52 protein-coding genes (2 of these 52 only partly in view) are annotated in these 56,132 nt (G+C 73.0%); 15 read left to right on the forward strand and 37 right to left on the reverse strand.

All coding sequences use genetic code 11. From position 1 onward, the window contains the following. From ACIQMJ_RS18905 to ACIQMJ_RS18950, 10 genes are all read right to left on the reverse strand, one after another. Window positions 1-506: the beginning of a class I tRNA ligase family protein gene (locus ACIQMJ_RS18905; protein WP_499762262.1), read on the reverse strand. 1,036 nt of this gene lie to the left of the window's left edge; 506 of the gene's 1,542 nt are visible here — the first part of the coding sequence; it begins with the start codon at window positions 504-506; the stop codon falls past the left edge of the window. After that, a complete protein-coding gene (locus tag ACIQMJ_RS18910) occupies window positions 503-889 on the reverse strand; it encodes a cupin domain-containing protein (protein WP_499762263.1) in 387 nt (128 codons plus the stop codon). The genes ACIQMJ_RS18905 and ACIQMJ_RS18910 overlap by 4 nt, the downstream gene beginning before the upstream one ends. Then, window positions 886-2,163 carry a lysine N(6)-hydroxylase/L-ornithine N(5)-oxygenase family protein gene (locus tag ACIQMJ_RS18915; protein WP_499762264.1) on the reverse strand — a complete coding sequence of 426 codons (1,278 nt, stop codon included), beginning with the start codon at window positions 2,161-2,163 and terminating at the stop codon, window positions 886-888. Before ACIQMJ_RS18915 ends, ACIQMJ_RS18910 begins: the two co-directional genes overlap by 4 nt. Before the next feature lie 185 nt (window positions 2,164-2,348). After that, window positions 2,349-3,632, reverse strand: coding sequence for an NB-ARC domain-containing protein (locus ACIQMJ_RS18920; protein ID WP_499762265.1), 1,284 nt, complete (start codon window positions 3,630-3,632; stop codon window positions 2,349-2,351). A gap of 349 nt (window positions 3,633-3,981) precedes the next feature. Then, complete coding sequence (locus ACIQMJ_RS18925) at window positions 3,982-5,205, reverse strand: MFS transporter (protein WP_499762266.1); 1,224 nt, start codon at window positions 5,203-5,205, stop codon at window positions 3,982-3,984. A 137-nt stretch (window positions 5,206-5,342) separates the two neighbouring features. Beyond that, window positions 5,343-6,170 (reverse strand): isocitrate lyase/PEP mutase family protein, encoded by an 828-nt coding sequence (locus ACIQMJ_RS18930; RefSeq protein WP_499762267.1) that lies wholly within the window; start codon window positions 6,168-6,170, stop codon window positions 5,343-5,345. Window positions 6,171-6,582: 412 nt separating this feature from the next. After that, window positions 6,583-7,353 carry a hypothetical protein gene (locus ACIQMJ_RS18935; RefSeq protein ID WP_499762268.1) on the reverse strand — a complete coding sequence of 257 codons (771 nt, stop codon included), beginning with the start codon at window positions 7,351-7,353 and terminating at the stop codon, window positions 6,583-6,585. Next, window positions 7,350-8,276 carry an ABC transporter ATP-binding protein gene (locus ACIQMJ_RS18940; protein WP_499762269.1) on the reverse strand — a complete coding sequence of 309 codons (927 nt, stop codon included), beginning with the start codon at window positions 8,274-8,276 and terminating at the stop codon, window positions 7,350-7,352. Before ACIQMJ_RS18940 ends, ACIQMJ_RS18935 begins: the two co-directional genes overlap by 4 nt. After that, complete coding sequence (locus tag ACIQMJ_RS18945) at window positions 8,273-8,521, reverse strand: helix-turn-helix domain-containing protein (protein ID WP_499762270.1); 249 nt, start codon at window positions 8,519-8,521, stop codon at window positions 8,273-8,275. The genes ACIQMJ_RS18940 and ACIQMJ_RS18945 overlap by 4 nt, the downstream gene beginning before the upstream one ends. Continuing rightward, the gene (locus ACIQMJ_RS18950; RefSeq protein WP_499762271.1) at window positions 8,521-9,000 is read right to left on the reverse strand and encodes a DUF2975 domain-containing protein; all 480 of its coding nucleotides are present in this window, start codon (window positions 8,998-9,000) and stop codon (window positions 8,521-8,523) included. Before ACIQMJ_RS18950 ends, ACIQMJ_RS18945 begins: the two co-directional genes overlap by 1 nt. A gap of 396 nt (window positions 9,001-9,396) precedes the next feature. On the opposite strand from ACIQMJ_RS18950, the gene ACIQMJ_RS18955 reads away from it, so the two are divergent. Together ACIQMJ_RS18955 and ACIQMJ_RS18960 are read left to right on the forward strand one after the other, a co-directional pair. After that, window positions 9,397-10,836, forward strand: a complete 1,440-nt coding sequence (locus tag ACIQMJ_RS18955) for a phosphatase PAP2 family protein (RefSeq protein ID WP_499762272.1) — start codon at window positions 9,397-9,399, stop codon at window positions 10,834-10,836. Between the two features lie 337 nt (window positions 10,837-11,173). Beyond that, the gene (locus tag ACIQMJ_RS18960) at window positions 11,174-12,493 is read left to right on the forward strand and encodes a glycoside hydrolase family 6 protein (protein WP_499762273.1); all 1,320 of its coding nucleotides are present in this window, start codon (window positions 11,174-11,176) and stop codon (window positions 12,491-12,493) included. Window positions 12,494-12,569: 76 nt separating this feature from the next. Here ACIQMJ_RS18960 and ACIQMJ_RS18965 read toward each other — a convergent pair whose 3' ends face one another. The 11 genes from ACIQMJ_RS18965 to ACIQMJ_RS19015 form a co-directional block, all read right to left on the reverse strand. Beyond that, window positions 12,570-13,223 (reverse strand): hypothetical protein, encoded by a 654-nt coding sequence (locus ACIQMJ_RS18965; RefSeq protein WP_499762274.1) that lies wholly within the window; start codon window positions 13,221-13,223, stop codon window positions 12,570-12,572. 6 nt (window positions 13,224-13,229) lie between these two features. Further along, a complete protein-coding gene (locus tag ACIQMJ_RS18970; protein ID WP_499762275.1) occupies window positions 13,230-13,550 on the reverse strand; it encodes a hypothetical protein in 321 nt (106 codons plus the stop codon). A gap of 35 nt (window positions 13,551-13,585) precedes the next feature. Then, window positions 13,586-15,883: a glycoside hydrolase domain-containing protein gene (locus tag ACIQMJ_RS18975; protein WP_499762276.1), complete on the reverse strand. Its 2,298-nt coding sequence runs from the start codon at window positions 15,881-15,883 to the stop codon at window positions 13,586-13,588. A 270-nt stretch (window positions 15,884-16,153) separates the two neighbouring features. Beyond that, window positions 16,154-16,762: an SGNH/GDSL hydrolase family protein gene (locus ACIQMJ_RS18980; RefSeq protein WP_499762277.1), complete on the reverse strand. Its 609-nt coding sequence runs from the start codon at window positions 16,760-16,762 to the stop codon at window positions 16,154-16,156. Window positions 16,763-16,805: 43 nt separating this feature from the next. After that, window positions 16,806-17,201: a bacteriophage spanin2 family protein gene (locus ACIQMJ_RS18985; RefSeq protein WP_499762278.1), complete on the reverse strand. Its 396-nt coding sequence runs from the start codon at window positions 17,199-17,201 to the stop codon at window positions 16,806-16,808. 225 nt (window positions 17,202-17,426) lie between these two features. Further along, window positions 17,427-17,990: a flavin reductase family protein gene (locus ACIQMJ_RS18990; protein WP_499762279.1), complete on the reverse strand. Its 564-nt coding sequence runs from the start codon at window positions 17,988-17,990 to the stop codon at window positions 17,427-17,429. Between the two features lie 88 nt (window positions 17,991-18,078). Then, on the reverse strand, window positions 18,079-19,056 hold the full coding sequence (locus tag ACIQMJ_RS18995; protein ID WP_499762280.1) for a carbohydrate kinase family protein: 978 nt from the start codon (window positions 19,054-19,056) through the stop codon (window positions 18,079-18,081). A gap of 35 nt (window positions 19,057-19,091) precedes the next feature. Further along, window positions 19,092-20,288: a methionine adenosyltransferase gene (gene metK / locus ACIQMJ_RS19000; protein WP_499762467.1), complete on the reverse strand. Its 1,197-nt coding sequence runs from the start codon at window positions 20,286-20,288 to the stop codon at window positions 19,092-19,094. Window positions 20,289-20,310: 22 nt separating this feature from the next. Then, a complete protein-coding gene (locus tag ACIQMJ_RS19005; protein ID WP_499762281.1) occupies window positions 20,311-21,012 on the reverse strand; it encodes a methyltransferase in 702 nt (233 codons plus the stop codon). 52 nt (window positions 21,013-21,064) lie between these two features. Continuing rightward, the gene (gene car / locus ACIQMJ_RS19010) at window positions 21,065-24,445 is read right to left on the reverse strand and encodes a carboxylic acid reductase (protein ID WP_499762282.1); all 3,381 of its coding nucleotides are present in this window, start codon (window positions 24,443-24,445) and stop codon (window positions 21,065-21,067) included. Between the two features lie 289 nt (window positions 24,446-24,734). Continuing rightward, window positions 24,735-25,193 (reverse strand): MarR family winged helix-turn-helix transcriptional regulator, encoded by a 459-nt coding sequence (locus tag ACIQMJ_RS19015; RefSeq protein WP_499762283.1) that lies wholly within the window; start codon window positions 25,191-25,193, stop codon window positions 24,735-24,737. Window positions 25,194-26,276: 1,083 nt separating this feature from the next. Here ACIQMJ_RS19015 and ACIQMJ_RS19020 point away from each other — a divergent pair. After that, entirely contained in the window at window positions 26,277-28,181 is a 1,905-nt protein-coding gene (locus ACIQMJ_RS19020; protein WP_499762284.1) for a helix-turn-helix domain-containing protein, read from the forward strand. A 149-nt stretch (window positions 28,182-28,330) separates the two neighbouring features. On the opposite strand, the gene ACIQMJ_RS19025 is transcribed toward ACIQMJ_RS19020, so the two are convergent. The 3 genes from ACIQMJ_RS19025 to ACIQMJ_RS19035 all read right to left on the reverse strand — a co-directional run bounded on the left by ACIQMJ_RS19025 (window position 28,331) and on the right by ACIQMJ_RS19035 (window position 32,228). Further along, window positions 28,331-30,325 (reverse strand): anthranilate synthase family protein, encoded by a 1,995-nt coding sequence (locus ACIQMJ_RS19025; RefSeq protein WP_499762285.1) that lies wholly within the window; start codon window positions 30,323-30,325, stop codon window positions 28,331-28,333. Next, on the reverse strand, window positions 30,322-30,981 hold the full coding sequence (locus ACIQMJ_RS19030) for an isochorismatase family protein (RefSeq protein WP_499762286.1): 660 nt from the start codon (window positions 30,979-30,981) through the stop codon (window positions 30,322-30,324). The genes ACIQMJ_RS19025 and ACIQMJ_RS19030 overlap by 4 nt, the downstream gene beginning before the upstream one ends. 77 nt (window positions 30,982-31,058) lie before the next feature. Then, window positions 31,059-32,228: a 3-deoxy-7-phosphoheptulonate synthase gene (locus tag ACIQMJ_RS19035; RefSeq protein ID WP_499762287.1), complete on the reverse strand. Its 1,170-nt coding sequence runs from the start codon at window positions 32,226-32,228 to the stop codon at window positions 31,059-31,061. A 512-nt stretch (window positions 32,229-32,740) separates the two neighbouring features. Between ACIQMJ_RS19035 and ACIQMJ_RS19040 the strand changes: the two genes are divergently transcribed. After that, on the forward strand, window positions 32,741-34,198 hold the full coding sequence (locus ACIQMJ_RS19040) for an IS701 family transposase (protein WP_499762288.1): 1,458 nt from the start codon (window positions 32,741-32,743) through the stop codon (window positions 34,196-34,198). 142 nt (window positions 34,199-34,340) lie between these two features. On the opposite strand, the gene ACIQMJ_RS19045 is transcribed toward ACIQMJ_RS19040, so the two are convergent. Further along, entirely contained in the window at window positions 34,341-35,516 is a 1,176-nt protein-coding gene (locus ACIQMJ_RS19045; RefSeq protein ID WP_499762289.1) for an acyl-CoA dehydrogenase family protein, read from the reverse strand. A gap of 195 nt (window positions 35,517-35,711) precedes the next feature. Continuing rightward, the gene (locus ACIQMJ_RS19050; protein WP_499762290.1) at window positions 35,712-36,185 is read right to left on the reverse strand and encodes a MarR family winged helix-turn-helix transcriptional regulator; all 474 of its coding nucleotides are present in this window, start codon (window positions 36,183-36,185) and stop codon (window positions 35,712-35,714) included. Window positions 36,186-36,444: 259 nt separating this feature from the next. Here ACIQMJ_RS19050 and ACIQMJ_RS19055 point away from each other — a divergent pair, with 259 nt between their 5' ends. The 4 genes from ACIQMJ_RS19055 to ACIQMJ_RS19070 all read left to right on the forward strand — a co-directional run bounded on the left by ACIQMJ_RS19055 (window position 36,445) and on the right by ACIQMJ_RS19070 (window position 41,843). Beyond that, on the forward strand, window positions 36,445-37,875 hold the full coding sequence (locus tag ACIQMJ_RS19055) for an MFS transporter (RefSeq protein WP_499762291.1): 1,431 nt from the start codon (window positions 36,445-36,447) through the stop codon (window positions 37,873-37,875). Window positions 37,876-37,993: 118 nt separating this feature from the next. Beyond that, window positions 37,994-39,955 carry a helix-turn-helix domain-containing protein gene (locus tag ACIQMJ_RS19060; RefSeq protein ID WP_499762292.1) on the forward strand — a complete coding sequence of 654 codons (1,962 nt, stop codon included), beginning with the start codon at window positions 37,994-37,996 and terminating at the stop codon, window positions 39,953-39,955. 46 nt (window positions 39,956-40,001) lie between these two features. Continuing rightward, window positions 40,002-40,391, forward strand: coding sequence for a PPOX class F420-dependent oxidoreductase (locus ACIQMJ_RS19065; protein ID WP_141977492.1), 390 nt, complete (start codon window positions 40,002-40,004; stop codon window positions 40,389-40,391). A gap of 108 nt (window positions 40,392-40,499) precedes the next feature. Further along, on the forward strand, window positions 40,500-41,843 hold the full coding sequence (locus ACIQMJ_RS19070) for a TolB family protein (RefSeq protein ID WP_499762293.1): 1,344 nt from the start codon (window positions 40,500-40,502) through the stop codon (window positions 41,841-41,843). A gap of 38 nt (window positions 41,844-41,881) precedes the next feature. Here the strand turns inward: ACIQMJ_RS19070 and ACIQMJ_RS19075 are convergent, their stop codons facing one another. Continuing rightward, window positions 41,882-42,763 (reverse strand): alpha/beta fold hydrolase, encoded by an 882-nt coding sequence (locus ACIQMJ_RS19075; protein ID WP_499762294.1) that lies wholly within the window; start codon window positions 42,761-42,763, stop codon window positions 41,882-41,884. Between the two features lie 85 nt (window positions 42,764-42,848). On the opposite strand from ACIQMJ_RS19075, the gene ACIQMJ_RS19080 reads away from it, so the two are divergent. The 3 genes from ACIQMJ_RS19080 to ACIQMJ_RS19090 all read left to right on the forward strand — a co-directional run bounded on the left by ACIQMJ_RS19080 (window position 42,849) and on the right by ACIQMJ_RS19090 (window position 44,639). Continuing rightward, window positions 42,849-43,412 carry a CGNR zinc finger domain-containing protein gene (locus ACIQMJ_RS19080; RefSeq protein ID WP_499762295.1) on the forward strand — a complete coding sequence of 188 codons (564 nt, stop codon included), beginning with the start codon at window positions 42,849-42,851 and terminating at the stop codon, window positions 43,410-43,412. Between the two features lie 68 nt (window positions 43,413-43,480). Then, window positions 43,481-44,086 carry a TetR/AcrR family transcriptional regulator gene (locus ACIQMJ_RS19085; protein WP_499762296.1) on the forward strand — a complete coding sequence of 202 codons (606 nt, stop codon included), beginning with the start codon at window positions 43,481-43,483 and terminating at the stop codon, window positions 44,084-44,086. A gap of 1 nt (window position 44,087) precedes the next feature. Continuing rightward, window positions 44,088-44,639 carry a carboxymuconolactone decarboxylase family protein gene (locus tag ACIQMJ_RS19090; RefSeq protein WP_499762297.1) on the forward strand — a complete coding sequence of 184 codons (552 nt, stop codon included), beginning with the start codon at window positions 44,088-44,090 and terminating at the stop codon, window positions 44,637-44,639. A gap of 213 nt (window positions 44,640-44,852) precedes the next feature. Here ACIQMJ_RS19090 and ACIQMJ_RS19095 read toward each other — a convergent pair whose 3' ends face one another. The 4 genes from ACIQMJ_RS19095 to ACIQMJ_RS19110 all read right to left on the reverse strand — a co-directional run bounded on the left by ACIQMJ_RS19095 (window position 44,853) and on the right by ACIQMJ_RS19110 (window position 47,498). Continuing rightward, window positions 44,853-45,749 carry an RNA polymerase sigma-70 factor gene (locus tag ACIQMJ_RS19095; RefSeq protein ID WP_499762298.1) on the reverse strand — a complete coding sequence of 299 codons (897 nt, stop codon included), beginning with the start codon at window positions 45,747-45,749 and terminating at the stop codon, window positions 44,853-44,855. A gap of 92 nt (window positions 45,750-45,841) precedes the next feature. Beyond that, the gene (locus tag ACIQMJ_RS19100) at window positions 45,842-45,991 is read right to left on the reverse strand and encodes a hypothetical protein (protein ID WP_499762299.1); all 150 of its coding nucleotides are present in this window, start codon (window positions 45,989-45,991) and stop codon (window positions 45,842-45,844) included. 75 nt (window positions 45,992-46,066) lie between these two features. After that, the gene (locus ACIQMJ_RS19105) at window positions 46,067-46,963 is read right to left on the reverse strand and encodes a glycosyltransferase (RefSeq protein WP_499762300.1); all 897 of its coding nucleotides are present in this window, start codon (window positions 46,961-46,963) and stop codon (window positions 46,067-46,069) included. 1 nt (window position 46,964) lies between these two features. Beyond that, window positions 46,965-47,498, reverse strand: coding sequence for a hypothetical protein (locus ACIQMJ_RS19110; protein WP_499762301.1), 534 nt, complete (start codon window positions 47,496-47,498; stop codon window positions 46,965-46,967). Between the two features lie 143 nt (window positions 47,499-47,641). On the opposite strand from ACIQMJ_RS19110, the gene ACIQMJ_RS19115 reads away from it, so the two are divergent. Both ACIQMJ_RS19115 and ACIQMJ_RS19120 read left to right on the forward strand, forming a co-directional pair. Continuing rightward, window positions 47,642-48,418 (forward strand): hypothetical protein, encoded by a 777-nt coding sequence (locus ACIQMJ_RS19115; RefSeq protein ID WP_499762302.1) that lies wholly within the window; start codon window positions 47,642-47,644, stop codon window positions 48,416-48,418. Then, complete coding sequence (locus ACIQMJ_RS19120) at window positions 48,415-48,780, forward strand: GntR family transcriptional regulator (RefSeq protein WP_499762303.1); 366 nt, start codon at window positions 48,415-48,417, stop codon at window positions 48,778-48,780. The genes ACIQMJ_RS19115 and ACIQMJ_RS19120 overlap by 4 nt, the downstream gene beginning before the upstream one ends. Here ACIQMJ_RS19120 and ACIQMJ_RS19125 read toward each other — a convergent pair. The 3 genes from ACIQMJ_RS19125 to ACIQMJ_RS19135 all read right to left on the reverse strand — a co-directional run bounded on the left by ACIQMJ_RS19125 (window position 48,690) and on the right by ACIQMJ_RS19135 (window position 49,758). Then, entirely contained in the window at window positions 48,690-49,040 is a 351-nt protein-coding gene (locus tag ACIQMJ_RS19125; RefSeq protein ID WP_499762304.1) for a hypothetical protein, read from the reverse strand. The genes ACIQMJ_RS19120 and ACIQMJ_RS19125 overlap by 91 nt on opposite strands. A gap of 65 nt (window positions 49,041-49,105) precedes the next feature. Next, window positions 49,106-49,504: an SsgA family sporulation/cell division regulator gene (locus tag ACIQMJ_RS19130; protein WP_499762305.1), complete on the reverse strand. Its 399-nt coding sequence runs from the start codon at window positions 49,502-49,504 to the stop codon at window positions 49,106-49,108. A gap of 8 nt (window positions 49,505-49,512) precedes the next feature. Further along, entirely contained in the window at window positions 49,513-49,758 is a 246-nt protein-coding gene (locus tag ACIQMJ_RS19135; protein ID WP_499762306.1) for a hypothetical protein, read from the reverse strand. Window positions 49,759-50,264: 506 nt separating this feature from the next. Here ACIQMJ_RS19135 and ACIQMJ_RS19140 point away from each other — a divergent pair. Next, window positions 50,265-51,506: a cytochrome P450 gene (locus ACIQMJ_RS19140; RefSeq protein ID WP_499762307.1), complete on the forward strand. Its 1,242-nt coding sequence runs from the start codon at window positions 50,265-50,267 to the stop codon at window positions 51,504-51,506. A 10-nt stretch (window positions 51,507-51,516) separates the two neighbouring features. On the opposite strand, the gene ACIQMJ_RS19145 is transcribed toward ACIQMJ_RS19140, so the two are convergent. Further along, on the reverse strand, window positions 51,517-53,883 hold the full coding sequence (locus tag ACIQMJ_RS19145; RefSeq protein WP_499762308.1) for a helix-turn-helix transcriptional regulator: 2,367 nt from the start codon (window positions 53,881-53,883) through the stop codon (window positions 51,517-51,519). A gap of 110 nt (window positions 53,884-53,993) precedes the next feature. On the opposite strand from ACIQMJ_RS19145, the gene ACIQMJ_RS19150 reads away from it, so the two are divergent. Beyond that, entirely contained in the window at window positions 53,994-54,587 is a 594-nt protein-coding gene (locus tag ACIQMJ_RS19150) for a class I SAM-dependent methyltransferase (RefSeq protein ID WP_499762309.1), read from the forward strand. A gap of 74 nt (window positions 54,588-54,661) precedes the next feature. Here ACIQMJ_RS19150 and ACIQMJ_RS19155 read toward each other — a convergent pair whose 3' ends face one another. Both ACIQMJ_RS19155 and ACIQMJ_RS19160 read right to left on the reverse strand, forming a co-directional pair. Further along, the gene (locus ACIQMJ_RS19155; protein WP_499762310.1) at window positions 54,662-55,651 is read right to left on the reverse strand and encodes a sporulation protein; all 990 of its coding nucleotides are present in this window, start codon (window positions 55,649-55,651) and stop codon (window positions 54,662-54,664) included. A 29-nt stretch (window positions 55,652-55,680) separates the two neighbouring features. Beyond that, a protein-coding gene (locus tag ACIQMJ_RS19160) for a hemolysin family protein (RefSeq protein WP_499762311.1) crosses the window boundary here: on the reverse strand, window positions 55,681-56,132 show its 3' portion. 595 nt of this gene lie beyond the right edge of the window; the window shows 452 of its 1,047 coding nt (coding positions 596-1,047); its start codon lies off the right edge, out of view; it ends in the stop codon at window positions 55,681-55,683.

The following is a 56,132-nucleotide window of genomic DNA, read 5'->3' on the forward strand; positions in this document are numbered from 1 at the left end:
TTGACCAGGTCGCCCGGCGCCACCGGGTGGCCGCAGCTCTCGCACAGCCCGGCGCACCCGTCGGCCAGGCACAGCGGGCACCCGCCGCGCACGTACCCGTCCACCAGGAAGTCGCCCGTGCGGGACAGGTACGGCAGCTTCACCGTCCGCAGTCGCAGGCGCCCGGTGGCGTGCAGCTGCTCCATGAAGCCCTCGACCCACTTGGTGAACCGGCTGTCGAACCCGGTGAACCCGTCGACGTCGACGCCCACCGCCGCCAGGGTCGCCTCGATGTCGGCGGCCGAGCGCTCGGCCAGCTCGCGCGGGCCGAGGCCGAGCCGGTGCGCCGTGGTCACGACGTAGGTGGGCGTGTCCTGCGCGCCCGTGCCGAACACCGCGTCGCGGCCCACCGCGCGGGCGTAGCGGGTGTGCACGTCGGCGGCGAGGAACGGGCCGGCCAGGTGGCCGAGGTGGAGGTCGCCGTTGGCCGTGGGCGCGGGCGACACCACCACCACGCGGCCGGTCACCGCTGTTCCTGCTTCTCGTGGGCCCCCTCGTGGCGGGCCACGAAGGCCGCGGACATGTCGGTGTCCCACCAGATCGCGTAGTACTCGAAGTCCGCGTCGTGCTCGTTGAGCACCTGGTGGGTCGAGCCCGGGATCAGGTGCGCGATGTCGCCCTCGACCAGCTCCTGCCGCTGGTCCTCGACGACGAGCGTGGCGCGGCCCTTCATCGCGATGAAGATCTCGTACTCGTGGTGCGAGTGCGCGGTGGACACGTCACCCGGCCGCACCACGCACCACGCGCCCTCGAACGGCGCGTTGAGCACGTCCCACGGCAGCAGCCGCTCGGAGTCCAGGCCGTAGGCGCGGGTCAGGTTCTCCCGGTCCAGCCTGCGGATCTCGATCATGCGCCCGCCACCTCCACCGCGCGCCGGTCGAGCAGGTCGCCGACGATGTCGCCGGACCGGTGCGCGAGCACGCTGATCAGCGAGTCGGCGATGCCGTGCGTCTCCTCGTTGACGCCCTGGAGGTACAGCGCGCCCCAGGCGGACTCGCCCAGGTCGACCCGGTAGCGGCGGCTGACCGCGACGTCCTCGACGCCCGTGCGGGCGACCAGGTCGCGCACCAGCTTCGGCATCCGCGGCTCGTAGCCGGTGCCGAGCAGCACGACGTCGCAGTGCAGCGGCTCGACCTTGCCGCTCTTGCGGTCGCGCACGTCCAGGACCACCTCGTCGTGCTCGACCCTCGCCCGCACGACCTCCGTCATCGAGCGGACGGTCGAGCGCGGCTTGCCCAGCATCTTCTGCTGGTAGAGCATCGAGTACGTCTCGTCCAGGAACGGCGGCGCGAGACCCGCGTAGTTGGTCAGGTGCACCTCGTCGAGGATCTGGGCGCGCACTTCCGGCGTGCAGTCGTAGAACTCGTCCACGAACGACGGGAAGAACAGCTCGTTGACGAACTTGCTGGTCTGGTAGTTCTGGAAGCCGATCGAGCGCAGCACGATCGTCGGCTCGCACCGGGGCAGGTCGTGGTGCAGCGCCATGAACATCTCGGCCGCGCTCTGCGCCCCGCCGATCACCACGGCCCGCAGCGGCTTGTCGGCGTCGAGCTGGGCGACCCGCGTGCAGTACTGGGTGCTGTGGATGACCCGGTCCGCGGGCAGCTCGCCGAACACCTCCGGCACGCGCGGGTCGCGGCCGATGCCGACGACGAGGTCCCGCGAACGCACGGTGTCGCCGTTCGCCAGCGTCACGACCCAGCCGCGGATCGACCCGTCGTCGCCGCGCCACGGGTCGATGCGCTCGCCGCGCGCGCCGTAGCGGACTCCCACCTGCTCAAGGGAGTTCGCGACCCACTGCATGTACTCCGACAGCTCCCACCGGTACGGGTTGAACGTGCTCAGGTTGACGAACTCGTCCAACCGGCCGGTGGTGTGCAGGAAGTTCAGGAAGGAGAACCGGCTGCGTGGGTTGCGCAGGGTCACCAGGTCCTTGAGGAACGACACCTGGCTGCGCGCCCACGGCAGCAGCAGGTTGCGCTGCCACTTGATGTCCGGGTGCTGCTCGAGCAGCAGCGTGTTCTCGGCGAGGCCGGGCACCCCCGACTCCTCGATGGCCGCCGCGAGGGCAAGGTTCGCCGGGCCGGCGCCGATCGCCAGCACGTCCACCTCTTGGTCTGTCACATCCCACCCCGATCTTCGTGTTCGGCCGAAACTGTGCGCGTGGCAGTGCCGGCTGCGCACCGGTGCGCGGCCTGATTTGGTGGTTCGTCGGTTCCCAGTGGGGAAGAATTAATGTCCCGGTTCGCGGGAAGACCATTCCCGCGAACTCCCGGATGAATTCCGTCAAGCGTCCGGCACGACTACAGTCAAGCCGACGGGACGGTTGATCGGTAGTGCCGGCCGGCCGTGACAATCAATTCCTGGCGGGCCGGGCGGCGCACCGCGTGACCGGTGCCGCGCAGGTCGAGCGCGAAGGCGCGGGCCAGCGGGTCGAGCCGGTACGCGCCCGGCCGGCCCGCACCGCGCAGCAAGCCCGCGTCGGCCAGCTCGTACACCGGCTCGTCGTCGGTGAACGCGCCGAGCACCACGGGTTCGTCCACGGGCTGGTGCGCGACCTGGTGCAGCACCGCCTTGGCCGCTTCGCCGAGGCCGAGGTAGGTGGACTGGTAGGAGTCCCGCACCGACAGGTCGCCGACGCGCAGCCAGTCCAGCAGCGCGCCCGGCTCGGCCAGCCGCGCGAGCACCCGGCTCACCGGGACGTCCGGCCTGGCCGCGAGCCTGCGCGCGGCGATGTCCAGCGCCAGCGGCAGGTCACCGCACAGCCGGGCCAGCCGGTCGCAGTCCTGCGGCTCGGCCGCGACCGGGTCCGGCACGGCGCCCGACAGCATGGCGATGGCTTCCACCCGCGGCGGCACGGCCAGCCGCAGCCTGCGCACGTCGCGCAGGCCGAGCAGCGGCGTCCGGCCGACGATGATCGTGCGGCTGTGCGGGCTCTCCACCAGCAGCGGGCGGACCTGCCGCTCGTCGCGGACGTTGTCCAGCAGCACGACGAGCCTGCGCTCGGCGATCAGCGACCGGTACAGGCCCGCCTGCTGGTCGACGGTGTCGGGCAGGTGCTCGACGGGCACGCCGAGCGCGCGCAGGAACCCGTCCAGCACGGTCCGCGCGCCGCGCTCGCCCGGCTCCAGCGGACCGAGGTCGACGTAGAGCTGGCCGTCCACCGCGGCGGCGGCCAGGTGGTGGGCGTGGTGCAGCGCCAGCTCGGTCTTGCCGACGCCCGCCGGCCCGCTGACCACGACCGGGGTGGCCGGGTCGGCGGTGAGCAGGCGCAGCTCCCCGGCCCGTCCGACGAAGCCGCGCGGCCTCATCGGCAGCTGCGCCGGGCGCGGGAAGCACGAGCGCGCGACCACCGGTTCCGACCGGCCCGCCGGGCCGCCCGCCTCCGGGTCGAGCCCGCTGGACACCTCCAGCCACCGCCGCCGCCACTGCTCCCGGTCGCCGCCGCAGGCCGCCACGAACGCCAGCGTCACCTGCAACGTCGGCATCCGGTGGCCGCTGGCCGCGCTGGACAGCACCGACGAGGAGTACAGGGCCGCCCGGCCCATGTCCCGGTACGTGGGGTTGCCCGCCCGAGCGCGCAGTCGTCTCAATTCGCTCGCGAAAGTCGCGACCGCGCCGGACGAGCCGTCGACAGGTTTTTCCGGTCTACCCATCCCCAGCGGATCCCTTTCTCTCCATGTGCGCGCCCAGCATGAATAAGGGGCCGTCTTCCCGCTACCGCCGATCGGAGGACCATAGGATTTGAATATGACGACAACCCGAGGGTCCGTAACGTTTGCCGCGGCAGGTATTTGTGACCCAACGTCGCGACACGTGCGCGGCGCGTTGCGCCCGCATTATCGGCGGCTGGAAAAATGCCCGGAAAAGAGTCTTGCGCCGAACGCCGACCGGCCCGGCAGGTCGTCGCCTGCCGGGCCGGTCGTCCGTGCGAGGGGGTGGTCACACGGTGGTCTTGCCCTCCCTCATGCCCACCATGGCGAACCAGCCGCCGACGAGCCCGAGCACGCCGCACAGCAGCCACACGCCGTTGCCGAACGCGCCCCAGGCCAGCACGCCGAGCGTGGGCCCGAGCGCCGAGCCGAGGCCGAAGGTGGCCTGGTGGGTGCCGACGTACCGGCCGCGCACCGCGGCGGGGAACTTCGCCGGGTGGGCGAACATCGTCGGCCCGCTGATCATCACGCCGAGCACGAACACCGCCGTGCTGAGCACGATCACGACCGCGTGCGAGCCGAGCCCGTACCCGGCCGCGCCCAGGCCCATCACCGCCGTGCCGACGGCTCCCGCCGCCCACGGCACCCAGTTCTTCACGTACGAGGTGATCTTCAGCTCGGACACGACCAGGATGATCGACGCCGTGGTCAGCACGATGCTGTAGAGCGCCGCCGGGTGACCCTCGCTGGTGATCTTCAACGGCAGCGCGACCACGTACTGCACGTAGATGAGCGTGCCGAGAAGCACCGAGGCGAGGAACGCCAGGTACCGGCCGTCACGCAGCATCACCGCGTACGCCGAGCGCTTCTGCTCGCCCGACTCGGTCTCGTCCTCGTCGTCGCGCGGCGCCTCGGTGGCGGGCAGCGTCAGCCGCGCCACGACCGCGTAGGCCAGCGCCGACACCGCGTCGAAGTAGAACAGCAGGTCCCAGTCGAGCAGGATCAGGCCGGCCGCGATGAGCGGCGCCAGGGCCGCGCCGCCGTTGAGCGCGATGCGCATCATGGAGAACGCCATGACCCGGTGCTCGGCCGGCATCAGCTCGCTGAGCAGCACGGCCGCCGCGGGCCGGTAGCACTGGGTGGCCAGGCCCGCCGCGCCGATGGCGACCAGCAGCCCGCCGAACAGGCCCGGCGTGCTCAGCGTCGGCATGACCGCCAGCACCGCCGCCGACGCCGTCATGGCGCCGACGATCGTGGCGCGCGGCCCGAGCCGGTGCACCAGCTCCCCGCCGAGCAGCGTGCCGAGCACCGCGCCCGCGCTGTAGCACGTGAGCGCGACACCGGCCTGGCCGATGGAGAACTGGCGCACCGTCAGGTACAGCACCAGGAACGTCTGCGCGAACGCGCCCAACTGGTTGATCAGCACGCCACCGAGCAGGTAGCGGACCGGCTTGGGCGTGGCGCGGACGCTCGCGAAGACGCCGCCCGGTGCACCCGCTTCCTTCGTGGTCACTGCGATTCCCCGTCCGTCGCCGTTCGAATTGACGCCTCGTCATCCGCCGGGACGCCAAGGCGGCGTCCCGACGGGCCCAGTCCACCCGAGTCGGCCGTTGTCCGACAGGGTTGATCTGAGCTGGCGATCAATCGCGGTCAGCGCGCGAACACACCGTTGACGGCGCCGAAGTCCAGCGCGCCGTCGAGCTCGGTGTAGGTGCCCTTGGTCAGGGCCTCCTCGGTGGCGCGGTGCGCGACGGAGTACGCGGCCTGGGTGACCGCGGTGCCGAGGCTGACCCGCCGGACGCCGACGGCCTCGAACTCGGCGACGGTGGGCGCGCCGGGGCCCGCCATCACGTTGACCGGCAGCGGCGAGGTCTCGACCAGCGCCTTCAGCACGTCCAGGTCGACCAGGCCGGGCACGAACAGCACGTCGGCGCCCGCCTCGGCGTAGACCGCGGCCCGCGCCAGCACGTCGTCCAGCCGGCCCTCGGGCTCGCCGACCTGGAAGAGGAACACGTCGGTGCGGATGTTGACCACCAGCTCGGGCAGCCCGGCCCGCTGCGCCGCCTCCCGGGCCGCGCGCAGCCGCGCGGCCTGCTCCTCGGCGGTGAACAGCGGCACCCCGAAACCCTTGGAGTCCTCGATGTTCACGCCGACGGCGCCCGCGCCGATCACGGCCTCGACGGTGGCCGCGACGTCCTCGGGGGCGTGGCCGTAGCCGCCCTCGACGTCGGCGGTGACGGGCACGTCCACGGCGGCGGCGATCAGGCGCACCTGCTCGACCATCTCGTCGCGCGACAGGCTCTGCCCGTCGGGGCGCCCGAGCGCCCACGACACCCCGCCGCTGGTCGTGGCGACCGCCTTCGCGCCCGCGCGGGCGATCATCGCGGCGCTGCCCGCGTCCCAGGCGTTGGGGAGCACGAGCACCCCGTCCGCGTGGAGGCCGCGCAGTAAGTCCGCCTTGGGCTTGTTGCTGTGCATGGAGATGTCACCTTTCCGATGACCCGCGACTGTGCGGGGCGGCGCATCGTAACAGCGCCGGGTGACCGTTCCGGTCCGGTTCGCGGCCCTGTAACGGGATGGGGCCCGCGACCGACAGTGCCGGGTGGGCGCACGCCCGTGATCCGGACGTCCGAGACGGGGGCTGTGGTGAGCAGCGGGAACTACGCACAGCCGGGGGACGGCCGCGACCCGTCCACGTCCGGTAGGACCCGGAGGACGCGTCGATCGACCCGACCTGCGGCGACCGCGGCTGACCGACGAGCACGGCGGGCGGCCGGTTTCCCGCGGCAACAGGGCGAACCCGCGCCGGTCCCGTGCACACTCACCACCTCGCGCTGCGCCCGCCGGTGGTCGCCGACCTCGCGGCCGACCGGCGCCGACGCGCTCGGCGTCACCGGGTGGCGTCGTCGCGGGACAGGCGCAGCCAGCCGAGCAGCAGGGCGCCGGCGGCCCAGCAGAGCAGCGTCACCACCGAGGACGTCCACGTCATCCCCGGCACCTGGCCGATCAGCAGGAACGCCGCGCCCGAGCCCGGCAGCAGGTGGGCGATCGCCGCCAACCACTCGTTGCCGAAGTTCGGCAGCACCAGCGGCAGCACGAGCATCAGCAGGAACACCGCGACGAGCGTGCCCGCGGTGTTGCGCAGCACGAAACCCAGCCCCAGCGCGAACGCCGACCCGGCGGCGAAGACGAGCGCGACGTCGGGCAGCACGTCCAGGCCGCCCGCCATGCTCAACAACGGCCGTGCCGTCACGAACGACGCGACCGTGGCCGCCGACGCCAGCAGCACGCCGAGCACCGTGGCCACCACCACCGCCACCGCCGCGCGGGACAGGAACAGCACCGCGCGCCGAGGCGTCCACTGCAAGCTCGGCACGATCCCGCCGGTCGCGTAGTCCGACGTCACGGCGCTCAGCGCGAGCGCCAGCAGGGCGAACTGGCCGGGCAACGCGGTCACGGCCGCCGCCGCCCAGGCCGACCGCCCCGGCGTCGGATCGGGGGACGCCGCGGCCTCCAGACCCGCGATGGTGGCGATGCCGACCATCGTCACGGCTCCCGCGGCCAGGAACCACCACGTCGCCTTCACCGTCCACAGCCGCGTCCACTCCGCGGCGCACGCGCGGGCGAACACCCGTCCGACCCGCACCTCCCGGACCGTCATCGCGCACCCTCCCCCGCGAGCTCGTGGCCCCGGTACTCGACGCTGCCGCCGGTCAGCTCCAGGTACGCGTCCTCCAGCGACTGGCGCACCTCGGAGAGGTGTTGCAGCGGGACGTCCAACGCGTGGGCGAGCGCGCCGACGTCCTCGGCGGTGCCGCCCTCGACCCTCAGCTCACCCGCGTCGACGCGCTCCACCTCGAACCCGCGTTCCCGCAGCCCGGTGACCAGGGCGTCCGGCCGGGGGCTGCGCACGCGCACCTGGACGTGCCCCAGACCGCTCATGATCCGCTCCGTCGTGGTGTCGGCGATCAGCCTGCCGCGGCCGATGACGACCAGCCGGTCGGCGATCTGCTCCATCTCGCCCAGCAGGTGGCTGGAGATCAGCACGGTGCGGCCCTCGTCGGCGAGGTGGCGCAGCAGGCCGCGGATCCAGCGCACGCCGTCGAGGTCGAGCCCGTTGATCGGCTCGTCGAACACCAGCACGCCGGGGTCGCCGATCAGGGCCGCCGCGATGCCGAGGCGCTGCCGCATGCCGAGCGAGTAGCCCTTGATCCGCCGACGCGCGGCGCGGCCGAGCCCGACCCGCTCGATCACCTCCTCCACCCGGCGGCGGGGGATGCCGTTCGCCCGCGCGGCCACGCGCAGGTGGCCGCGCCCGGTGCGGCCGGGGTGCGCCGCGCCGGGGTCCAGCAGCGCCCCGACCTCGCGCAGCGGTTCGGCGAACGTCGCGTACGGTCGCCCGTTCACCAGCGCCGTGCCCGACGTGGGCCGGTCCAGGCCGAGCACCACCCGCATGGTGGTGGACTTGCCCGCGCCGTTCGGCCCGAGGAACCCGGTGACCTTGCCGGGTTCGACGGTGAAGCTCAGCTCGTCGACCGCGAGCACGTCGCCGTAGCGCCTGGTCAGCCCGCGCACCTCGATCACGGGCCCACCCCGTCGCCGTCCGGCGTGCCGGGGGCGCTGTCGTCGTCCACCCACTCGAGCAGGTCGCCGGGCTGGCACTCGAGCACCCGGCACATGGCTTCCAGGGTGCTGAACCGCACCGCCTTCGCCCGGCCGTTCTTCAGCACCGCCACGTTCGACGGCGTGAGCCCGACTCGCTCGGCGAACTCGCCGACGCTCATCTTGCGCTTGGCCAGCTCGACGTCGATGCGCACGATGATCGGCATCAGATCACCGATTCCATGTCGGTGCGCAGCGTGGTGGCCTGGCGCAGCAGCGCGCGCATGACCACCATCAGCAGGCCCACCACGGTGATGCCGATCGACAGCAGGAACATCACCAGCGGCACGCCGGGGTCGTCGGCGTTGAACCCGACGACCAGGAACACGACCTGGTAGACCACCCAGCCGGCGGCGATGGCCCACACGATCGCGTCCACCCACTTCAGGGACGCCTCGCTGAAGATGCGGTCCTTCTTGACCAGGGTCAGCAGCTTCCAGATCGCCACGATCACCACCTGCACGCACAGCACCCAGAACACCGTCACGGCGGTCAGCGGCCACCGCAGGTGGGCCAGGTCCGGCGACTCCTGGGCCATGTGCCGGAACTGCCCCGGCAGCGACATGACCTGGAACAGCAGGAGGACGCCGAACATCAGCACGAGGAACACCCGGAGCGCGGCTACCGCTCGATGCGTTGTGACCATGCATCGAGTCTCACGTGTTACCTATCGAAAGTCAATCGGTAGCTGTCGTTTCACAACATCTCCACACTCCGGTTACCCCGCCGAGACCTTCACCTCCACCTGAAGACCGAGCCCGTGCGGACGCCCGGCACCACAACCTCGGTCGGACCGTCCGATGTGGACATGAGCCCCGCGGACGTCCGCTGATCGAACGGGACCGCGGCCGACTCGGTGCACGGAGTCCGTGGTCGTGCTGCGACGACCACCAATTCTGTCCTTTTTGGACACTGGGCGACGCCGGACCCGGACCAGCGCCCGTTCCACCACCACCCCCTTGATCGCGGGCCACCCAGGGCGTGACGGGGGTGAAACCGGCCGGCAGGGTTGCCGGGTGATCGATTGGGGCACACCACTCTGGTGATTGCGACACGGGAAGCGCAGGCGGTGGTCGTCGAGCGGTTCGCGGTGCGGAGTGCGGCGTCGTGGGCCGCCGCCACCGCCGCCGGGGTGGCGTTCGCCGTGGTCATGGCCGTGGTGTGGTCCGGGTGGGCGCCGGTGCGCGAGGCCGACCTGGCCATCTCGACCGGGCTGACGCGGTGGGCCGCCGGGTCGGACGCGGTGGTCGCGGCGTTGCGCGGGCTCACGCGGCTCGGCGACACCGCGACGCTCACCGGGGTGGCCGCGCTGGCGGTGGCGTGGTTGCTGCTGCGCCGGCGGCCCTGGGTGGCGGCGCACGTGGTCGTCACCGCGCTCGGCGGCGGGTTGCTCGGCGTGGTGGTGAAGGAGCTGGTCGAGCGGCTGCGGCCGCTGGTGGACGTCGAGGTGACCACCGCGTCCGGCTGGAGCTTCCCCAGCGGCCACACGCTGGGCGCGACCGTCACGTACGGCGTGCTGCTGCTGGTGTTCACCTCCGTGCGGCGGGCAAGGCGTGCGATGACCGCGCTGGTGGTCGTGATCGTGCTGGTGGTCGGCTTCACGAGGGTGGCGCTCGGCGTGCACTACGCCACCGACGTGCTCGGCGGCTTCCTGCTCGGCCTGCTGTGGCTCGCCCTGACCACCGAGGTGTTCCGGCGCTGGCGGCGGGACGAGGGCATGCCCGACGTGCCGCTGTCCCGGGGCCTGGCGCCCGAAGCGGCGGACGACCTGCGGCCGGTGTCCGGGCGGCGGGTGCGCGTGCCCGACGACTTCCGGTTCCTGGCGGCCCGCCTGCTGGTGGTCTGGGGCCTGCTGCTGGGCGCGTTGTTCGCGCTGGGCTCGTGGCTCACGGCCGCCGGACCGGACGTGCCGACGGCCTGGGACCGCGCCGTGGTCGAGTGGTTCGCGCAACGCCGCGTGCCGGCCTGGGACGCGGCGATGGACCGGGTGCAGACCTTCAGCGGCACCGGGCCGGTGATCGGGGCGGCGGTGGTCGTCTGCGTGCTGGCCCTGGCCCGGACGCGCTCGTGGCGGCCGGTGCTGCTGGTCGCGCTGGGGATGCTGGGCGAGGTCACGCTGTTCCTGCTCACCACCGCGATCATCGACCGCGCCCGGCCGGCGGCCAAGCTGCCCGACGACCTGCCGCCGACGTCCAGCTTCCCGTCCGGGCACGTCGCCGCCTCGCTGGTGCTCGGCACCGCGGTGACCGTCCTGGTCGTGCGCGGCACCAGGAAGTGGTGGCGGTGGCCGGTGGCGGCGCTCGTCCTGGCCGTGCCGGTGCTGGTCGCCGCGCAGCGGCTCTACTCGGGCGTCCACTACCCCACCGACCTGCTGGGCAGCCTCCTGCTGGCCCTGCCCTGGATCACCGCCGTGACCGTGACCACGCTCGGCGCCGGCACGGCCCGACCACAGGCACCGTCCGCGGCGCGCACCACCTCCTGAACCCGCTCCGCGGTCCGTCGAATGCGCCGGGATCGGGCCGGCACACCCATTCGAAGCTCATTCGACATCGAATCCTCGTCGAATGCGGAAATGTGAGTGTTCGACCGCGGGTTCCGCTTGGTCTGGAATAACCGGCAACGAGCTCCATTACCCGTGAAAACTCTTCACGGAACGTCACCTTCCTGCTACGGTCCGTTTTCTGGAAGCGTTCCCGGAATACCGTCGCCGCCATGCAGAAGATCGCTGGAACTGATCTCCGACGAGGGAGCCGAAGATGCCACTGAAGTCATCACCGGACCGGAGCGGGAGGCGGGGGCCACGTCGCGGGCTCGCGGCGGTGGCGGCGTTCGCGTTCGCCGCGGCCATGGCGCTGGGCACGGGCCCGGCCACCGCGGACGTGACCGCGGCCGCGCGCGTGGACAACCCGTACGCGGGCGCGTCGGTGTACGTGAACCCGGACTGGTCGGCGAAGGCGCGCGCCGACGGCGGGTCCGCCATCGCGAACCAGCCGACGTTCGTCTGGCTGGACCGGATCGCCGCGATCAACGGCGTGAACGGCGCACGCGGCCTGCGCTCGCACCTGGACAACGCGCTGAGCCAGGCGGCCGGGCGCACCATGGTCGTGCAGTTCGTCATCTACAACCTGCCCGGCCGCGACTGCGCCGCGCTGGCGTCCAACGGCGAGCTCGGCCCGGACGACCTGCCCCGCTACAAGACCGAGTACATCGACCCCATCGCGGCGATCATGGGCGAGGCGAAGTACGCCGCCCTGCGCATCGTGACGATCATCGAGATCGACTCGCTGCCCAACCTGGTGACCAACGTCGGCGGCCGGCCCACCGCGACCGCCATGTGCGACCGGATGCTCCAGAACGGCAACTACGTCAACGGCGTCGGGTACGCGCTGGCCAAGCTCGGCGCTATCGGCAACGTCTACAACTACATCGACGCCGCGCACCACGGCTGGATCGGCTGGGACGACAACTTCAGCGCCTCCGCGACGTTGTTCGCCCAAGCCGCCCGCGCGTCCGGCAGCACGGTCAACAACGTCACCGGATTCATCGCGAACACGGCGAACTACGGCGTTCTGAAAGAGGACCACTTCACGATCAACGACACCGTGAACGGCACTTCCGTGCGCCAGTCCAAGTGGGTCGACTGGAATCGCTACGTGGACGAGCTGTCGTTCGCCCAGGCGTTCCGCACGCAATTGATCAGCGCCGGGTTCCCGTCCGGCATCGGCATGCTGATCGACACGTCCCGCAACGGCTGGGGCGGTGCCCAGCGGCCGACGGCGAAGGGTCCGACGACGAGCGTGGACGCCTACGTCGACGGCGGCCGGTACGACCGCCGCATCCACCTCGGCAACTGGTGCAACCAGTCCGGGGCGGGCATCGGCGAGCGCCCGAAGGCGAGCCCGGCCGCAGGAATCGACGCCTACGTGTGGGCCAAGCCGCCGGGCGAGTCGGACGGCGCGAGCCGCGAGATCCCCAACGACGAGGGCAAGGGCTTCGACCGGATGTGCGACCCGACGTACGGGGGCAACGCCCGCAACGGGAACAACATGTCCGGCGCGCTGGCCAACGCCCCGCTGTCGGGCCACTGGTTCTCCGCCCAGTTCCGCCAGCTGCTCGCCAACGCCCACCCGCGCCTCTGACCTGCTGAGAGGCGGTCCGCGACCACCGGGTGCGGTCCGGTCGCCCACGAGGTCCCGCTCGTGGGCGACCGGGCCGTCAGCCGGTGGCGATCTGCCGCTCCGCCAACCGCTCCGCCGCCTGGCGGCGCCCCGGCGCGAACGGGTCGGCGGGTGCGGCCCGACCCGGTTCCTCCGCCCAGCCGCCGACCTCGGCCGCGACCCGGGCCAGCGCCGGGTCGCCCGGCCGCACGTCCAGCCGGAAGTGGCCCTCCTTCGGCGTCTTCCGGAAGTCGCCACCCCAGCGGACCACGCCCTCGCACTCGGCCAGGACGTCCCGGACGACGGCCAGCTCGTGCGGGAACAGGCCCCCGGTCGCCCCCACCGGGTACCGGGCCGCGTGCACGGCGATGGCGGTGCCGGAGCGGTAGTCCGCCGCGAACGGGGTGCCGGCCGGCGGTTCGGCGTACCCGGTGATGTCCCCGGCCCGGAGGGTGGCGACCTCGTAGTGGTACCGCCGGGCGACGTGCAGCAGCACCACGGCGGACGGCCCGGACAGCAGCGTCACGGACGCGTTGGAGCCCTCGACCGGGAACGTGGCCAGCGCGTCCGGCAGGGCGGGCGCGTTGGTGGACGGCGCGGCGGACGCCGCGGGCGGGGCCAGGCCGACCGACGCGGCGGCGACCAGGCCGCCGGTGATGGCGAGGAACCGGCGACGCCCCAGCCGGGTCGCGTCCTCGGTGGGTTCGTTCATGGTGGCTCACAGCTCCTTGCGGGATCGGGGGGTTCGGCGGGCGGCGACGGCCAGGCCCGCGCACAGCGCGGTCGCCACGAGCAGCACGACGACCACCGGGTTCACGTAGGAGGGCACCAGGTCGTGGTGGGCGTCGCACGGGCGGGACAGCGGGAAGTAGGTCACCTGCCCGTAGGCCCGGTCCCACCCGCCGTGCTCCAGCTCGCAGGTCTCCCGGAAGTCCGGCGTGTAGAGGTGGATCGCACCCCGGGCGTAGACCAGGACCGCGGACGACGACGCGCACAGCGCGGCGACCGCCCACCGCCGGGCCGTACCCGGGACGCCCACGCTCCCCCTCTTCGCACGCCGCGGGGGACGTGCCGTCAGCCGCGCGACAGCCTCTCGATCGTCTCCGCATAGCCTTGCAGAAACGGTTCGAGCTTGGCCGAGGGCAGCTGCACGGGCAGCAGGCAGACGCCGCCGGTCTTGCGGATGGCGGCTTCGGTGAGCGTGGCGAGCTGCGCGTCCGCCGTGTCGCCGCCGAGCGCGCGCCAGGCGGCGTCGCGGACGCCGGCCACCGTGCCGCCGTAGCGGGCGGCGTAGAACTGCCGGAACCTGGTCCGGTGCCCGGTGGTGAGGTGGTCGCGGATGGCCTGGTCGATCCGCGCGCCGTTGCGCACCGCGCTGCCGACCAGGTAGCCGTCGACGTCCTCCACCAGGTCGTTGAGCGGGAACGACGACAGCACGTTGATCTTGGCCAGGCGGTCGGCGCAGAACGCGTACCCGGAGGCGTACTCCTCGCCGTGCGACCGCCACTCGCCGTAGAACGTGGCCAGGTCGCCCGACCAGCCGCCGAAGTCGCCGCGGCCTCCGTTCCCCTTGAGGTACACCGCGTTCGCGGTCGCGCCGAAGTGGTCGACGTGGACCGTGACGCCGAGTGAGGGGTCCACGTAGGACTCGACGCGGGCCGGTGCGTGGGTCGCCGCGTGGTCGATCCACGCCTGGTCGACGTTGCCGATCAGGAACTCCCACCCCGACCACGCGCCGTTGTAGTTCGGGTAGCGCAGGTACTCCATGACCCGCTGGTTCGCGTCTCCCCCGTAGGCGACCGCGGTCGCGTACAGGCCGTCGACGTAGCGCAGGTAGGCGTCCACCGGTGAGTCGCCGCCCCCGACGTTCTCCGGGCCCACGCCCGGGTCGTTGCCCCGGCGGACGTCGCGGTCGAGCGCGAAGACGTCGCCGTCTGCGGTGAAGTCGAACTCCTTGATCTGGTTGAACGACCAGTTCGCGGGCAGCGGGAAACCCAGGTTGCCGGAGAAGCCCCACGACATGCCGGACACGAACGAGTACCGGGCGAAGGCTTCGTCGCTGACCCGCGCGCACACGTTGCGCGAGCCGTAGACGCCGGCGACGTACCGCTTGCCGCGGGTGCCCAGACCGGCCTGGATGCCCTGGAAGTACGGGATGATGTTGCCGGTGATCTGCTCGCCGGTGGCGTCGTAGTCGACCGCGAAGTAGATCACCGTGCCCCGGTCGAAGCCGTAGCCGACAGCCCGGTCGTGCGCGCGCAGCCCGTGGTCGTAGCCCTTCGACCAGGTGAAGTCCCCGACCGTGTCGGCGGCGTACTGCGAGATGGGGAACACGCGCAGGCCCCCGGCGAAGATGGCGTCCAGCTCGCCGGGCTGCAGCTCCTTGTCGAGGGTGCTCCACGGGTCCTCGTCGAGGTAGCGGCCGACCACCTCGTAGCCCGCCGCCCGCAACGCCCGCGCCCGGGAGGCGGTGATGTGGAACCGGGTGTCGCTGCCCGTCGCCGGCCGGTCCGGGTCACCGGTCGACACCAGCAGCTGCGCCCACGTGGGGTAGTCGCCGATGCCCGTGCGGGTGAGGGCGGAGAACTCCTGGAACGACGTGACGAAGGCGCCCAGCGCCGCGTCCCAGCCGGAGGTGAACGCGGCGAACGAGCCCCCGACACCGCCGTTGAACACGCAGGCCGCGCTGAACAGCCGCACCCAGCCGGGCGGGGAACCGGGCCGCACGGTGTTGGCGCGCAGGCCGTTCTGCGTGCCCGGCCCGAAGTTGCCGGTGGCCTGGTCGTCCGGGATGCCGATCTGGTACTGGATGGCCCGCATCAGGGCCACCTGCACGTCCCGCGAGTAGTGGCCGTCGCACGGGATGACGAAGAACGTCGACCGGTTGATGTAGGTCGCGTTGAGCCAGCGCTGGATGTCGCGCACCTCGGACCGGCCGCCGGACAGCAGCACGTAGGCGTCCATGTTGAGGATCGCCTTGAAGACCTTCGGCGGGATGTAGCCGTCGGCGGAGAACCCGATGTCGCCTTTCAGGTTCCGCACCGCGTCGTACACGTCGTGGTCGAAGACGCCGTTCGACGTGTCGCCCGCCGAATAGCCCTTGCAGAACAGCCCGTACTTCGCGATGCGCACGATGTTGGCGTTGGCATATCCGGGACCGACGTCGCCCCGCTCCGCGAGTTTGCCCAACGTGGTCGGCCCGAACGAGTCGGACAAGGTCGTGATGCCCAATTCGTGCTGCAACGCGCGGGTCAGCGAGAACATGACGCCCCACCCGGTCGTGCCGTTCTCCTCGCACCGCTCGTAGCCGGGCACCGCACCGTAGGTCGAGTTCACCCAGCGCTGCGCTTCGAGCACCTTCTGGTCCACCATGGTCCGCGTCCCCCGGGATCGTCGTGAGGTCCGGCGCCCCGCGCCCACGTCACCGTCCCGTCGTCCCGCCGGCGGGCACGGCGCCGGACCCGGTGCAGACGAATTCCGGGTGGCACCGCGACGCGCACGGCGGAATCAACGGAAATCAGCGGAGTGGAATAGCGGGGCCGATACCCTTGCGCTGCCCCCTTCGCAGCGAAAAGCACGCTAACCCGATCCCAAAAGAACCGTCAAGCGACGTGTGTGCGAAATGTGAAGGCCCGGTGCGCGTCAGGCCGCCCAGCGGTTCGCCGCCGCCACCACGAACGGCGCCAGCGCCTCGGCGACGACCGCGTACCCCGCGGCCGAGGGGTGGAAGCGGTCCGCGGAGAACAGGGCCGGCTCGCCCGCGAACCGGGCGGACACCTCGGCCCCGACCGCCGCGACCACGCCACCCGCGCGGACCACGGCGTCGGCCTGCGCGCGGGCGTAGAGGCCGCTGGCCTGCGACACGAACGCCCGGTACGCGGGCGGCACGTGCGGGACGACGCCGAGGTCCGGCGCCGTCGCCACCACCACCTGCCCACCCGCGCGGCGCAGGCCGGCCACGGCGTCGTGCAGCAACCGCGCGCCCACGGCGGGCGGCGTGAACGACGTCAGGTCGTTCGCCCCGATCACCACCAGCGCGACGTCCACCCCTGCCCGCACGGCCGCGCGGACCTGCGCGTCCAGCCCGGCGGAGCGGGCGCCGGACACCGCGTGCACGGCCAGGTCGACCGGGTGCCCCTGCTCGCGGAGCACCGCGGCCAGCCGCTCGCCCACCGTCTCCTCGACCCGCGAGCAGCCCACCCCGGCGGCCAGCGAGTCACCCAGCACGCGGAAGCGCAGTCGTCCGTCCATCACCGGGTGCAACGCGCGGACCGGGGCGCGTGATCCCGGGCGGTCACGACGTGCAGGCGGCGGTGAGGTTCGCGACCCGGGCGGCCTTGTCCTCCAGCCACGCGGCCGGCCGCAGCACCAGGTCGTCCAGCGTCACCTCGCGCATCGTGGTGGCCAGCGCGGTGAGGGCTTCGTTGACGGTGGTGTCGGCGGCGTTGGCGGCCAGGTCGGACAGCCGGTCCGCGGCGGAGTGCGCCTGGTCGACCGCCCGCTCCGGGCTGCCGGGGTCGAAGACGGCGGTGGCCTGCGACAGCGCCTCCGTGCACACCTGCACCGTGGACGCGGTGCCGGCGACCGCGGCGGCCGCGTCGGACGCCTCCTGCAACGATCCGCACGCGGTCAGGGCGGCGACGGCGGCGAGGGTGGCGGCAGCGGCGGTCAGTCGGGTGGTGACGCGCATGGCGTGCTCCTCCGGCTCTCGTGTGACGAACCAGAGGTCTCCCCGACCACCGCCGGGCGGTGGCGCCGTGACCGGACCGCTGCGGAGCGGCCGTAATGACGATCACGGGCGGAGTGGGTACTCCCCTCTGCCACCAGCATGCCGGGCCCGCCGCCGTCCGGTCAAAGTGACGCAGGTGACCGAACGAACCCGACGGCGGCGAGCAACCTCGCGGCGTGCGAACGCTCAGCGCGGTGCGAGCCGGGTCATCCGACCCTCGGCGAACACCAGCGGCCGGCGCGACGGGTGCGGGTCGGTGACGTCCAGCACCTCGGCCAGCACCAGGTCGTGGTCGCCCGCCCGGACGGTGGAGTGCCTGCGGGCGTGGACGGCCAGGACCGAGTCGTCGATCACCGGGGTGCCCAGCGGCGAGGTCGACCACCTCACCCCGGTGAAGCGGTCGTGCAGGGGGCCGCGGAACGCGCCCGGCGTGGTCGTGTCGTCGTCGGCCAGCACGCTGAACGTCCACAGGTCCAGGTCCAGCAGGTGGCGCAGGGTCCGGGAGCCGTGGTCGCCCAGGAAGCCGACCAGCAGCGGTTCCAGCGACACGCTGGTGAACGAACCGAGGAGCATGCCGATCGGCCGGTCGCCGGCCATGCCCGCGGCGATGACGACGCTCGTGGGCAGGTGGCGCATGGCCGACCGGAACCGGCCGGACGTGACGGTCGGCTCCCCACCGGTCGGCTCCCCACCGGTCGGGGCCGGGTCGGGCATCGTGAGGTGGTTCGCCGGGCTCGGCTGCTCGGGCACGTGATCCCCATCCTTCCGTGGCGCGGGCGCCCTCGACCGGGCACGCGCGGACGCCGGTCCGGCCGGACGGGCCGGCGTCCGCGCGTGGTCAGATCCGCAGCCGGCTCTCGATCTCGGCCGCGGCGTCCTCGCCGTACGCGCGGGCGACGCGGTCCGCCACGCCCGCACGGCTGAGCTTGTACTCCTGCGTGCCGATGCTCTCCAGCGCGGCGGCGGCGATCGTGCACCCCACCTGGCACGCCCGTTCGAGGCTGAGCCCGGCCCACGTGGCCCACAGGAAACCGGCGCGGAACGCGTCGCCGACACCGGTCGGGTCCGCCTCCTCCTCCACCGCGACCGCGGCCACCACCAGCGGCGGGTGGCCGCGCCGCTCCACCCGCACGCCCTCCGCGCCCAGCGTGGTGATCCACGCGCCGACCCGGTCGAGCACCTCCTCGGCGGACCACCCGGTCGACTGGCGCAGCAGGACGTTCTCGTACTCGTTGGTGAACAGGTACTTCGCACCGTCCACGAGGGACCGCACCGACTCGCCGCCCATCCGGGCCAGTTGCTGCGACGGGTCCGCGGCGAACGGCAGGCCCAGCGCACGCGCCTCGGCGGTGTGCCGGACCATCGCCTCCGGGTCGTTCGGCGCGACCACCACCAGGTCGAGCCCGCCCAGGCCGTCCGCGATCGGCGCCAGCGCGATCTCCCGGGCCTCCTGCATCGCGCCCGCGTAGAACGACGCGATCTGGTTCTGGTCCTGGTCGGTCGTGCACAGGAACCGGGAGGTGTGCCTGGTCGGCGAGACGCGCACGAACCGGGTGTCCACCCCGTGCCCGACCAGCCAGGCGCGGTAGTCGTCGAAGTCCTTGCCCACCGCGCCGACCAGGCTCGGCGACACGCCGAGCTGGGCCAGGCCGAACGCGATGTTCGCCGCGACGCCGCCGCGACGCACTTCGAGGTCGTCCACGAGGAACGACAGCGACACGGTGTCGAGGTGGTCGGAGATGAAGTGCTCGGTGAACCTGCCGGGGTAGACCATCAGGTGGTCGGTGGCGATGGAGCCGGTCACGGCGATGCGCATGGGGTGGAGCCCTTCGGGAGGCGGTGGGTCGGTGGTCAGCTGGTCGCGGCCTGCTTGAGGGCGTCGGCGCGGTCGGTGCGCTCCCACGGCAGGTCCAGCTCGGGCCGGCCGAAGTGCCCGTACGCCGCGGTCTGCGCGTAGATCGGGCGCAGCAGGTCCAGGTCCCGGATGATCGCCGCCGGGCGCAGGTCGAACACGTCCGCGATGGCCTGCCGGATGCGCGCCGGGTCGACGTTCTCGGTGCCGAACGTCTCCACGAACAACCCGACCGGCGCCGCCCGGCCGATCGCGTACGCCACCTGCACCTCGACCCGGCCCACGAGCCCGGCCGCGACCGCGTTCTTGGCGACCCACCGCATCGCGTACGCGGCAGACCGGTCCACCTTGGACGGGTCCTTGCCGGAGAACGCGCCGCCGCCGTGCCGGGCCATGCCGCCGTAGGTGTCGACGATGATCTTGCGGCCGGTCAGGCCCGCGTCACCCATCGGACCGCCGATGACGAACCGGCCGGTCGGGTTCACCAGCACCCGGACCCCGGACGCGTCCAGCTCCAGCGACGCCAGCTCGGGCTCGATCACCTGCTCGCGGATGTCCCTGGCCAGCAGTGCTTCCGGGTCGACGCCGTCGGCGTGCTGGCTGGACACCACGACCGTGTCCAGCCGCACCGGCTCGTCGCCCGCGTACTCGATGGTCACCTGCGTCTTGCCGTCCGGCCGCAGGTACGGCACCGCCCCGCTCTTGCGCACCGCGGTCAGCCGGCGCGACAGCCGGTGCGCCAGCGCGATCGGCAGCGGCATCAGCTCCGGCGTGTCCGCGCAGGCGTAGCCGAACATCAGGCCCTGGTCGCCCGCGCCCTGCCGGTCCAGGTCGTCCAGCGCCTCCTCCAGCCGGGACTCGTAGGCGGTGTCCACGCCCTGCGCGATGTCCGGCGACTGCGAGCCGAGGGCGACGTTCACGCCGCAGGAGTTCCCGTCGAACCCCTTGGCGGACGAGTCGTAGCCGATGTCCAGGATCACCCGGCGCGCGATCCCGGCGACGTCCACGTGGGCGTCGGCGGTCACCTCGCCCGCCACGTGCACCTGGCCGGTGGTCACCAGCGTCTCCACCGCCACCCGCGCGCGGGGGTCCGCGCGGAGGTAGGAGTCCAGGACCGCGTCGCTGATCGCGTCGCAGATCTTGTCCGGGTGGCCCTCGGTCACCGACTCGGAGCTGAACAAGCGTGTGGTCACGATCTCCTCCGTGGTGTGGCGAGGGTCAGCGGGTGATCTCGAAGACGTTGTAGGTGACTTCCTCGCCGGTCAGCCGCCTGGTGGCGCTGTCGAGCCGGGTCAGCCGGACGCCCGCGTCGGACGCGAGCCGGTTGATCCGGTCGAGGTCGCCGAGGCTGTTGAAGGTGACCAGCGCGCGCCCGCCGGGCAGCAGCCACCCGTGCACCTCGGCCAGGTAGCGGCTCAGCGCGGTGTAGCCGCGGTCGAAGATCGCCCACTCGAAGTCCTGGGTGAACTCGAAGTCCCGCGGCGCCTCGATCACGCTGCAGTTCCAGAAGATCGTGTCGAACGCCTGGCCCGGTTCGAGGTCGGCGAACACGTCGCTGCGCTGCACGTGGACCTTCTGCTCCACGCCGTGCCGCTTCACGTTGAGCGCGGTGCTCGCCACCGCGGTCTCGGTGATGTCGGTGGCGGTCACGTGCGCGCAGCCCTGCAACGCCGCCCACACGGCCGTGACGCCCGCGCCGCAGCCGATCTCCAGGAACCGGCCGCCCCGCGGGTACGGGATCGCGGTGGTGTAGTACTCGGTGCCGGTGCCCGGCGCGGGCGCGTACGCGCCGGGCACCAGGTCCCACTCCAAGCCGAGGAGCTCGAACGTGGTGTTCGCGTTGTCGACGGGCCCGAGCTCGTCCACGAGCTTGCGGCCGATCCGGTAGCGCTCGTCGAACTTCGAGGACTGCTGGCTCATGACTCTCCTCGGGTGCGGGGCGTGGCCCGGGGGGACGGGCCGCGGGCGGGATTCAGAGGGACAGCAAGGACTTCAGGTCGGCGGAGTACTTGTTGATGAACGGCTCGGAGAGGTGCGGGATGTCACCGGTCGGGCCGACGCCCGCGGCGCGGACGGCGGCGCGGAACCGCTCCGACGGGATCGCGGAGCCGCGCACGACCTCCTCGGGCCGCTCGAACCGGTGCAGCAGCGGGAGCGCCGAGTGCTGCCGCTGCGCCTCGGGCAGCGCGCGCATGGCCGTCTCGAACCGGGCCAGCCAGTCGGCGTAGTCGTCCACCCGCTCGACGCGGTGGCCCGCCGCGCTCAGCCACTCCACGAACGTGTCCAGCGAGACGCCGTCGTCGTGCGGGTTCACCAGGCTGAACGTGCGGTAGCCGGCGGCCCGCCCGCCCAGTGACACGACGGCGGCGGCGGTGAAGTCCACCGGCAGGCCGTCGTAGTGCGCGGCCGAGGCGTCGCCCGCGTAGAACGACCGCGGTGCGATGCCGGTCGCGATCACGCTGAACAGCAGGCGGGTGAAGACGTCCGGGACGTTGAGCTGCCCGCCGTACCGGCTGTGCGCGAGGATCATGCTGGAGCGGAACACGGTGACCGGCATGGCGCACAGGTCGTGCGCCTCCCGCAGCAGCACCTCGCCCGCCCACTTGCTGGTGGCGTACCCGCCCGCGTACCCCTCGTGCACCGGCTGCGCGGCCAGCGCCTCGCGCACGTCGGAGTCCTCGTCCAGCGCGGGCTGCCGGGAGGTGGAGACGGCGACGCTGGACAGGTAGGTGAACGGCTTGACCCGGGCGGTGAGCCCGAGGCGGACCAGCTCGGCGGTGCCGACCACGTTCGCGTCGAACAGGTGCGGGTAGGGCAGCACGTGGTTCACCAGCGCGCCGATGTGGACGATCAGGTCGACCTCCCCGGCCAACCGGTCCCACGTCCGCTCGTCCAGGCCGAGCCGCGGTTCGGCGATGTCACCCGCCAGCACCTCCAGGTGCCCGGCCAGCTCCGCGACCGTCGCCACGAGGTCCGAGTCACCGCCCGCGAACGCCTCGTCGAGCCGCTTCGCCGCGGCCTCGTCGTCCTTGCCGCGCACCAGGCAGATCAGCTTCCCGCCGGCGGGCGCCAGCCGCTGCAACCACTCCAGGGCCACGAACCGGCCGAGGTAGCCGCTCGCGCCGGTGAGCAGGACGGTGCGCGGCTCGCCGGTCACGCGCGGCAGCGCCTTCGCCTCGGCGAGGGTGCGCGCGTCGAGGAACTTGTCCAGCGTGAGGTCCGCGGCGCGGACCTCCGAGGCCGCCTCACCGTGCACCGACTCGAACGTCGGCCGGTCCAGCCCGGCGGAGCGCTTCCCCTCGATGTAGGCGGCCACTTGCCGCAGGTCGTTCGCCGGGCTGATGAGCACGTCCACCGGCACGCGCACGGCGAAGATGTCGTGCAGCAGGGTGGCGTAGGACACCGCGGACAGCGAGTCGCCGCCCAGGTCGCGGAAGTGCGCGGCGGGGCTGACGTCGGCCATGGAACCGGCCAGCAGCGCCCGCGCGGCCCGCTGCACGGTCTCCAGCACCGGCCGGTCCGCGCCCGTGCGGCGGACTTCGAGCAGCTCGTCGGACTCGCGCCGGGCGATCTCGGCGTACAGCGCCTCCAGCTCGTCGCGGTACCGGGCGAGCAGTTGCGGCCGCAGCAGCTTGCGGTGGTCGGACAGCAGGCCGTTGGCCTGGCTGAAGGGTTCGGTCTCGATCAGGAAGTCGCGCGGGATCTCGTAGGAGTTCAGGCCCGCCTCCCGGGCGATCTCCTGGATCGACTCGGTCACCCGCTGCTTGATCTCGGCGGGCCGGTCGGCGAACTTCGCCAGCACGGCGGGCGTCGGCACGACCACGGCCAGCAGGTAGGACCGCTCGCTGTTGCCGTACACGAAGACCTGGCGCACCAGCGGGCTCGTGCCGAACGTCGCCTCCAGGCTCGGCGTCGCCACGAACTCGCCCTGCGACAGCTTCAGCACGCTGTTGCGGCGGTCCAGGATCTCCAGCTTGTCCGGCGCGACCTCGGCGACGATGTCGCCGGTCTTGTAGTAGCCGTCCTCGTCGAAGATGGTCGCCGACAGCTCGGGTTGCTTGTAGTAGCCCGGGATCGCGGCTTCGGTCTTGAGCAGCAGCTCGCCCCGCGGGTGCGGCCGGTCGGTCCGGTAGTAGCCCAGCTCCGGCACGTCCACGATCTTGTAGTCGATCACCGGCGGGCGCAGCATCGCGCCGTCCACCGAAACGCCGGCGACCTCCGTCGTGCCGTACAGGATGTGCAGCTCCAGGTCCAACAAGGACTCGACGAACGCGCGCAGCTCGGCCGACAGCGGCGCGGAACCGCAGCTGGCCCACCCGATCCGGCCGCCGAGGACGTTCTCCCTGATGTGCTCCTTGACCTCCGCCTCCAGCGCCGCGCGGTCGACGTCGCCGACGGCCCGCCGGTCGACTTCGCTGCGGTGGTGCTGGAACAGCATCTCGCACACCCTGGGCACCAGGGACAGCTCGGTGGGCCGGGCGAGCGCGATGTCCTCGAAGAACGTGGACAGGTCGCTGCTCGCGGTGAAGTAGCTGATCCCACCGCGCGCCAACGTGTTCTTCACCGACGAGTGCCCGGCCACGTGGCTCATCGGCATGTAGTGGAAGGTGACGGCCTGCTGCTCGGAGAACAGGTCCGCCCACCCGCCGCCGCCGAACATCGCGGCCACCAGGCGTTCGGTGTAGATGGCGCCCTTCGGGGTGCCGGTGCTGCCCGACGTGTAGACGAGCATGGTCATCGGGTCGTCGCCGTCCTCCGGCGTGTGCAGCGGCGCTTCCGGCAGCCGCGCCCCCCGCTCCAGGACGTCCGACAGGGACTCGACGGACACCCCCCGGCCCGCCAGGCGCTTCTGCGCGGCGGTGAACCGGTCGCGCTGGTCGTCCACTTGCGCGTGGTAGTCGAAGACGACGAGGCGGCGGACGGCCGGGGTGGCCAGCGCCAGCTCGACGGCGGCGTCCACCCGTTCCACGGAGGCGGCCACGACGGTCGGTTCGGTCTCGGCCAGGATCTCCTTCAGCTGCGCGATGGGCGCGCTGGTCTGCAACGGGATGGTGATCGCGCCGAGGCAGATGCACGCCAGGTCGACCGTCGTGTAGTCGCGGCTGGCGAAACCCAGCAGGGCGACGCGATCGCCCGGCGCCGTGGCGTGCGCGGTGTTGCGGTGCCACTCGTTGGTCACCGCGCGGACGCGCTGCCACAACTGGTCGAAGGTGGTCGTCTCGTACGACGGCAGCAGCCGGAGCGAGGTGCGGCCGGTGTCGGGGTCCCGGGTGAACTCCTTCGCTCGTTCGCCCAGGGCGGGACGGTCGGCGTAGCGCCGCATCACTGCTGCCACCGTTTGCGTAAGCCGCATGCTGGTCTCCACATCGCATCACTGGCCGACTGCGAGGCTCGAAAACCGAGGGCCTGGTGCTCATCGGAGCGTTCGTCGGCGGGTCGCGCTGTTCTCCAGATCGACACCGACGCTAGCTGTGCGCGGAGTGGAATTCCCACACGCCGGACGACAGTCTGTCATGTCGACCGGGGACCGAAGTTCGTTGTGGGAGCGGGAAGGCAGCCGCGCCGCCGTCGTGGTGGACGCGCGCGACGCAAAACCGCCGACGCGCGTCAGGCGCGCGTCGGCGGTTGCGAGAGGACGATCGTCAGCGGGACGTGCCGGCGTACGGCAGGGCGGCGAGCGCGTCGACCAGCGGCGCCAGCTCGGGCAGCTCCGCGGCTTCCTTCAACGCCAGCGCCAGCGCTTCGTCGTGCGTCGAGCGGGCGCGGTCGAGGGCGGCGCGGCCGGCTTCGGTGACCTCGGTGTAGATGCCGCGCCGGTCGTCCTCGCACAGGGACCGCTGGAGCAGCCCGCGCCGCTCCAGCCGGGTCACCAGCCGGGTGGTCGCGGACTGGCTCAGCACCACGGCCTTGGCGACCTGGTTCATCCGCAGCAACTGGCGCGGGGACGCCTGGCGGGAGAGCACGTCCAGGAGGCTGTACTCGCTCACGGACAGGTCGTGCCCTTGCTGGAGCGCGCGCTCCAGCACGTCTTCGATGCGCGCGTGCAGCGCGGCGAGGGTCCGCCACCCCTGCGCCCGGGTCTCGACGGCGTCGTTGTCCACCGTGACATCCCTCCTGCCGTCCGCTGCTCCCGCACGGCAACTCGGTGCCACACCCTATGTACGCCGTGTGCAACTATTGCACAGGCTGGTAGAGTGCTTGTGGCCATGATACCGGCACCTCGCAAGCCCGTGCCGGGCTCGACACCCACCGGGTGACCGACCCCCGCGGAGCGGGGCCGCCGGTCGCGGTGGCCGGTCGGAATTGGCGTTCGACCGCGTGGCCGCTGTTCCGCGTCGAATCGACCGCACCGGTCGATGAACCGCGATTTGCGTCGGTGCGCGACACTGCCGCCCGTCCCGGTCGGGGTTGTCCGCGGGAGCCGTCCCGAATGCCCGCGCCATTGACGACCGGCGCGTGGAAGCGGGAAAACGCGACCGTTCGCCGTCGACTCGACCCTCCGGAAAGCGCAAGAACGGAACGCGCGTTCCACTCCTGCGAGCGTTTATGCCCGACGAGGTGGAAAACGCGGTCGACCGGTCATTCGCGGACCGGCGAACGAGCGCACCGGAAGCGCGCGACGCGGGCTCGCCACTCCTCCGGCCCATCGCCGCGGTCGCAACCCGTGCACTGCGCACTGCACACGATCGGCGGTTCCGCGACGGCGACACCGCTGGTCACCCCCACGACCCGCGACCGGCACGGCTTCGGTTTCACGCACAGCTCCGCCGCCGCGACGACGGCCGGGACGAGGCCGGACCCGGGCTCCTCCGCGCGCCGAGCGTCCCGTCGACCGGGACGCTCGGCGCGCGGTCCTGACGCTGCTCACGCGAGGCACCGCGGGAGCGGTGCGACTCGGTCACCACCCGATCGGTCTATTCCGTGAACTCACCCGCATTTAATGTCGGACCGGTCCGGTTCCCCTTTCCCCGCAGTTCGCCCGCACGTCGGCCGAAGCCTCCGGGCCGGTGATTTCGATACGCTGAGGAGTGACCGGCTAGACCGTCTACGGACCGTGGTTGCCCGACGAATGCAGTGGTGCGATCGGGTGACGGCAGTAGACTCGACATGGGGGTATCCTGACCGTGGAGACTATTGTGCCTCCGCAGCTGACAGTAAGCGGCGGCATAGACGAGTTACTCGATTTGCTGGCCAGCGGGGCGCCGGCGGACGCGTTCGAGGACTTCCTGGACGACGCGCGGAGGTTCGGCGTCACGGGGGCCACGACCACCGACATGAAGACCGCCGTGTGGCGGGCCATGCGGGTGCACACGCAGATCCAGCGGGGGCGCGTCCGGGAGGCGGGCCTCACCGCCCTGGTGGACGCCGCCCGCGACCTGGCGCTGCCCTACGACTCGGTCGCCGGCCTGCTGCACGCCATCGCCCGGCGCGCCCGCCACCTGCTGAGCATGGACATGGCCTACATCACGATCGTCGACGAGGAGCACGGCTGCGTCCAGGTGCGCGCCGCGGACGGCCACACGTCCGGGCTGAGCGTCGGCCTGCGGCTGCCCGCCGACGACGGCATCACCACGGTCGGGCCGGTCACCACGGCCCCGTTCGCCACGCACGACCTGCTGGCCGACGACCAGATCGCGCTCAACCCGGCGTTCGAGGAGATGGTCCGGGTCGAGGGCCTGCACGCCATGATCGCGGTGCCGCTGAGCTGCGGCGACCACTCCACCGGCCGCGCGCCGCGGGGCAGGCTGTACGTCGCGAGCCGCAAGGTGCACCACTTCACCGCCGACGAGCGGTCGCTGGTCGGCTCGCTCGGCATCCTCGCCGCCATCTACCTGGAGACCACCCACCTGCGCCTCGCCGCCGACGAGCGCGCGGCCGAGCTGGAGGCCCGCCTGGCGCAGGCGTCCCGGACCGCCGAGCGGATCCGCGAGCACTGCGAGCTGCAGACCTCGTTGGTGGACATGCTGGTCTCCGACGGCGACCTGCGCACCCTGGTCGCCACCGCCGCGGACTCGCTCGGCGGCCGGGTGACCGTCTACACCGCCGTGGGGGACGTGCTGGTCACCGCGGGCGACGGCCAGGACGACGGCGACGACACCGCGGCGTTGACCACCGCCGTGGAGATGCCGACCCAGGACCCGGCGTCGGCGGGCGGCGGGCGTTGGGTGGCGCCGCTGTGCGCGGGCAAGGACTACGTCGGCGCGCTGGTGCTGTCCGGACCCGGCGACCTGTCCCCCGCCGCGCGCAAGCGGATGCGGCTCTACACGCAGGTGGCGTCGTTGTTCGTCCGCCGCGACAAGCTCACCTCCGGCCACGACGGCGAGGTGCGCGACCGGTTGCTCGACGACGCGCTCAGCGACGAGCGCCGGGTGCCGCGGCTGCTCACCGAGCGGGCCCGCCGGATCGGGCTGGACCTGTCGCGGCCGTACCTGATGGTGGTGGCCCGGCCGGACGGCAGCACCCAGAGCCGCGCCAACGCGTGGGGTTCGGCGTTCGCGCGGCGCAAGGGCGGGCTGCGCAGCTGCCGCAACGGACACCTGATCCTGCTGCTGCCCGGCAGCGACGCCGGGGCCGTGGCCCGCGACGTGGCCAACGCCATGACGGCCGACCTGGGCAAACCGGTGTCGACGGGTGCGGCGGGCCCGCTCACCGGCGCGGAGTCCGTGCAGCGGGGGTACCGCGAGGCCCTCCGCTGCCTCGACGCGGTGACCGCGCTCGGCGTCGAGGGCGGCGCGGGTTCCGCGCGGGAACTGGGGTTCGTGGGCGCGCTGGTGTCCGCCGACCACGACGTGGCGGGGTTCATCGAGTCGGCCCTCGGCCCGGTGCTGGGGTACGACCGGGAGCGGTTCACCGACCTGGTGCCCACGTTGCAGGCGTACTTCGACGCGGGCGGCAGCCCCACCTACGCCGCCGAACGCCTGCACGTGCACACCAACACGGTCACCCGCAGGCTCGACCGGATCAAGGAGCTGCTCGGCCCGGACTGGCAGAAGCCGGCGCAGGCGTTGGAGATCCAGCTCGCGCTGCGCCTGCTGCGGGTCCGGGAAACCCTGACCGCGCAACCGGAGGCGCTGGCCGTCGGCACCTGATCCCGGCCGACGCACGGGGTGCGGCGGGTGGCTGGTGCGCGCCACCACCCGCCGCACCCCGCACGCCGGCCGGGACCGGCCGCGCGCGTCCACGCGGCCGAAGCGGACCCGCGCCCCGGACCGGTGGCCGGAGCGCCCACGCCGCACGCTCAGACCGGTCGTGCCTTGTGGTCGAGGTGCTGCCAGGGCACGTCGGCGAGGCTTGCGGACCGCGCGCCGCCGCCACCCGCGACCGCCTGCAGCCCCACCCGCGGCCGGTGCAGCACCGGGAGCAGGCCGGTCAGCAGCGACCCGATGATGGCCGGCCCGTCCTGCGTCAGCACGGACTCCGCGTGGAACTGGATCGAGGCGAAGTGGGGGCCGCGCAGCGCGTGCACCTGGTGGGTCACCGGGTCACGGCAGATCTCCACCGCGCCGAGGTCCGGGTGGTGCAGCACCTCGTCGGGGCTGGACGCCGCGAACGTGTTGTAGAAGCCCACCCGGCGCGGTGTGCCGAACAGGTCGATGCCCAGCTGCACGCCCTGGTTCGGCACGTCCCGGCGGATCAGCGGCAGCCCGAGCCGGGAGCTGAGCACCTGGTGGCTCAGGCACACCGCCAGGAACGGCACCCGGTCCGCCAGCAGGCGCTCCACTGTGGACAGCAGGTGCGCGATCTTGGGGTGGCCGAGCTCGCGCGGGTCGCCGGGGCCGGGTCCCATCAGGACGACGTCGGCGTCGTGCACGTCGTAGCGCTCGTCGAAGCGGCGGACCACCACCTCCAGCCCCAACGCGCGCAACTGGTGCGCCAGCATCGAGGTGAACGTGTCCTCCGCGTCCACGATCAGCACCCGTAAGCCCGCCAGCGCCGGGTCGACCGCGTCCCGCGCGCCGTCCTCCGACAACCAGAACCGCGCGATGTCGACGTTGCGCGCACGCAACGCGTCGCGCACCTCCGGGTGCTCGGCGAACCCGGTCGGGTCGGCCGACCGGGGGTTCGGGTCCGACCCCAGCGCGGCCAGCAGGCCCGCCGCCTTGGCGCGCGTCTCGGCGACCTCGGCCAGCGGGTCGGAGTGGCGGACCAGCGTGGCGCCGACGTCGACGCGGACCCTGCCGCCGCCGTCGATGGCGGCCGTGCGGATGAGGATCGACGAGTCCAGCGAACGGCTGCCGTCCGCCTCCCGGCCGATGAGCGCCACCACGCCGCTGTAGTACGCGCGGCCGTCCGGCTCGTGGCGCCTGATCACCTTGCACGCGCTCTCCAGCGGGCTGCCGGTGACCGTGGGCGCGAACATCGTCTCGCGCAGGACGTCACGAGGATCGCGGTCGGTGCGGCCCGCGATGAAGTACTCCGTGTGCGCGAGCCGGGCCATCTCCCGCAGGTACGGCCCGTGGACGCGGCCGCCGTCGGGGCAGATGCGGCCCATCATCTTCAGTTCCTCGTCCAGCACCATGTAGAGCTCGTCGGACTCCTTGGTGTCGGCCAGGAAGTCCAGCACGCCGCGCAGCGCGGGACCGGTCGGCGGGTAGCGGTAGGTGCCGCTGATCGGGTTCATCACCGCCGTGCCGCCGGTGACGCTGATGTGCCGCTCCGGGGTCGCGCCGACGAACGTGCGGTCCCCCGTGTGCACCAGGAACGTCCAGTAGGCGCCGGTCTCGTCCAGCAGCAGCCTGCGGAACAGCGACAGGGCCGACCGCGGCGAGCAGTCCACGATGTCGGCGACGTACGCCCGCCGGATGACGAAGTTCGCGCCCTCGCCCTCGCCGATCTCGTCGGCCAGCACCCGGCGGACGATCTCGGCGTAGCTCTCGTCATCGGTCTCGAACCGGCCGCGCGCCAGCTCCAGCGGCACGTCCGGCAGCCGGCGCAGCACGTCCGGCAGCGGCAGCACGGCCTGGTCGGCCACGGTCAGCGCGAGCAGCGGCTCGCCGTCGTCGCGGTGCACGTAGCCGCGCTCGCGGATCTGCCGGAACGGCACCACCGCGAGCACGTCGTGCGTGGTGCCGCCGACCGGGCCGGACGGCAGCGGGATGTCCGCCAGCACGTCCGGCGTCGTGACGTCGCCGACCAGCACGTCCACCCGGCCGCGGCCGGACTCGGTGCGGTGCAGCAGGGCGAAGGGCCGGTCCGGCGCGGCCAGCACGCGGTCGAGCAGGTCCGGGGTCACAGCGCCACCCGCTGCCGGTCGGCCGCCCCGAGCTGGCCCAGGACGGTGTCCGTCGTGGCGACCACGGCGCACCGCTGCGCCGCGTAGTCCACGGCCAGCCGGTGGTAGTCGGCGGTGAAGTCGCCGATCGCGTCGGCCACCACGAACGTGCGGATGTCGTTGGTGTAAGCCTCCAGCGCCGTCGCCAGCACGCCGACGTGCGCGTACACCCCGCACACGATCAGCTGGTCGCGGTCCTCGGCCCGCATCCGCTCCAGCAGGTCCGAGCGGAAGAACGCGCTGTAGCGCCACTTCGTGAACACCCAGTCGCCGTCGGCGGGCGCGAGCCCGTCGACCACCTCGCGGTCGCCCGGGTCGACCCGCATCCCCGGGCCCCAGAAGTCCCGCAGCAGACCGCGCTGCCGCTCCGTCATGCCGCCCGGCTGGGCGGTGTAGGCGATCCGCGCGCCCCGCGCCGCGCACGCCGACCGCAGCGCCGCGATGTTGCCGACGATCTGCTCGCGCATCGCGTCGGGGAACGGCCGGACGAAGTACCGCTGCATGTCGTGGACCAGCAGGACCGCCCGCCGCGGGTCCGCGGTCCACGTCGCGGTGTTGGCGGGCAGGTCGTCCGACGTGGGCAGCGGGTAGTGCTCGATCGGGGGGATGCCTGTCATCGTGGTCCTCCGTCGGGGATGGGACGGCGAGTGCGGCGCCGCCCGCGTCGGTCGTGGACGCCGGGCGCGGCGCTCGCTCAGGCGGTCCAGGCCGCCACGGCGGCGACCGCCTGGTCGGGGTTGAGCCGGGGGTCGCAGTAGCTCGTGTACTTGTCGCCGACGCGGTCCGCGCCGGACTCGTCGTACGCGCACTCGGTGACGTCGTCCGGCGTGGTCTCCAGGTGCAGGCCGCCGGCGACGCCGCCCTCGGCGCGCAGCACGTGCTGGAACCGCTCGATCTCGACGACGACGGTCTCCACGTACCGGGTCTTGAGGCCGTCGGGCGTGCGCACGGTGTTGCCGTGCATCGGGTCGCACAGCCAGATCACCGGGTGGCCGGCCGCGCGCACCGCGGCCACCAGCGCGGGCAGCCGGTCGGCGACGAGGTCCGCGCCCATCCGGGCGATCAGGGTCAGCCGGCCCGGCTCGCGGTGCGGGTCGAGCCGGCCCGCCAGCGCCACCAGCTCCTCGGCGCCCGTCGTCGGCCCGACCTTGCAGGCGACCGGGTTCACCACCCCGGCCAGCAGCTCGACGTGCGCGCCGTCGAGCGCGCGGGTGCGGTCGCCGATCCACGGCAGGTGCGTGGAGGCCAGGAACCTCCGCCCGGAGCGGTCGTCGCGCAACATCGGCACCTCGTAGTCCAGCAGCAGCGCTTCGTGGCTGGTCCACATGGGAGGGTCGATGAGCCGGGAGCCGCCGTCGCCCCAGCCGAGCAGCGAGGTGACGGTCCGGGCCGCGTCGTACCCGGCCAGCACCCGGTTCGCGTCCGGCCGCCTGCCCTCCGCGTCGGGCTCGGGGCTGTTGACCATGTGCCCGCGGAACGAGGGCAGCTCCACGTTGCCGATGACCTCGGTGGGGCTGGACCTCGGCTTGGCGAACTGGCCCGCGATCCGGCCGATCCGGACGACCGGCAGGTGCGTGGCCATCTTCATGACCCCGGCCAGCAGGTCGAGCAGACCTGCCTTGCGGGCGACGTACCCCGCCTCGCACTCCGCGAAGTCCTCGGCGCAGTCGCCCGCCTGCACGACGTGGGCACCACCCGCGGCCACCAGGGCCAGCGTGGCGCGCAGCTGCCCGACCTCGTCGGCGGTGACCAGTCCGGGCCGGGAGGTCAGGGTGGCCCGCACCCGGCGCACGAGGTCGTGGTCGTCCCAATCCGGTTGCTGGAGCGCGATCCTCGGCGGGCTCTCGCGCACGGCGTTGTCCACTGACACTCCAATCACGAAGGGACCGGGCACGACCGGAGTCGGTGTGCGACGAGTGCGGTCGTGCGGCTCAGTTCGCGGATGAACACCACTTCGTCGACACGGCGATCGTGGAGCCGAACCAGGACAAGGGGCAACGAATCGGGAACGCAATTCGTCAGGTTCCCGCTTTCTCCGTCATGTCCGCCGGGGTGTGGCCGGACCCGCCGCACCGGGCCGTCCGGCCGGGACGCCCCGGGGTCGGCGAGCCCGCGCGAGGTACCCGTGCGGGCGCTGTGACCTGCGGCGTCGACACCCGCCGACGCCACTTGGAGCAGCGGTCCCGGCCGGACGGCCGTGTGGCCCGAACACCGCCCGATTTCGCCTCGGAGGTCGGAATCGTCGGCTCTGCGCGGTCGAGTGGAGTCGGCCCACCCCCGGGCCGCGCAGGACGGTGCTCCCCGGATCTAGGCAGGTCCGCCCTGACCAGCCACGTTGGGTGGCAGCCCTGTCGACACAACGTGAAGAGAGGCTCCATGCCCGGCGGAAGGAACTCAGCAGCGCGCACCACCCCGGACTCCTCGCCCGATCTGGTCGTCGCCGAACTCGGTTCCGCCCTGTTCTCCTCGTTCGCGCGGGAAGACCAGCGGCGCAAGGGCGTCGAGTACCTGAGCGGCCTGCTGCGGGCCGGCGGCCGCAAGTCGATCCGCAACATCGCCCAGGCCGTGGGCGGCCAGGCGACCGAGCAGTACCTGCACCACTTCATCAGCGACTCGACGTGGTGCTGGGGTCCGGTCCGCAGGGCGTTGGCCGAGTACGTGCGCCGGGTCGCCGAGCCGGACGCGTGGGTGGTGCGGCCGATGCTGATCCCCAAGGCGGGCAAGCACTCCGTCGGCGTGGACCGGCGGTTCTGCCCCGAGCTCGGCCAGACCCTCAACGCGCAGCAGGCCATGGGCGTGTGGGCGGTGTCCGACGACGTCACCATCCCGGTCGACTGGCGGCTGCACCTGTCGCAGGCGTGGGTGCGGGACCCCGGCCGGCGCAGCCGCGCCGCGATCCCGGACTGGGCGCGGGCGGAGACCGAGGGTGAGTGCGCCGTCGAGGCGTTCCTGGGGATGGACGCCCGACCGGACTTCCCGGACCGGCCGCTGGTGCTCGACGCGCGCGGGATGGACGTGCACGCCGCCGTCGCCCGCCTGCACCCCACGACACCGCTGCTGATGCGGATCAGCGGGACCCAGGGGTTCACCGTGCTGGACCCGGCCGTGGCCCGCCGCGGCGCGGAACCGCTGCCGGCGCGGCAGATCATGGGCATGGCCCGGGAGACCCGCAAACCGGTCGCGGGCCGCTGGCCGCTGCTGGCGGCCACCGTGCGCGTCGGCGTGCCCGGTCTGGGCGGACGCGCGGGCGACGCCGTTCGGGTCGGCGGCGGTCAGGCGGGGCAGTCAGGTCTCCCGGGCCACGGCGAACGTGTCGAGACCACAGGCCACACGGGACAATTGGACTCGCCGGGGTACGGCACGCGCATCGGTGTTACCGGCCAAGCAGGACAGTCGGGTTGGTTGATCCGAGGCGCACGTGTCGGCGCCGCCGACCAGGTGAACGGCCTCACCTCGCGGATCGGCGCGGTGAGTCGGGCGCGGGTCGGTGAGCTCGTGCTGCTGGGCGTGGGGTCGGCCGGTCAGCCGTGGCCCGGCGAGCTGTGGCTGTCCAACCAGCCCGACGTCGACGTCGCGACCCTGTTGCGCACCAGCCGGTTCCTCGACCGCGTCGACCACGACTTCGCCCGGTTCGGCGACCGGGTCGGGCTGCGCGACTTCACCGGCCGGTCGTTCGCGGGCTGGCACCGGCACACCACGCTGGCGTCGGCGGCCCACGCGGTGCTCGCGCTGGCCGACTCCGCGCACCGCGGCGGCCGGCCGAGCCGGACCGACGAGCCGGTCGCCGCGGACTACCACTACCCGCTCGCCGACGAGCTCCCGCCCGCGCAGTGAGCGCCCACCGGAGCACGGGCCGTCGCCACCACGTCGGCCCGTGCTCCGGTGGGCGCGCGATCCGGTGCACGACAGACGGGAACCGGCGCCGCTGGGGAGGCGCCGGTTCCCTGGTCCGGGTGCGGATCGGTTGTGGGCAGGATCAGATGTAAGGGGTTCCGGGGTCCATGCCGAGCAGCACGCGGCCCTGGACCTCCATGTTGGCGTTGTACTGGATCAGCGCGTGCAGGGACAGGGCCTCGATGTCGCGGCGGAACCGACCCAGGGGCACGTCGCTGCGGATGACCGAGCCGCCACCGGCGCTGAACATCAGCTCAACGGCCTCCTTGGCCAACTGGGCGGCGTAGGTCGTCTGGCCGCGGACGATGGTCTTCTCCTCGTCGGTCAGCTCCTCCCGCGCGTCCGCCCGGTCCTGGATCACCTTGAGCCACACCGACGAGAACGCCTCGGCCGCGTCGATCTTGTTCTTGGCGATGGCCACCTGCATCTGGGTCAGCGGGTGCTCGCTCTGCTCGGTCCACGGCGTGTAGGTGATGCCGCGACCCGGCAGCCGCTTGAGGAACTCCTCGTACGCGCCGCGCGCCATGCCGGTGAAGATGCCGGAGATGATGGCCATCACCAAGGTCATCAGGCCGTAGCCGCGACCGTCGGACCCGTCGTCGCTGCGGCCCTCGACCGTGCCCGCCAGCACGTCGGCGTACTTCACCACGCGGTGCTCGGGCACGAAGACGTTCTCCGCGACCGAGGTCGTGCTGCCGGTCGCCGCCGCGCCCATCACGTCCCAGTCGTCCAGGATGGTCAGCTCGCTGACCGGGATGAGCATCATCATCGTGCTCGACGTGCCGTCGGGCTCTTCGAGCAGGGCGTTGACCAGGTTCCAGTCCGCGCCGCGCACGCCGGTGTTGAAGGTCCACCTGCCGCTGACGACGTAGCCGCCGTCGGTCCTGGTGATGGTGGCGGTGGGCGGGATCGTGCCGGAGACGCGGACCGAGCCGCCCGCGAAGACGTCCTCCTGCGCCGCGTCCGGAAAGAGCCGCACGGTCCACGCGGTGTGCACCCACACCATCGTGACCCAGCCGGTCGCGCCGCAGCCCCGGCTGATCTCGGAGATGACCTTCGCCATGTCGGCCGCGGAGTAGGCCAGGCCCCCGAACCGCGCGGGCACGCCCATCCGGAACACGCCCGCCTTCTCCTGGAGGGCGATGTTCTCGTCCGGGATCCACCGGTTCCGGTCGGCCTCGGCACCGTTCTGGCGGAGAGTGGGGATCATCTCCCGCACGGCTTCCAGCATTGCCTCGGGTGACACGTCGGTCGACATGGCTTTCCTTCCTTCGGGATGGCGTGGACAGCTGTGTGACTCGCTGGTGATCGACGCCGGATTCGCGCCCCATTTGGTGGCCTGGGAATCGGTGCGGTTATTTTTCCGATCGAATCCGCACGTCGCCGACCCCCTCGCCACCACCGACGTTACCCACGGCCGAACGGGGTCCTCAAAAAGTCCGGCGATGATCTGTCATGTCGGTTCAGCGGAGCGCAGAACGGGCTCCAAGGCGGTCAGCGCGTCCACCAACGGGGCCAACTCCGGCAGCTCCGAGGCTTCGCGGAGGGCTCGTGCCAACGCCTCGTCGTGGGTCGAGCGAGCGCGGTCGAGGACCTGCCGGCCCTGCTCGGTCACCACGGTGTGGATGCCCCGCCGGTCCTCGTCGCTCAGCTCGCGGCGCAGCAGCCCGCGCCGTTCGAGCCGGCCCACCAGCCGGGTGGTCGCCGACCCGCTCAGCACGATCGCGCGCGAGAGCTGGGTCATGCGCAGGTGCTGACCTGCGTCGACGTCCTGCCGCGAGAGCACGTCGAGCACGCCGTACTCGCTCACCGACAGGCCGTGCTCGCGTTGCAGGGCCGGTTCCAGCACGTCCTCGATGCAGGCGTGCAGCGCGGCCAGGGTGCGCCAACCCCGCGCGCGGGACTCGGCGTCGTCGCCCGTCCTCACGGCATCGACCTCCCCTCCTTGCGGCCAAGTACTTGCATACGCCATCATGAGTCGCATGCAACAAGCCGCGTGTGCGACTATCGCGGACGCCGGTAGCGTGCGTGGGACAAGGCTACGGCACGGCGCGCGCCCGTGTCCCGCGCCGCGTTCCCGAACGCGCCGGACAACGAATGCTCTCGGCTAGTCAGATCGGGTCAACAATCGCGTCGGGACGCGATGTCTGCCGCGTTCCGACCCCGCGCCGAAGGATGGCAACAACATGTCGACCAGTTTGAGCCCCAACGAGGAGCAAAGGGGCAGCGACACCGGCACGGTTCCGGACACCGGGACCGAGCGGGTGCGGTGGAACGCGCGCCAGTGGATTCTGCTGGTCATCTTCAGCGGGGCGATCACGCTCGACGGGCTGGAGAACTCGATGATCGCCGTCGCCATCCCGGAGATCCAGCAGGCGTTCGGGGTGACCGCGGCGACCGCGCAGTGGGTGCCCGGCGCGTACATCCTGGCGTTCGGCGCCTTCCTGCTGCTCGGCGGCCGGTGCGCCGACCTGTTCGGCCGCAGGCGGGTGTTCGTGATCGGCATGGCGGTGTTCGCCGTCGTGTCGATGGTCGGCGCGTTCGCCGACGACCCCCTGCTGATCATCCTCACGCGCTTCGTCAAGGGCGTGGCCGCGGGCTTCACCGCGCCCGCCGCGATGTCGCTGCTGACCACGACCTTCCCGGAGGGCCCGCAGCGCAACAAGGCGTTCGGCATCTTCAACGTCTTCGAAGCCTCGGGCTACTCCTCGGGCCTGCTGATCGGCGGCTTCCTCGCCGCGCTGAACTGGCGGTCCACGTTCGTCCTGCCCGCCGCGGTCGCCCTGCTGCTCATGGTGGGCGCGATGCGCTTCGTGCCGCGGGACCCGGCGCGCACCGAGAAGGTGCGCCTGGACGTCGGCGGCGCGCTGACCCTGCTCCTGGGCATGTTGCTGCTGGTGTTCACCGTGGTCGAGGCGCCCGAGGTCGGCTGGGCCTCGGCCCGCACGATCGGCGGGTTCGTCGTGTCGGCGCTGCTGCTGGCGGCGTTCGTGGTGATCGAGCGCAAGGTGCGCGAGCCGCTGATCCGGTTGGGCATCCTGCGCAACCGCAACCTGGTGCTGGCCAACGTCAGCATGTTCCTGCTCTACGGCGGCGCGCTCGGGTTCCAGTTCGTGCTCGCCCTGTACCTGCAGAACATGAACGGCTGGGAGCCGTGGCAGATGTCGTTCGTCATCCTGCCCGGCACGGCGCTGACCCTCCTCATCGGACCGAAGCTCGGCTGGCTCATCGACAAGTTCGGCGTGAGCCGGGTCGCGCTCGTCGGCCTGATCTCGTTCCTCCCCTGCTACCTGCTGTTCCTGCGCATCGGCCCGGAGCCGGACCTGTGGGGCGTGCTGGTGCCGGTGGCGCTGATCTGGGGCCTCGGCTTCGCGCTCGCGCTCGCCTCGCTGATGGTCGCCGGCACCACCGGCATCCGCGACGAGGACCAGGGCCTGGCCGCGGGCCTGCTCAACAGCTCGCTGCAGATCGGCGGGGCGTTCGGCCTCGCCGTCGTCACCGCGGTGATCGTGCCCGCCACCCAGCTGGGCGAGCTCTACCCGGGCGTGGCGACGATGCTGGTCTTCTCCGTGCTGGCGCTGCTCGCCCACGCGATGCGCAAGAAGACCGCGGCCTGACGGCTCTCCCCGGGTCACCCGGCGAGCGGGTCTTCCCCCGCCCGCTCGCCGGGTGACCCACCCCGACGGTGTGCGCAAGGTGGTACCCGACCAACGGTCAGATGCGGGCGGTGTCTCGATGACAGGTTTGTTCACGTCCCGGGAAGCGGCTACCGGCGACCTCGTCGCCGAGCTGCTGGACATGCTGGCCGACGGCGCGCCCACGGACGCGTTCGAGACGCTGCTGGACGACGGCGGGCTCGGCGGCGCCGCGGCGTCGGTGCCCGACGTGAAGGCCGCGGTGTGGCGCGCCATGCGCGTGCACGTCCACATCCAGCGGGGCCGCAGCCGCGAGGCGGGCCTCGCCGCGCTGGTCGACGCGGCCCGGGAACTGGCCTCGCCGCACGAGTCCCTGGCCGCGCTGCTGCACGCGATCACGCGGCGGGCCCGCCAGCTGCTCCACGTGGACATGGCCTACATCGCGCTGCTCGACGAGGAGCAGCGCTACAGCCGGGTGCACGCCACGGACGGCCACACGTCCAGCCTGAGCGTCGGCCTGCGGCTGCCCGCCGACGGCGTCGTGGCCGCCGACCAGCTCGACGGCGCGCCGTTCGCCACCCACAACCTGCTCGCCGACGAGCGGATCACGCTCAGCCCGGCGTTCGAGGAGATGGCCCGCGCCGAAGACCTCCGCGCGGTGATCGCGGTGCCGCTGGGCGACCGCTCGCACCACCACCGCGGCGTGCTCTACGTGGCCAGCCGCAAGGTCCGCCACTTCACCGCCGACGAGCGCTCCCTCATCAGCTCCCTGGGCATCCTCGCCGGCCTCTACGTGGAGACCACCCGGTTGCGCCTCGCCGCGCAGGCGCGGGCCGCGGAGCTGGAGGCGCGGCTGTCCCGGATCACCGCCACCGCCGAGGACGCGCACGAGTACCACGACCTCCAGACCGCGTTGCTGGACATCCTGTTCTCCGAGGACGACCTGCACGCCACGGCCGCGACCGGCGCGGAGTGGCTGGGCGGGAACATCGCGGTCCACCACGCGGACGGCGAGCTGCTCACCGCCGCCGGTGAACCCGCCGACGTGGACGACCCCTCCCCCCTCGCCGCCGTGCCGGGCCTGAGGACGAGCGAGCCGGTCAAGGTGGACGCCGGCGTGTGGGTCGTCCCGCTGTGCCGGCAGCAGGAGCACCTCGGCACCCTCGTGCTGCGCGGACCCGAGGAGATGACCGAGCGGGACCGCGGCCGGCTGCGCCTGCTCGCCCGCACCGTCGTGCTGATCCTGCGGCGTGACGCGCTCCCGGCCCGTTCGGCGGGCGAGTCGCGGGACCGGTGGCTGGACGACGCGCTCGGCGACGAGCGCCACCCGCCGGACCGGCTGGCCGGGCGGGCGCGCCGGATCGGGCTGGACCTCGCCGAGCCGTACCTCGTGCTGGTGGCGAAGCCGAAGGGCGAGCTGCTGTGCCACGCGAAGGCGTGGGCGGCGTCGTACGTGCAGCGGGTGAACGGGCTGCGCGGTTCCCGCGACGGCAACCTGGTGCTGCTCCTGCCCGGCGCGGACGCGAGCAGCGCGGCGCGCGAGGTGGCGTCCGCCTTGGAGTCCGCGCTGGGCGCGCCCGTGTCGGTGGGCGCGGCCGGACCGCTCACCGGCGCGGCGTCGGTCCACGACGGGTACCGCGAGGCGGTGCGCTGCGTCGACACCGTGCTGGCGCTCGGCGTCACGGGTGGCGCCGCGTCAGCCCGCGACCTGGGCTTCGTCGGCGCGCTGATGTCGCGCAACCGCGACGCCGCCGGGTTCGTCGAGCAGGTCATCGGACCGGTGATCGACTACGACCGGGAGCGCTCGGCCGACCTGCTGCCCACGTTGCAGGCGTACTTCGAGGAAGGCGGCAGCCCCACGTACGCGGCGGCGCGCCTGCACGTGCACACCAACACCGTCACCCGCAGGCTCGACCGGGTCAAGGACCTGCTCGGGCCGGGGTGGCAGAAACCCGACCAGGCACTGGAGATCCAGCTCGCGCTGCGCCTGCTGCGCGTGCGCGACCTCCTCGAACACCGACCGGTCACCGCGCGGACGCCCCGGCTCCCCGTGCGACCTTGACCGCGCGTCGTCCCCAGAGAAACCGTCCCGACCAAAAGGTGAACACATGAGCGTCATCCCGGACAGCCACCGCGACCTCCTGGAACGGCCGCTGTACACGCACCTGGCCACGATCCGGCCGGACGGCAAGCCCCAGGTCAACCCGATGTGGTTCGCCTGGGACGGCGAGCACGTGCTCTTCACGAGCACGACGTTCCGCCAGAAGCACAAGAACGTGGCCGTCCACCCGGAGGTCGCGCTGTCCATCAACGACCCGGAGCGGCCGACCCGGTACCTGGAGGTGCGCGGCGTGGTCGAGCGGATCGAGGACGACTCGCAGGGCCGGTTCTTCATCGAGATGGCCGCGCGGTACGGGGTGCGGATGGACGGCCCGCCGTGGGACGCCCGCTACCGCGTCGTCTACGTGGTGAAGCCGACCAGGGTCAGCAAGCAGTAGCCGGTCGCCGCGCCCCCGACCGCCTCGCGCGGACGCCGCGGTTGTCGGGGGCGCCGGCTATCCTCCCGTCCGGGGTGCTCCGGGGGTGGGCACGGGGAGGGGTTCGTCATGCGCAGGGCGGGTTTCGGCGTGGTCGCGCTGGGGGTGGTCGCCGGGCTGCTGACGCCGGTGAGCGCGGCGGCGCAGGACGTGGAGGTCGTGAAGAGCGTCGGCGTGCGGTTGCCGGTCGAGGACCTGCGCGCGGTCGAACTGGACGAGGACCGCGGCCGGTTGTACGTGGCGCAGGGCGTCGGCGGCGGCGATCCGCTGGTCGTCACGGACCTGGACGGGCGGCTGGTGGAGCGGGTGCCCGCCGTCACCGACCTGTCGGACCTGGCGCTCAGCGACGACCGCGGCACCCTGCTGGCGGCGCAGGCGTTCTCGGGCGTGACGGCGTTGCACGCCGACACCTTGACCGTCAGCGCGACGTACCCCGCGCCCGAGGGCGCGTGCGTCTACACCGTCGAACCGAGCGGCGACAAGGTCGTCGGCGGTTTCGTGGACTGCGGGTACGGCTCCGGCGGCCTGCTGGTGTGGTCGCGACCGGGCGTCGAGCCCGTGGTGTACACGGCGGGCCCGGATCACCGCCCGGTGATCGACGCGAGCCCCGGCGCACCGGGTCTGCTGGTGGCGGGCGACACCGGCATCTCGCCGGTGACCACCTACGTCCTCGACGTGTCCGGTGACGCGCCGAGGATCGTCTCCCGTCGCGAGGACACCGGGAGCAACCTGCGCGACTACGCGCTGAGCCCGGACGGCACGCAGGTCGTGCAGACCGTGGGCCACCCCTACGAGCACCGCGCCTACCGGGTGCCGGACCTGTCCGACGCCGTCGTGTACCCCAGCGGGGTCTACCCGGCCGACGCGGCGTGGTCGGGCGACGGGTCGACGGTCGCGATCGGCCGGGCGAGCACGAGCGCGGGCGACCCGGACCTCTACCTGTACGACCGGGACGGCACGACCCCGAAGTACGCCGTCGACTTCCACCCGGACGACGTGCTGTGGGACGGCACGCTCCTGGTGAGCCGCGACGGCACCCGCGCGTGGGCGGTCAGCTACGACGACGTGTACCAGGACGTGCAGCTGCTGCACTCGTTCGGCCCGGCCCACGCGCCGAACGCACCGGTCACCGACCTGTCGGTCCGGGCCGTCACCGGCACGGGCAAGGACAAGGCCACGGCGTTCATCACCGTCGACTGGACCAGCCCGACCGGCGAGGACGACTACTGGTGGATCACCGCCTCCACCAACGGCGGCCCGGAACGCGAGTTCTGGCGCGGCCCCATGGCCCCGGGAGGCCCCCACGCCCTGACCTACGCCCTCCCCGCGGGCACCACCACCTTCACCGTCCGCTACAAGGACTTCTGGTCCTGGTACCCGGACGGCCACTCCACCACCACCGTCCGCCGCTGACCTGACCGGTCGGTGGTGGAAGTCCGGCGGGTGTCGCGTCACGCGGACGGCGCCGCCGCGGGTCGGGTGGAGTCCAGGAAGTCGGCGATCAGCGGTGCGATGTCGGGCAGGTGGTCCTCCAGGGCGAAGTGGCCCGTGTCGAACAGGTGCAGCGCCGCGTCCGGCACGTCGCGCAGGTACGCGCGAGCGCCCGCCTCGGTGAAGAACGGGTCGTTGACGCCCCACGCGATCAGCGTCGGCGGGCGGTGGCGGCGCAGCCACGCCTGCCAGTCCGGGTAGGCGTCGACGTTGCGGTGGTAGTCGTAGGCCGGCGCGAGCTGCGCCTGCTCGCGCCCCGGCCGGTCGAGGAACAGCCGGTCCAGCAGCCAGCCCTCCGGCGCGACCAGCTCGGGGTCGGCGGTGCCGCCCTCGTACTGGCCGCGGGTCGCCTCGAGCGTGAACAGGTCCAGGATCGTCCGCTCGCCGCCGGGCGTCTCCGGGGTGATGGCGATGAACTCCCGGGCCGCGTCCGACAGCCCTTCGACGTAGGCGTTGCCGTTCTGCACGACCAGCCCGGTGATCCGCTCGGGGTGGCGCGTCGCCACCCGGAAGCCGACGGGCGCGCCGAAGTCGAACAGGTACAGGGCGAAGCGGTCCAACCCCACCCGGTCCACGAACCCCTCGACCACCTCGGCGAGGCGGTCGAACGTGTAGGTGAACCCGTCCGGGACCTGCGTGTGCCCGAAGCCCGGGTAGTCGGGCGCGACGAGCCGGTACCGCGTGCCCAGCGCGTCGATCAACCGGCGGAACTGGTGCGAGGCGGAGGGAAAACCGTGCAGCAGCAACAGGACCGGAGCGTCGGCGCGGTCCGGCGACGACTCCCGGTAGAAGACCCGAACCCCGTCGACGTCGACGTGCCGGTGGACGACCCGAGCGATCATGTCACATGCCTCTCTAGCCAGAAGATGCATTAGGTATAGCCCGTGTCGACCTAATGGGTCAACCCGGTCACATACCATTAGCACCATGACCGAGCCGCTCACCGGCGAGCACCTCGCCCTCGACCTCGTCAACACCCGCCCGGTGACCGGGGACGGCCGCACCGACCTGCTGGACACCCCGCGCCGACTCGCCGCCTGGCTGGCCCTCGAACCCGCGCTGCACGCCGAAGCGGGGCACACCACCCCCACCGCCGCCGACCTCGCCCCGGTGCACGCGGTGCGCGAGCACGTCGACGCCGCCGTCCACGCGCTGTTGCACGGCGCCCGGCCGCCGAGGACCGCCCTGCGCGGCCTGACCGAGGCCGCACGGGCCGCACCGGCCGTGCGCGAACTGGACTGGGACGGGTCCGCCGTCACCGCGACGCCCCGCCGCACCGGCCGGCTCGGCGTCCGCCTGGCCGCGCGCCTGGCCGAAGCCGCCACCGACCTGCTGACCGACCCCGCCGTCGGCGCCCTCCGGCAGTGCGAGGCCGAGGACTGCGTGCTGGTCTTCCTGCCCGCGCACCCGCGCAGGCGGTGGTGCTCGCCGACGCGGTGCGGCAACCGCGCCCGGGTCGCCCGCTACTACCAGCGCCACAAGACGCCCTGAGCGACCGTTGCGCGGCCGGCACCACCGGCGCTAACTTGGAACGACCATTCCAAGTTAGCGAGGCGGACATGCCGGACGTGAAGCACTTCGACCCCGAGGCCGTGCTCGGCTCGGTGGAGGAGCTCTTCTGGCGGCGGGGCGTGACGTCCACCGGGGTGCAGGACATCGTGACGGCGACCGGCGTCAACCGGTCCAGCCTGTACGCGACGTTCGGCGGCAAGCGGGAGCTGTACGTCGCGGCGCTGCGCCGTTACGCCGAACGGCGCTCGGGACCGGTCTTCCGGCGGCTCGCCGAGGACGAGCGCGGCCTGCCGGCGATCGCGGACTTCTTCCGCGCGTTGATCGGAGCCCGCTGCTCCGGGGAGCACGCCCGCTGGGGCTGCATGGTCACCAACGCCCACGCGGGCCCGGAGAACGACGACCCCGACGTGCGCTCGGTCCTCCACGAGCACCACGACCGGTTGCGCGCGGCGATGTGCGCGGCGTTGACCCGGGCCCAGGACGCCGGCGCGCTGCGACCCGGTGTCGTGCCCGCCGCATCGGCCGACGTGCTCGCCCTGCTCGCCTACGGGGTCAACCTGCGCTCCCGCGCGGGCGCGAGCCCGGAAGCGCTCGGCGAGACCGTCACCGCCGTGCTCGCCTCGCTGGCCACCCGACCCGAGGAGATCGGCTGACATGGCGCAGTTCACCGTGCACGACGAGACCACCGCGCCCGAAGCGGCCCGACCCCACCTGGAGGCGGGTCGGGCCCGCCTCGGGTTCGTCAGCACCCTCAACGCGGTCATGGCGGAGTCCCCGGAACTGCTGGCCGGCTACAACGCGCTGGCCGAGCAGTTCACCAAGTCCTCGCTGCCGGCCAGGGCCAAGCAGGTCGTGCTGATCACCGCGAGCGTCGTGAACGGCTGCGAGTACTGCGTGGCCGCGCACTCCACGGTCGCGCTGAAGGCCGGGGTGGACGAGGAGACCGTGCGGGCGCTGCGGGCGGGCGAGCCGGTGTCCGACGACACCCTGGAAGCCGTCCGCAGGTTCACCGAGCGCGTGGTCTCCGACCGGGGGTGGGCGGAGGAGCAGGAGGTCGAGGCGTTCCTGGCCGCCGGCCTCACCCGCCGCCACGTGCTGGACGTCGTCCTCGGCGTCGGCATGAAGACGCTGTCGAACTACACCAACCACATCGCGCACACCCCGCTGGACCCGGCCTGGCAGGGCCAGGAGTGGAAGCGCCCCTGATCGGCGCCGGGTCGGTCCGGGAGCCGGGTGGGCCCGGTCACGCGCGCCGGTCCCACCCGGCCTCACGGCCCCCGTCGCGATCACACCTGCGGAGCGCCGCCGAGCGCCTGCAAGTCCGCCGCCGAGCCGCGCGCACGCCACCCGCTCGCCGGGGGCGTCCTCGCAGGTCGGGTGGCAGGTCGGGATGTCCGGACCGGACAGCCGCGGGCCCGGTCACCGCAGCGTCAGCAGCGTTTCGGCCTCGGCGTGGGACAGCTTCGCCGGGTTGCGGACGTAGTACAGCCCGGTGACGCGGGCGTCCTCGACCCGGACCGCCATGATGCCGTCGAGCTCACCGTCCAGCCGCACGACCAGGGCCGGGTTGCCGTTCACCACGACGGGCTCGCACGTGAGCGCGCCGACGACCTTGCCGAGGCCGCCGAGCGCCATGCGGGCCACCCGGTCCGCGCCGGTGACCGGCCGCAGCGCCGCCTGCCGCACCCCGCCGCCGTCGCTCACCAGGACCACGTCGGGCGCGAGCACGTCCAGCAGGCCCCGCAGGTCCCCCGTCTCGAACGCCCGCCGCAACGCCTCCAGGGCCGCCCGGGTCTCGTTCGGCGACACCACCGCCCGGGGACGGCGGGCGTCGACGTGCTTGCGGGCGCGGTGCGCGATCTGGCGAACGGTGGCCGGGCTCTTGTCGACCGCGGCGGCGATCTCGTCGTAGCCCACGTCGAACGCCTCGCGCAGCACGAACACGGCGCGCTCGGTCGGTGACAGCGTCTCCAGCACGAGCATCATCGCCATCGACACGCTCTCGGCGAGCTCGACGTCGTCGGCCACGTCCGGCGCGGTGAGCACCGGCTCGGGCAGCCACGGGCCGACGTAGGACTCCCTGCGGCGGGACAGCGTGCGCAGCCGGTTGAGCGACTGCCGGGTGGTGATCCGGACCAGGAACGCGCGCTGGTCGCGCACCTCCGCCAGGTCGACCCCGGCCCACCGCAGCCAGGTCTCCTGGAGCACGTCCTCGGCGTCGGCCGCCGAGCCGAGCACCTCGTACGCGACGGTGAAAAGCAGGTTGCGGTGGGCGAGGAAAGCCTCGGTCGCCCGGTCGCCTGCCTGGACGGTCATGCGGCCCCTCCTTCGCTCGCCGGTGTGCCGCCCAGGGGACACCGACCGGCCGAGCGCTGTGACACCGCGTGACCCGGATCACCGGGCCGGCCTCACCCGACCGAGCGTTCGCCGCCCTCCGGAGCGGGCTCGGCGGTCTGCCGCGACCGGTCGGCCACCTCGGCGGACCGGGAGGTCCAGTCCGCTCCCAGCCTGGTCCGCCGGGGGTTGGCCACGGCCCGTCCGGTGTCTGTCTCGTGCATCCACGCCTCCAGGTCGAACTGCTCACGCACCTCGGTAATAGCCGGTGAGGGGCACCGGTCAAACGGTGAACCGGGTCACGCCGGGCGCAGCCGGGCGCGCAGCTCCGCGAGCGAGCGGTCCAGCACGGCCGACTCGAACCCCTGCGGGTCGTGCCGGCCCGGTTCGTACTCGGCCATCAGCCGGTGGGCCGAGGCGAACCACTCGCGCAGGCGCGTCACCCCGTCGGGCGCGACCCGGCCGCGTTCCACCGCGTGCGCCACGAGGAGTTCGAACTCCTGGGCCATCAGGTCCGGCTTGGGCCGCTGGGGGTTCATCCAGTCGTCCGCCAGGACGGGCCGCATCCGCACCGCGCGCTCGTTCCAGTGCAGCAGCAGGGCGAGGTCGGCGGTGAAGCCGTCGGGCAGGGTGTCGGGCCAGAGCTCCCGCACGGCCGCGCGCTGACCGGTCCACGGCGTCGAGCCGACCTTCGGCAGCAGCTCCGGGAACAGCGTGCCCGCCAGCGGCGCGAAGAAGCCGCACAGCCACAGCTGCGGGTAGAGGGGACGCCAGTACAGGTCCGACACGGTCGCGTCCGCGAGGCCGTCCAGGATCGGCCCCACCAGCAGCGGCACCAGCGGCGGGTCGCCGTAGTACCGCAGGTCGCCGTCCACCAGGCAGACGACGTCGCCGTCGGCGGCTTTGACGCCGGCCAGGATGGCGGTGCCCTTGCCGAGGCCCGCCTCCACGACGAGCGCGCCGGCCGACCGCGCCACCTCCGCCGTCCGGTCGGTGCACCCGCTGGCGCTCACGACGACCTGGCCCGACGCGCCGAGCAGGGCCAGCCCCCGCGCGGACTCCGAGACGACGTCGGCGATCGTCGCCTCCTCGTCGTGGGCGGGGATCACCACGCTCACCGAGGCGTCCCGGCGGCGCAGGGTCCGCTCGGCGACCAGCTCGATGCCCAGCGCCGGATCGATCGGCGGCAAAGCCATGTCAACCACCCTCCTCGTCGTCATCCGGGCACGGCGGGTCGTAGGCGGACCGGGGCACCAGCCGCAGGTGCAGCGCGCGGGCCGCTTCGCGCTCGACGCCGTCGAGTTCGTCCCGCGCCTGCTCGGCGGTGGTCGCGATGGCCGCCCCGATGGTGATCGCGTCACGCGCTCCCGGCGCCGTCCTGGGCCCGGGCGCCATCGACCGGTCACGCACCGCCGCGGCGAGGTCGTGCGCTGCGGACGTGACCGCGCGGTGGAGCCCGGGGATGTGCCGGGTCAGCTCCGCGAAGGGGTGCGCGCCCGGCACGACACACCGGTCCTCGGCCGCCGTCCCGGCGTGCAGCGGGGAGGACTTGCCCACGCCGGACGCCCCGGTGACCGCGAAGAACCACCCCGCGCACTGCGGCCGGAACGGGGCCGAGCCGCGGTAGGGGCGCGGTGGGCCGTTCGGCGGCGGAGTGCGGCGCTCGGCGAACAGCGCACGAGCGTCGTGGTCGCGCTCCGCCAACCCGACCCCTCCCGCCGCGCCGGTCACCCGGACCCGGCGGACACCCTAGCGACCGACCCGCGGACCGGGCCGGTCCGGCCACCGCGACGGCGTCCGCCCGGGGGTTGACATTGTCGCATTGTTTGACTCATCTTGTTAAGACAAACGTTGTGACATTCGGAGGTGGCGACATGCCCCAGGACGATCACGCGGAAGTCGGCCGGTGGCTGGCCCGGCACGGCTTGACCGACACCGGGCCGACACCGCTGCTCGCGGCACGGCTGGCGGTGCGGCGGCGCGCCAACGTCGTCGGCAGCGTCCTGCTGGCCGCGTTCATGATGGGCGCGGCGCTCACGCACGCCTTGCGGCTGCCCGCCGACGTCACGTCCTCCTGGCCGCTGGCGGCGCTGGTGTCGCTGGTGGTCGGGTTGTTGCTGGGGCAGTGGCTGCTCGGCCGGTGGGTGCGGCGCGTCGACCGGCGGGCCGGCGCGCGGCTGCCACGGCGGGTGGCGCACCCCGTGCCGCTCAAGTGGTCGTCGGTGGTGGGCCGGTCCTACGCCGTGTTCACGGTCGCCAGCTTCGCCGGCGCGGCGCTGCTCGCGGTGAGCGTGCTGCCGGTTGCGGACCCCGGTCTGCGCCACGGAGCCGTCGTCGTGCTGATCGGTCTGGCCGGGGCCGGCGCGGGCACCGCCATGCAGCTGCGCCAGGTGCTGGCGAGCCCGGCCGTGGCGGAGGACGAGGCGTCGCTGACGGCCGACGTCATCATGCGGGTCGAGGACGCCCGCGCCCTCGTCACGCCCAGCCTGGTCTGGCTGCTGCCGATCATCTTCCTGTACGGGGACTCGCTCGGCTGGTGGAACGCGGCCTCGCTGGCGTTCGTGGTGGCGGGCGCCGTCGTGTTCTGCCTGATCCACGTCCGGTCCGCGGCCGTCGGCGCGGCGGCCCGACGGGCCCTGGCCACCCGGTGATCGTCATCGACGCGGCCTCGCCGACGCCGCCGTACGAACAGCTGCGGGCCCAGCTCGCCCGGCAGATCCAGGACCGCTCGCTCGCCGTCGGCACGAGGCTCCCGACGATCCGCCGGCTCGCGGCCGACCTCGGCCTCGCCGTGAACACCGTCGGTCGCGCGTACCGGGAGCTGGAGGAGGCCGGGCTGATCGAGACCCGCGGCCGGGCCGGGTCGTTCGTCTCGGCCGCCGGTGACCAGGCCCTCGAACAGGCCCGCCGCGCCGCCTTCGACTACGCGGCCGTCATCGCCCGCATCGGCCTCGACCCCACCCAGGCGATCCGGATCGTCGAAGCGGCGCTGGGCAACGCCCCGGCACCGTGAACCCGTCCCGCCGGCGGGACCTGCTCGGCGGTGCGCAGGGTGGTCCCGGCCGCGTGGTCGAGGGAGCGCACGACCCAGACCTCGAACTCGGCGTTGGCGCGGGACGCCGCACGACGCCACCGCTGCACGCTCTCGTTGGTCACGTCGACCTTGGGCAGCACCACCCGCGCGAGCTGCCGCCGCGCCCGCTCCCAGTGCTCGGACGTGACCTGCTCCGGGAAGGTCGACCCGACCGGCGTGGTGAGGACTTTCCGTTCCACTGACTGCCTCCCGTTCACTCTTCTGGATCGGACTCGGCGCGACGGCGGACGGTGGCCGACGCCCGTCAGCGCAGCAGCGCTTCGACGTCGAAGTCGATCCGCTCCCGGCCGAGCGGCACGAGCGCGCACGTGGCCCGGAGGAACCGGGCCACCACCTCGGTGATCAGGACGACCTCGCTCCAGCCCGGCCACCGGTCGCGCGTGACCTTCCGGACCTTCAGGTTGCGCTCGTTGATCCGGGTGACGACCACGTCGAGCGCGCCGGTCCCCGCGCCGTCCTCCCGGCACGCGAGACCTTCCGCGAGCAGGTCGCGCGCGAACACCCACTCGACCCACCGCTGGACGGTCCAGTCCCGCACGCGCACGACGACCGCGCACGGGTCGGCCGGGTCGTAGACCAGGCGCACCGCCACGCCGGTCAGCCCCATCGCGCCCGTCGTGTCGATGATGATCGGTGCCGGCACAGCGCTCCTCACTCGTCTTCGATCGCGATGCGACCGGGCACGCCCCTCGTGCGCCCGGTCCACCGGGTCCGGCGGGTGTCACCGCCGCGATGGATTCGGGGGTCGATCCGGGCGAAGCACTCCTGGAGGCGACGGTCGTCCTCGACCCGGTGCGGTGAGCCGTGCCGGTCCGCCGGCGCGGCGACGATCGACGACGACCGGGTCGGCGCGAGCGCGGCCTGGTCCAGGACCTCCGGGTGCCGTTGGATTTCCACGACCGGGTGTTCTCCGGTTCCAACCACGCTCGCCCCCTTCGTGCGTGCCGCCGCGGCGGTGCGGGCGGTCCGCCCGCGGCTACCGACGCGGCGGACCCGCGACTCATTCCCCCGGGCCGCGGCGAACCGACGTGCCGTGCGCCGGCACCAGCATCGCGATCTCGGGCAGGTTGGACATCGTGGCGAGCACGGAGATCGACCGCGAAACCGCATCCGCGCGGAGACCACGGACCCGACGGCATCACCCTCGGCACCCGCCGCGTGACACCCGGCATCCACCGGAGGCCGATCGGGTGACGCGGGTTGCGGCCGACGGCCGATGAGTGGTCCGACCACGGCGGTCACGCCGGGCGGAGCCGGGCCGGGCGGAGCACCGGCCGGTGGTGCGGGCGCGGTGGCGCCGGTCTCCGTGTCAGTACGGATGTGCGGCGGCGGCGGGACACGGGATCATCCGGCCAGACCACACCGACGCTCGGCCCGCCGAGACCAGGGAGAGCCCCAGAACCATGACCACGACCCAGCACCACGACCTCGAGCACGCGCTGCTGCTCGGCGGTGAGCTGCACGGCTACCGGCACCACGAGGTCGAGGATGCCGCGCGCCGGGCGGGGCCGGCGCACCTGGCCGTGCAGCCCAACCACGTGCGGGTCCACGTCGCCACGCTCGGGCTGGAGGCCGCGCGCACCTTCCTGACCGACGAGCGGCTGTCCAAGGACGCCCTGGGCGTCGCCGGCGCGATGCGGCAGCACATGGTCGAGGCCGGGGTGGAGCCGAACGTCTCGGCGATCATCGGCGGCAGCATGATCAACGCCGACCCGCCGGACCACGCCCGGTTGCGCCGCCCGGTCGCGGCCACGCTGACCCCGCGCCGGGTCGAGGCGCTGCGGGACAGCGTCACCGAGATCACCCGCGGGTTGCTCGACGCGCTCGACCCGAGCCGGCCCGACGACGTGGTGGCGGGCCTGGCGCTGCCGCTGCCGCTGACCGTGATCTGCGAACTGCTCGGCGTGCCGCGCGAGGACCAGGCGATGCTGGCCGCGTGGTCCTCGGCGATGATGACCGAGGTGCCGGAGCAGCAGCAGCCCGCGTCCGAGGCGATGGTCGGCTACCTGGCCGCGCTGATCGAGCGCAAGCGCGCCAAGCCCGACGACGCGCTGCTGTCCGCGCTGGTGCACGTCGACGTCGAGGGCGACCGGCTCGCCCCGGACGAGGTGCTGACCACCGCCGTGCTCATGATCGCGGCCGGGCACGAGACCACCACCGCGGGCATCGGCAACACCCTGGCCGCGCTGCTGCACACCGGGCAGTGGTCCGCCGTGGCCGCGGCCCCGGACGCCGTGCCGGACGTGGTGCGGGAGAGCCTGCGCTTCGACCCGCCCACCCGCAACATCCCGCACTACCTGGTCCGCGAGCCGATCGACCTCCGCGACGACGTGACGCTGCCGGCCGGCGCGCTGACCATGGTCAACCTCGGCGCGGCCAACCGGGACCCCGAGGCGTTCGGCCCGGACGCGCACCGGTTCGTGCCGTTCCGGCCCCGGCCCGCCCGCGCCCACCTGACCTTCGGCAACGGGTGGCACCGGTGCGTGGGCAGCGCCCTGGCCACGATGGAGATCGAGATCGCGGTGCGCGAGACGCTGGTGCGCTTCCCCCACGCGGCGCCCGCGACACCGGTGGACCGGGTGGTCCGCAACCCGCACGTGGTGATCAACGGGTTCACCCGCCTCGACATCGTGCTGGGCGGGTGAGCGGGTCGGGTCAGCGGCGGGCGCGCGGACCGCTGAGGTAGGTCACGAGCTGCAACCTGTTCCGGACGCCCATCTTGTTGAGGATCGACGACACGTGGGTCTCCACCGTCCGGGGGCCGATGTGCATCGCCTCGGCGATCTGCTTGTTCGTCAGGCCCTCCATGACGTGGCGCAGCACCGCGTCCTCGGTGGGCGTGAGGCCGGGGTGCGGCGCGACCGCGCCGGCCGCCCGGTCCGCGGCGCCACCGGGCGGCGCGCCGCCGAAGGGCACGTCGTCCAGCGCGGAGTCGATGTACTTGCCGTCCAGGACCAGCGCGAAGGCGTCCTCGACCGTGCCGACCTGCACGGCGAAAGCCTTGTCGTACTGCTCGCCGGTGAGGTGCTCGGCCACCGCCCGCTCCGCCAGCTCCCGCAGCACGGCGAACACGCGCAGCTTGCGGGAGAGCTGGATGCCGGTCGCCTGGTGCAGGCCGTCGGCCGCGCCCAGCAGCCGGGCCGCGGCGGTCGCGTAGCGCCGCCCGCAGCGGGCCAGCGCCCAGGCCAGCACGGGCAGCGTGAACAGCGGCGTCCACCGGTCCCCGATCCGCTGCTGCCCGCGCACGCTGTCCAGCAGCACCCGCACGGCGGCGCGCGGGTCGTCGTCGAACCTGATCAGCGACACCGCCTGGCACCACAGCGCCCACGCCATGCCCCACTCGGCGCGCAGCCGCCGGCACTCGGCCAGGAAGTCGGCGGCCGCGCGCCTGCCCTCCTCGGCGTCCCCGAGCAGCACCGAGCCCATGGTCAGCAGGATCTCGGTCAGGTGCGCGTCGACCAGCGCACCCGGACCGTAGGACAGCCACTCGCGGTGCGACTCGCGCAGCAGGTCCATCCCGGCGCGGTCGCCGTCGATCAGCAGCACCTGCGCGCCCTTGATGAACAGCAGCGCGGCGACCGGTTGACCGGCCGGCGCCATGGCCTCGGCCTCGGCGATGCGGGCCAGCACCGCCTGGCGGCCGTCGCCCAGGCACAGCATCATCCAGGCGTCGAGCGCGATCGCGCTGGCGCGCAGCACCGACGGGACCGCCGGCGCCGCCCGCAACGCGCGGTTGAGCCACAGCGACTGCTCGGGCAGCCGCCCGGAGTAGGTCCACCAGCGGGTGCGCGCCATGTCGACGGCCATCTGCAACGCCTCGGTGGCGGACCCCGGGTCCTGGTGCAGCGCGCCCAGCGCCGCCCGGAGGTTTGGCATGTCGACCTCGACCGCGCGCAGCAGCTCGATCTCGTTCTCGCCCCGGAACCCGGCCGCGTGCTGCGCCGCGACCCGCCGGTAGTGGTCGCGGTGGCGCCGGCGGACCGCCGCGCCCGCGTCGGGCAGCTGCTGCAACCGCTGCGCGGCGAACTGCCGGACCGGTTCCAGCAGCTCGTAGCGGGCCCGGTTGGGGAAGGGCACCACGAGCGACCGGTCCACCAGGCCCGCCAACGCCTCGGCGACCGCGTGCTCGGGCAGGCCCTCGCCCGCGCACACCCGCTCCGCGCCCTCCAGGTCGAACGAGCCGGTGAACACCGACACCGCCGCCAGCAGCAGCCGTTCGGCCGGCTCGCACACCTCGTAGCTGGGGCCGATGAGCTTGTTCAGCGTCTCCTGGTGCGGCGAGTTGTCCAGCCGGGCGGCGATGACCTCCGGCGACAACGACCTCATCTGGCCCACCACCAGCTCGATGCCCAGGGGCAGGCCGCCGAAGCGGCGCAGGATCTGCCGCACCGCGGGCCAGTTCCGCTCGGTCAGCTTCCAGCCGGGCGCACCCGTGCGCGCCCGCTGAACCAGCAGCTGGACGGCCTCGACCTTGGGGTTCAGCGGGCCGTCCTCGGCGGGTAACTCCAGCGGCGGCACCATGACCAGCGCCTCGCCGTCGAGGGCGAGCAGCGTCCGCGTGGTGGTCAGCACCCGCAGGTGCGGCGCGCCGCGCAGCAACGTGGACACCAGGTCGCCCACTTCCTCCACCAGGTGCTCGCAGTTGTCCAGGATCAGCAGCATCCGGCGGTCGCGCAGGTAGGTCACCAGCGACGCGCGCAGGTCGCGGGCGGACTGGCTGGGCACCCGCACCGCGGACATCAACGCCTGCTCCAGCAACGCCGTGTCGCCGGCGGGCACGCCGCGCAGGTCCACGAACCGCACGCCGTGCTCGTAGGCGGGCTCGACCTGCCGGGCGTACTCCTTGGCCAGCCTCGTCTTGCCCACGCCGGGCCCACCGGTCAGCGTGACCAGCCTGGTCGAGTCGGCACCGCCCATCGCGCCCCTGAGGTCGGCCAGCAGCACACGCCTGCCCACGAAGGTGTTGAAGGTGCCGAAGTGTCCGTCCTGGCCGATCGCTTCGGCCCGAAACGAGGTGCCCATGTCGAGCACCGTACGACACCCGGCGCGGTGGGCGTCGGTCCCGCCGCACTGATCAACACGCCGAGCGGTCGGGTTACCGGTGTCGGGATCGCCGGACCAGACTGGGCGGTGTGACGGGCGACGCACGCGAGTTCTGGGACGGTCAGGCGGCCACCTTCGACCAGGAGCCCGACCACGGGCTGCTGGACCCGGGAGTGCGCCGGGCGTGGGCGGATCTGCTGCTGCCGCTCGCGCCGGCCGCACCGGCGTCCATTGTGGACCTGGGCTGCGGCACCGGCAGCCTCGCGGTGCTGCTCGCCGAGGCGGGCCACGACGTGACGGGCGTCGACTTCGCCGGGCGGATGGTGGACGCGGCACGGGAGAAGGCGCGCGTCGCGGGCGTGCGGGCGGACTTCGCCCAGGGCGACGCCGCCGACCCGCCGTGCCCGGCCGCGTCGTTCGACGTGGTGCTCGCCCGGCACGTGCTCTGGGCGCTGCCCGATCCCGGCGCGGCGCTCGCGAGGTGGGTGGGGCTGCTCCGGCCCGGCGGCCTGCTGGTGCTGGTGGAAGGCCGCTGGTCGACCGGCGCGGGGCTGCCCGCGGCGCGGACGAGGGAGCTCGTGCTGGACGTCCGCGAGCAGGCCGAGGTCCGGCCGCTGCCCGACCCGGCGCTGTGGGGCCGGACCGTCGAGGACGAGCGCTACCTGGTGGTCAGCCGGAGCTGACCGGGGGTGGCGCGACGGGCGGAGGGGGAGGTCGCCCGTCGCGCCGGCACGAGGTCAGACCCGGCGGCGCCGGATCACTCCTCGAAGCCCATGGCGTCGCCGCCGTCGTCCTCGAACACCTCTTCCACGACCTCGCCGAGCACCATGCCGCCGACCACACCGGCCGCGACGCCGCCGACGACCGCGCCCATGCCGGGGCCGCGGTGGCCGTGGTGCCCGTGCTGGTCGTGGCCGTAGCCCGACTGGCCGTAGCCCGGCTGGCCGTAGTGCTGCCCGCCGAACGCCGAGTGGCCGCCGCGGTCGGCGACCTGCGCGAGCCACTGGTTGATCGCGCCGGCCCAGTCGGTGTTCACCGCGTCCTGGTGGGAGGCGTGGAAGCGGCCGAAGGCGTCCGAGCCGGAGCTGAACAGGCCGCCGCGCTTGTCGGCCTCCAGCACCACCACGAGCTCGTGCGGGCTGGTGACGAAGGTCAGCTCGACCTGGTTCAGCCGACCCGCGTACCGGGCGGGCGGGAAGAACTCGATCTCCTGGTAGAAGCCCAGCTCCTGGTGCACGCCGTGGATGCGGCCGGCCTCCACGTCGGCGCTGCGGAACTGGAACCCGAGCTGCCCGAACGCGTCCAGCACGCGGTCCTGCGACGGCAGCGGGCCGACCAGCAGCGGGTCCAGGTCGCCCTTGTCGGGCGCGCCGGAGATGACCAGCTCGGTGCGCACGCCGACGGTCATGCCGGGCAGCTGCTGCCCGCCGACCGCGGTGATCGGGGTCTCCCACGGCACCGGCAGCTGGAAGGGCACGGCCATCGGCTGACCGGCCGCCACCCGCACGTCCCGGGCGACGACGACGCGCAGGAACTCCGACACACCGCCGAACTCGTGGTCACCGTGCTCGACCTCGACCCGGGTGACCAGCGACAGCACGATCTGGTCGATCCGGGCCTCGTTGCTGCCGCCCTGGATGCGGACCTGCCCGGTGACGACCTGGCCCGGTGTGGCGTGGGGCGAGTCGAGGACGGTGTCGACGGACGGTCCGCCGACGCCGAAGGCGCTGAGCATCCGTTTGAACATCGGGTTGTTTCCTCCGGGTTGGGTGGGTGTCACGTGGTGCGGAGCAGGGTGTCGGTCTCGTCCTCGAAGTCGCCGATCAGCTCTTCGAGGAGGTCTTCCAGCGCGGCGATGCCGATCACGCGGTTCTCGGCGTCGGACACCAGCGCCAGCTGCGCCCGTTCGGCGCGCATCGCGGTGACCGCGTTCGCGACCGGCATGGCGGCGGGCAGCGTCACCGTGTCGTTCATCAGCTCGCGCGCGGTCGCCCGGCGGCCGGCGGCGACGGCGCGCACGGCCTCGCGGATGTGCACCAGGCCGATGAACCGACCCCGCACGTCCACCACCGGGAACCGGGAACGGCCCGACTCGCGGCTGCGGCGCTCGATCGCCACCGGGCTGCTGTGCTCGGACACGCTCAGCGCGTCCTCGATCGGCACCATCACCTGGGCGACCGTGGTGGCGCGCAGTTGCAGCATCCGGGTCAGCAGCCGCTGCTGGCCCT

The organism is Actinosynnema sp. NPDC091369 (assembly GCF_044757065.1).
Classification (GTDB): domain Bacteria; phylum Actinomycetota; class Actinomycetes; order Mycobacteriales; family Pseudonocardiaceae; genus Actinosynnema.

What these genes read in the sequence shown, in the direction of transcription:
- ACIQMJ_RS18980 (WP_499762277.1), bottom strand. Translation starts at nt 16,762, where the DNA reads ATGGACGGACGACTGCGCTTCCGCGTGCTGGGTGACTCGCTGGCCGCC.
- ACIQMJ_RS19040 (WP_499762288.1), top strand. Translation starts at nt 32,741, where the DNA reads ATGCCCGGCGGAAGGAACTCAGCAGCGCGCACCACCCCGGACTCCTCG.
- ACIQMJ_RS19140 (WP_499762307.1), top strand. Translation starts at nt 50,265, where the DNA reads ATGACCACGACCCAGCACCACGACCTCGAGCACGCGCTGCTGCTCGGC.
- ACIQMJ_RS19145 (WP_499762308.1), bottom strand. Translation starts at nt 53,883, where the DNA reads ATGGGCACCTCGTTTCGGGCCGAAGCGATCGGCCAGGACGGACACTTC.
- ACIQMJ_RS19045 (WP_499762289.1), bottom strand. Translation starts at nt 35,516, where the DNA reads ATGTCGACCGACGTGTCACCCGAGGCAATGCTGGAAGCCGTGCGGGAG.
- ACIQMJ_RS19060 (WP_499762292.1), top strand. Translation starts at nt 37,994, where the DNA reads ATGACAGGTTTGTTCACGTCCCGGGAAGCGGCTACCGGCGACCTCGTC.
- ACIQMJ_RS19105 (WP_499762300.1), bottom strand. Translation starts at nt 46,963, where the DNA reads ATGGCTTTGCCGCCGATCGATCCGGCGCTGGGCATCGAGCTGGTCGCC.
- ACIQMJ_RS18965 (WP_499762274.1), bottom strand. Translation starts at nt 13,223, where the DNA reads ATGAACGAACCCACCGAGGACGCGACCCGGCTGGGGCGTCGCCGGTTC.
- ACIQMJ_RS19080 (WP_499762295.1), top strand. Translation starts at nt 42,849, where the DNA reads ATGACCGAGCCGCTCACCGGCGAGCACCTCGCCCTCGACCTCGTCAAC.
- ACIQMJ_RS19075 (WP_499762294.1), bottom strand. Translation starts at nt 42,763, where the DNA reads ATGATCGCTCGGGTCGTCCACCGGCACGTCGACGTCGACGGGGTTCGG.
- ACIQMJ_RS19055 (WP_499762291.1), top strand. Translation starts at nt 36,445, where the DNA reads ATGTCGACCAGTTTGAGCCCCAACGAGGAGCAAAGGGGCAGCGACACC.
- ACIQMJ_RS18910 (WP_499762263.1), bottom strand. Translation starts at nt 889, where the DNA reads ATGATCGAGATCCGCAGGCTGGACCGGGAGAACCTGACCCGCGCCTAC.
- ACIQMJ_RS19095 (WP_499762298.1), bottom strand. Translation starts at nt 45,749, where the DNA reads ATGACCGTCCAGGCAGGCGACCGGGCGACCGAGGCTTTCCTCGCCCAC.
- ACIQMJ_RS18950 (WP_499762271.1), bottom strand. Translation starts at nt 9,000, where the DNA reads ATGGTCACAACGCATCGAGCGGTAGCCGCGCTCCGGGTGTTCCTCGTG.
- ACIQMJ_RS18985 (WP_499762278.1), bottom strand. Translation starts at nt 17,201, where the DNA reads ATGCGCGTCACCACCCGACTGACCGCCGCTGCCGCCACCCTCGCCGCC.
- ACIQMJ_RS19065 (WP_141977492.1), top strand. Translation starts at nt 40,002, where the DNA reads ATGAGCGTCATCCCGGACAGCCACCGCGACCTCCTGGAACGGCCGCTG.
- ACIQMJ_RS19070 (WP_499762293.1), top strand. Translation starts at nt 40,500, where the DNA reads ATGCGCAGGGCGGGTTTCGGCGTGGTCGCGCTGGGGGTGGTCGCCGGG.
- ACIQMJ_RS19155 (WP_499762310.1), bottom strand. Translation starts at nt 55,651, where the DNA reads ATGTTCAAACGGATGCTCAGCGCCTTCGGCGTCGGCGGACCGTCCGTC.
- ACIQMJ_RS19100 (WP_499762299.1), bottom strand. Translation starts at nt 45,991, where the DNA reads ATGCACGAGACAGACACCGGACGGGCCGTGGCCAACCCCCGGCGGACC.
- ACIQMJ_RS19030 (WP_499762286.1), bottom strand. Translation starts at nt 30,981, where the DNA reads ATGACAGGCATCCCCCCGATCGAGCACTACCCGCTGCCCACGTCGGAC.
- ACIQMJ_RS19090 (WP_499762297.1), top strand. Translation starts at nt 44,088, where the DNA reads ATGGCGCAGTTCACCGTGCACGACGAGACCACCGCGCCCGAAGCGGCC.
- ACIQMJ_RS19005 (WP_499762281.1), bottom strand. Translation starts at nt 21,012, where the DNA reads ATGAGCCAGCAGTCCTCGAAGTTCGACGAGCGCTACCGGATCGGCCGC.
- ACIQMJ_RS18975 (WP_499762276.1), bottom strand. Translation starts at nt 15,883, where the DNA reads ATGGTGGACCAGAAGGTGCTCGAAGCGCAGCGCTGGGTGAACTCGACC.
- ACIQMJ_RS19085 (WP_499762296.1), top strand. Translation starts at nt 43,481, where the DNA reads ATGCCGGACGTGAAGCACTTCGACCCCGAGGCCGTGCTCGGCTCGGTG.
- ACIQMJ_RS18995 (WP_499762280.1), bottom strand. Translation starts at nt 19,056, where the DNA reads ATGCGCATCGCCGTGACCGGCTCCATCGCCACCGACCACCTGATGGTC.
- ACIQMJ_RS18945 (WP_499762270.1), bottom strand. Translation starts at nt 8,521, where the DNA reads ATGCCGATCATCGTGCGCATCGACGTCGAGCTGGCCAAGCGCAAGATG.
- ACIQMJ_RS19115 (WP_499762302.1), top strand. Translation starts at nt 47,642, where the DNA reads ATGCCCCAGGACGATCACGCGGAAGTCGGCCGGTGGCTGGCCCGGCAC.
- ACIQMJ_RS18935 (WP_499762268.1), bottom strand. Translation starts at nt 7,353, where the DNA reads ATGACGGTCCGGGAGGTGCGGGTCGGACGGGTGTTCGCCCGCGCGTGC.
- car (WP_499762282.1), bottom strand. Translation starts at nt 24,445, where the DNA reads ATGCGGCTTACGCAAACGGTGGCAGCAGTGATGCGGCGCTACGCCGAC.
- ACIQMJ_RS18930 (WP_499762267.1), bottom strand. Translation starts at nt 6,170, where the DNA reads ATGCACAGCAACAAGCCCAAGGCGGACTTACTGCGCGGCCTCCACGCG.